The sequence below is a fragment of the Mesorhizobium sp. B3-1-7 genome (genome assembly GCF_006439385.1).
GTDB lineage: Bacteria > Pseudomonadota > Alphaproteobacteria > Rhizobiales > Rhizobiaceae > Mesorhizobium.
On record NZ_VFTL01000038.1, the window covers coordinates 1 to 56,957 of the forward strand.

Here is a 56,957-nt window from a genome sequence, read left to right on the forward strand (position 1 = left end):
TTCTAGGGTCTGCGCGCGTCGCTTCGCTCCTTGCTCCGCCCTAGAATGACGAAGGACCGGTCGGCGGGACAGCGCCCTCCTCTGGCCTGCCGGCCATCTCCCCCCTTATGGGAGATTAGCCAATCACACCAGCCCGCGCTTCAGCATCATCGCCTCGGGCGAAGGCATCTTGCCGCGAAACGCCGTGTAGAGCTCCTCCGGGTCCTTCGAGCCGCCGGCGGCATAGATGTTCTTCCGCAGCCGCTCGGCGAGCGCCGGGTTGAAGGGATCGCCCGTCTCCTCGAAAGCCGCGAAGGCATCGGCGTCGAGCACTTCCGACCACATGTAGGAATAGTAGCCGGCTGAATAGCCGTCGCCGGCGAAGACATGGCCGAAATGCGGGGTGCGATGGCGCATCGCGATCGTGTCGGGCATATGCAGCTTTTCGAGCGTCTCGGCTTCGTATCGAAGCGGCTCGGTGGGCGCGTCCGGCCGCGCGTGATAAGCCATGTCGATCAGCGCCGAGGCGGTGAACTCGACCGTCGCGAAACCCGCGCCGAATGTGCGGGCGGCAAGCATCTTGTCGAGCAGCGCCTTCGGCATCGGCTTGCCGGTCTTGACGTGCAGCGCGTGCTTTTCCAGCACCGCGGGCACCGTCAGCCAATGCTCGTATAGCTGCGAAGGCAGTTCGACGAAATCGCGGCTGACCGACGTGCCCGAAACCGACGGCCAGTCGACGTCGGTCAGCATGCCGTGCAGCGCATGGCCGAATTCGTGGAACAGCGTCTTGGCCTCGTCGACCGACAGAAGTGCTGCCTCGCCGGCCGGCGGCTTGGCGAAATTCATGATGTTGTAGATGACCGGCTTGGCGCCATGACCGAGTTTGTAGCCGGACCGCAGCGCGCTCATCCACGCGCCGGAGCGTTTTGAGGGCCTCGCGAAATAGTCGGCCAGGAACAGGCCGCGCTCGCTGCCGTCGGCATTCTTGACCACGAAGACACGCGCATCGGGATGCCAGGCGGCGATGCCCTTCTTCTCCTCGAAGGTGATGCCGAACAGTTTGGTGGCGACGTCGAAGCAGGCCTCGATGACCCGTTCAAGCTGCAGGTAGGGCTTCAGCTCCGCCTCGTCGAATGCGAATTTCTCGGCGCGCAGCTTTTCCTGGTAGAAGCGCCAGTCCCACGCCGCGAATTTCTCGTTGCTGCCGGCTTCCGCTGCCAGCCGTTCCAGCTCCTTCTGATCGGCGGCGGCTTTTTCCAGCGCTTTCTCCCACACAGGATCGAGCAGGTCGTGCACGGCCTTCGGCGTCTTGGCCATCGTATCGTCGAGCTTGAGTGCCGCGAACGAGCCGTAGCCCAGCAGCTTCGCCTTCTCGGCGCGCAGCTTCAGCATGTCGCGCACGACATCGGTGTTGTCGGAGGCGCCGCCATTCTGGCCGCGCATGATGAAGGCTTTGAACGCGATCTCGCGCAGGTCGCGGCGCTCGGAAAAGGTCGAGAACGGCTCATAGATCGAGCGTGACAACGTCACCGCATAGTGGCCCTTCTGGCCGCGGATCTCGGCCGCTTCGGCCATGGCGCTCTTCAGGAAATCGGGCAGGCCGGCAAGATCGGCTTGGTCGAGGAACAGCGCCCAGTCGCGCTCGTCGGCCAGCACGTTCTGGCCGAATTTGGTGCCGAGCGAGGAAAGCTCCTCATTGATGGCCGCGAGCCGTTTCTTGCCATGGGCGTCGAGTTTCGCGCCCGACCGGACAAAGCCCTTCCAGGTCTTCTCCAGCACGCGCAGCGTTTCGGCATCGAGCTTGAGGCTGTCGCGCCGCTGGTAGAGGTCGTCGATGCGGGCAAACAGTTTTTCGTTCATCGAGATCGCCGAGAAATGCCGCGACATCTTCGGCGAAACCTCGCGCTCCATCGCCTGGATCGTGTCGTTGGTATGGGCGCCGGCGCGGCACCAGAAGATTGACGAGACATGGTCGAGCGCCTCACCCGCGAGTTCGAGCGCTGCCAGCGTGTTCTCGACGGTCGGCGTCTCGCTGTTGCCGGCGATCGCGTCGATCTCGGCCTGGTGCGCCTCGAGCGCCGCATCGAAGACAGGTCCGAAATCATTGTCGCCGACGCGCGAGAAATCCGGCAGGCCGAGCGGCCCCTGCCAGACGGTCAGCGGATGGGCGGCGAGATCGACGGTTTTTGACATGGGCAGATCCAATCGGGGAGTTTCGATAGGCGGAGGGCAGCCCGGATGTAGGGCGGTGTCGCGTACAGCGCAACTCGGGCTTCGCCTCAATAGGCGCTGCAATCTTGCGCCACCGCCGTCTGGGTGCTGGCGACGATGCGGCCGCCGGCGACGGTGAAGGTCTCGCGCACCAGCGTGTCGTTGCTGGGGAAGTCGTAGCAGGCGAGCACCGTGGTCTCGCCGTTCTCGCTCCTTTCGACGCGGTGTCTGATCGCGGCGCCCGCGACCGCGCCCTGCCATTCGTCGATCGAGGCGATGAAGTCCCGTTTGGTCTGGACGACGCCGATGTCGTCGAGCTTCATGCGCACGTCGTCGGCAAGCAGGTCGGACAATTCGGTGCGGTCGGCGACCAGCAGCGCCGAGTACCAGCGGTCGATAATGGCGCCGTCATCGGCGCTGGCGCGGGCGATCGTGGACATGAGCAACGTCGCCGCGAGAAAGACCTTCCACCCGCTCCGGGGCATTATCCCTCCGTCACAGCTCCGGCCGCTCGAAATCGCCGGTGTTCTTGTTCATCACCCAGAGCTCCCCGGTCGAGATGTCGAACCAGGCGCCGTGCAGCGAGAGCCGTCCCTTGCCTTCGAGGATCGAGACGCAGGGAAAGGTCCTGAGATTGGCGATCGAATAGCGGATGGAGATGCGCTCCAGCGCCGTCTGGCGCTCCGTCGCCGTCATCATCGTGCTGGCAGCCACCGTCTCGGCGGCGGGCGCGATCAGGCTCATCCATTTGCCGATGAAATCGCCGGGCGACAGCGGCGCCGCATTGGTGTCGAGCGCGGCGCGAATGCCGCCGCAGCGGCCGTGTCCCATCACCACGATGTTCTTCACCTTGAGGCTCTGCACGGCGAATTCGAGCGCGGCCGAGGTCGAATGGAACTCGCCGTCCGGCTCGTAGGGCGGCACCAGATTGCCGACATTGCGCAGCACGAAGAGCTCGCCCGGCCCTGCGTCGAAGATCGCTTCCGGGGCCGAGCGGGAATCGCAGCAGGCGACGATCATCGTCTCCGGCGCCTGGCCTTCCCGCGCCAGCGAGCGGTAGCGGTCGCTTTCGGTAGGATAGCGACCGGTCATGAAGTTGCGGTAGCCGTTCAGCAGGTGCTCGGGCAGATGGGGCATTGGCGGCTAGAGCCTTTCCGGGGGTTGGGGCGGCAGCTCGTTGCGATGGAAAAAGGCTCTAACGGCAAAAGCCGGTCGCGGGCAATGCCGAATTGCGGATCGCTGCGTCGCAATCGTTGCGGCAATCATGGCTCGGCCCGATATGCGTCACGCCCAGATGGCAACGGGGATGCCGAAACGGTCGGCCAGCGGCGGATCCGGAGAAGGCTTCGCCTCACCGTTGGCGATACGGCCGGCAATCAGCATCATCGCCGCCGCATCAAGGAAGTCGTCGCTCGCGGCGCCTCGTGGTGCTGCCTGGTCGAGAAAGGCTTTCTCGTAGCCATGCCGGCAAAGCAGCGCCTTGCGCTCCTCCATGCCGGCCGGGTTGACCGCGCCCTTGATCTTCTTCGGCAAGGCCATCGCCGTGCCGCCATTCAGCCGGCAGAACGCCATTTCCGGATGCGATTCGAAGATGCGGCGACGCAAATCGGGCCGTGCGATCACCAACTGGTCGATCTCGCGTATCTTCGAGAAAATACCGAAGGCCTGGATCGAAACGCCGCGCGGCGGGTCGGAGGTCTCCATCGCCACCGCGCTTGCCAGCCGGTGCGCCGCATACCAGGCCTCGATCGTGGTGAAGTCGCTGGTGTCGGCATAGAGCGCCGCTCGGGAGGGGATGGCGAACACGCTCGATTGCCGCGCCCCGAGCAGCGGCCGCACCAGCGCTTCCGGCCCGCGGCCGCCCTTGCGCGAAAAATCCGGCAAGCCGATCGGCATGTCGACGGCGATGGTGGCATTCGGCAGCGCGTCGAGCAGCGACTGGAAGCTCGGGAAGACCGAAACCGACGGCGCGACGCCCGTTTCGCGGTGGACGGCGATCCAGCCGGCCTTGCAGCCGTCGACGCCGGCCAGGCCGCCGTCTGGCGTCACGCCCGCTTGTCCCGCCCCGGATGCAGCAGGTGGCGCAGCTGCACCATGGCCATCGGATGCGACAGGCTCTGCGCGTCGGTTTCGAGCTGCAGCTCGTCGCCGCCGCGCTTGGCGGTGCGGGCGAGGATCTCGTAGACCGCGGCGGTGGTCGATTGCAGCGCCTTGACCGGCGCCTGGCCGGAGAGAACGCGCGCCAGATAGACGGCGGCCGTCAGGTCGCCGAGCCCATTCGGCGGCTTCTCGATCACGCGGTGCTCGGCAAGCAGCGCCTGGCTGCCGTCGAGCAGGAAATTGCCGGTGCCGCCCATCATCATCGCGGGCGCCGAGGTCACCAGCATGGTCGAAGGGCCGGCATGAAGTGCGGCCGCCGTCACCGCCTTGATGTCGGGCAACGGCGCGCCCGCCATCCATTCCAGCTCATAGCGGTTGGGCGTCGCGATATCCGCGATCGGCATCAATTTGTCGCGCATGGCAACGGCCGTCGGTTCAGGCACGTAGAGCCCGCCGGAATCGCCCATAACCGGGTCGCAGACGTAAAGCGCATTCGGCGTCTTTTCCTTGACGGCGGCGACCAGCGAGGCGACGGCTTCCGCCTGGCCCGCCTCGCCGAGATAACCCGAAAGCACGGCCCTTACCTCGCCCAGCCACGGCGCGCGCTCGAGATCGGCCATCAGCGCCTTGAACTGATCGAGCGGCGGCACGATGCGCGTGGCCCGGCTGTGGCCCGGATGCCAGGGCAGGATGACGGTGGGCACCGCCCAGACCGGGAAACCCAGCGTCTCCAGCGCAAAGACCGCGGCGCGGTTGCCGACCGAACCGCGGGCGACATGGCTGGAGATGACGATGACCGCGCGCGGCGCGTCGGTTTTTTCTGCATTCATGGAATCTGAATCCTAGCCGCCACGTGTGGCGGCATACACCAGCCAGGCCAATAGCCCAATGGCAATGACGAAACCGAGCGTTCGGCCAATGCGGGTTCCCCAATATTCGATGGGATCAGCGCGGTCGGCGTCGGCGGCGGTGACACGGTCGCGCGCGTCCTTCGCCGTGCGTGCGATGAACGAGGCGCCGCCCGGCGCCGTCTCGCGCGCCACGCGCTCGAGGATGCGGCGCGATTCGGTCTCGTCGTCCCGGCGCTCGGCCATGCAATTGCCCTTTCCTGCCCGGAGCTTAGAGCAATTCCAGGAAAAGTGCGAAGCGTTTAGACTCGGCGACTTCGCCGTGGCCTTCCGACCGGAATTGCGTCAAACAAAGAGAGGGAATCCTGTTCGCTCGACTATTCACAGTGGGTCGCGCCCGCGCCGGAATCGGCGTCATCGGCCGGACATTTTCTTACGCGTGGATTGTGGTAATGCTTCGCATGCAACTTCTGTCGAGGGACCAACCATGATTACAGAGCGCCTCTCACCACCTTCCGTCTTCCGCAATCTGCCTGCCTTCCTGATGATGGCTTTTGTGCTGCCGCTGCTCGCCGGCTGCGGCTACAACACCATTCCGACGGCGGAAGAGAACGCCAAGGCGGCCTGGAGCGAGGTGCTCAACCAGTACCAGCGCCGTTCCGACCTGATCCCGAACCTGGTCGAGACGGTGAAGGGCTATGCCTCGCATGAAAAGGATACGCTCGATGCGGTCGTCCAGGCGCGCGCCAAGGCGACGCAGATCACGGTGACGCCCGACACGCTGAAGGATCCAGAGGCGCTGAAGAAATTCCAGGATGCCCAGGCCGGGCTGACAAGCGCGCTGTCGCGGCTGATCGCGGTGTCGGAAGCCTATCCCGACCTCAAGGCGAACCAGAATTTTCTCGCGCTACAGGCGCAGCTCGAAGGCACCGAGAACCGCATCGCGGTGGCGCGGCGCGACTACATCCAGGCGGTCAGGGATTACAATCTGACGCTGAAGACCTTCCCGTCCGTGCTGTGGGCGACATTGTGGTTCCGCGGCAACGAACCTTACGCCAACTTCACGGTGGAAGAGGACAAGATGCAGGTGCCGAAGGTCGATTTCGGCACGAGCCCCACCAAGCAGGGCGGGTGAGAGCCTCGACTGAAATTTAATCGAGCTTGCAGGCCTTGAGTTCCTTCACACCCCCCTCTGTCCTGCCGGACATCTCCCCCGCAAGGGGGGAGATTAGCAGCTTCTTTGCCGACGCCTCTCCTGCAACGTTGGCGATTGGCGAAGACCGCATTGAAGTCCAATCTCCCCCCTTGCGGGGGAGATGGCCGGCAGGCCAGAGGGGGGTGTGCCGGAGCGCCTTCGCCGGTGTTTTGCTCGCTCTCTTCCTCCTCCCCCTCGCCGCGCTCGCCGCCGACCTCCCCGCGCTGACCGGCCGCGTCGTCGACAACGCCGGCATCATCGATGCCGGCACGCGCGCGGCGCTGACCCAGAAACTTGCCGACTTCGAGACAAAAGGCTCGGACCAGATCGTCGTCGCCACCATACCCAGCCTCGGCGGCGAGGAGATCGAGCCTTACGCCAACCGGCTGTTCCGCTTCTGGAAGCTCGGCCAGGCCAAGGAAAACAACGGCGTGCTGCTCCTGGTGGCGCCCAACGACCGCAAGATGCGCATCGAGGTCGGCTATGGTCTCGAAGGCACGCTCACCGACCTGCACACCAAGCTGATCATCGAGAACGACATGGTGCCGGCCTTCCGCGCCGGCGATTTCTCCGGCGGCATCACCAAGGCTGTCGACGACATGATCATGGTGCTGGAGGGCAATCCGGAGGAGCTCGAGGCGCGCGGCAAGCGCAACGAGCAGGCGCCGTTCAACTCCGATGACCTGTTCTTCGCCATCTTCATCACCATCTGGGCGCTGATCTTCTTCGGCGGCATCGCGATGACGGTGCTGCCGCCGATCTTCGGCCAGAAGATCGGACCCGGCCGCTACCGCTGGCTCGGCATGACTTTCGAGCCTGGCCGGCGATCCTCCTCGTCGAGCGGCGGTGGCTGGTCGTCGGGCGGCGGAGGCTGGTCGTCGGGTGGCGGCGGCGGCGGATTTTCCGGCGGCGGCGGCTCGTCCGGTGGCGGCGGCTCCTCGGGAAGCTGGTGAGGCATCATGGCAACGCGATCGATAAGCGCCGAGGACCATGACCGCATCGCCGAGGCGATCCGGACGGCCGAGTTGAGGACCGACGGCGAGATCTACTGCGTCGTCGCTCGAGCCAGCGACGGCTACTTCTTTCCGGCTGCGTTCACGACGACGATCGGCCTGTTCATCGCCAGCCTTGCCGTCGCCTACGGGCTGGAGGGCTTGTGGCTGACCATCCGGCTGCCGCATTTCGTCCTGGCACAAGTGCTGGCGCAGGCCTCGGTCCTCGCCTTGCTCTGGTTTCTGCCCGCCTTGCGCATTCATTTCGTGCCGAGAAGGCTGCGCTATCAGGCGGCGCACGCCAATGCGATGAAGCAGTTCCTGGCCCGCAACGTCCACCGCACGCAGGCCCGCACGGGCGTGCTCATCTTTGTCTCCATCGCGGAGCGCTATGCCGAGGTCGTCGCCGACTCCGGCATCGATGCCAAGGTCGGCCAGCATGTCTGGGACGGCGTTGTGCGCGACCTGACGAAGCATGCCGGTGACGACCGGCTGCCCGACGGCTTCGTCAAGGCCATCGGCACGGTCGGCGCGGTGCTCGCCGAGCATTTCCCGGTGACCGAAGGCGACGCCAACGAGCTCGACGATCATCTTGTCGAAATCTGATCAGAGCATGATGCCGAAAAGTGTGAAGCGGTTTTCGGGCGACATCATGCTCTATCTCTTGGATTTAGAGACGGATTCAGATTTCAGGTCGATTCGACCTGAAATCATCCGGCTCTAGGCGCCTTGTCCGCCCACGCGCCTTTCGCCTGTGCGAAAGCGTCGAAGGGGTTTGGCGGACTCTTTGCAATCAGCCGATGCGGGTTTATGGTTAACCAATCATGAACACGCTGACGATCGACATCCGGAAGGCAGAGCCGCGCGACGCGAGCGCCATTGCCGAGGTGCACCAGCAGGCCTGGCGCGGCGCCTATTCCGGCATCATCCCGCACCGCACGCTGACCTCGATGATCAACCGCCGCGGCGTCGACTGGTGGGCCAACGCGATTCGCCGCGCCGCCACCGTGCTGGTGGTCGAGATCGGCGGGACGGTCGCCGGCTATGCCACGATCGGCAAGAACCGCGCCCGCGAGCTCCGCCAGCAGGGCGAGATCTACGAGCTTTACCTGCGTCCCGAATACCAGGGCATCGGGCTCGGCAGCCGCCTGTTCAAGGCGGCCAAGGCCCGGCTCGCCGACCATGGCCTGCGTGGCCTGGTGGTCTGGGCGCTGGAAGACAACCACAACGCCTTGGCCTTCTATGCCGGCAATGGCGGCCGTGATATCGCCGAAGGCGTCGAGGTCTTCGAGCAGAAGGCGCTGAAGAAGGTCGCCTTCGTCTGGAATGACTAGCGTCGCCTAAGTTACAGGCCATCACAAACTGTGCGCTTTCATTAGCGTTCAGTGCTATTCACCGCATTGCACCATGACGTTTCGCCCGCTATCGGTCTTGGAATCGAGAGAGGGATAGATCATGCGTATCGAAGCGATTGCGACCGGAAAGAACCCACCTGACGACGTCAACGTCATCATCGAGGTGCCGATCGGCGGCGAGCCGATCAAATACGAGATGGACAAGGAGGCCGGCACGCTGTTCGTCGACCGCTTCCTGCACACCTCGATGCGCTATCCCGGTAATTACGGCTTCGTGCCGCACACGCTGTCGGGCGACGGCGACCCGATCGACGTTCTGGTCTGCAACACGCGCGCGCTGGTGCCGGGCTGCGTCATCAATGTGCGGCCGATCGGCGTCTTGATCATGGAAGACAATGCCGGCCAGGACGAGAAGGTGATCGCCGTTCCCTCGCCCAAGCTGACGCTGCGCTACGAGAACGTCACCGAATACACGCATCTGCCGGAAATCACGCGCCAGCAGGTGCAGCACTTCTTCGAGCATTACAAGGATCTCGAGCCCGGCAAGTGGGTCAAGATCGAGGGCTGGCACGGCTCCAAATATGCCAAGAAGATGATCGTCGACGCGATCGCGCGGGCCAAGGCCGCTAAATAGGGCTTCAACGCAATCCCGTACGGAAGACCGTTTGCTCAGTGGCACTGCACGGGGATTTTGACCGGTCGGCTTTGTTTGTGTTGGCAGGTGCATGCGTTCGAGATTGGCCGAAACGCCCATCGCGATCGTCATTCTAGGGCGGAGCAGGAGCGAAGCTCCGTCGCGAAGACCCTAGAATCCATGCCGTTACCTTCACCAGGGAGTACAGCGGAGCAAAATTCTGCACCGTGGCGACGCCTTGACGTCACGGAATGGATTCTATGGTCTGCGCCGCGTCGCTTCGCTCCTTGCTCCGCCATAGAATGACGAGGTTGCGGCGGCTTCAACCAATCCCCGGCGTTTGCGCTGATTTCACGGACATGAACGGAAAATCTTGCGCCAAGACAAACGGCAACCTTTCAAAATCCCTGTGTCGGGGAATTAAGGCGATCCCAGGAAAAGTGAGCGGTTAGGTTCAGCGGTTTCGCCGTAGCCTTCCGTCCGGAATTGCGTCAAAACAAAGAGATAGAGCGGTTCGCCGTTTCCGTGAAACGGTGAAACGCTTTAGCGCACCGCCTTCTCGCCGCCGGCCGCCGTGATTACGCCGACGATGATCAGTCCGGTCAGCACCAGCCGCACGCCGGCGCTGACGCCGAAGGTATTGAGCATGGTGAGCAAGAGCACCAGGAACAGGCCGGCGCCCCAGACGCCCGGCACGTTGGCCTTGCCGCCGGCGACCGAGGTGCCGCCGATGACCACGACCGCGATCGAGGCCAGCAGGTATTCGTTGCCGATGTCGACATTGGCGCCGCGGAAGTAACCGGCGAGCAGCGCCCCGTCGATGCCGCCCAGCGCGCCGCACAGCGTGTAGGTGAGGAAGCGGATGCGGCCGACATGGACGCCGGCGAGCCAGGCGGCGCGGATGTTCTGGCCGATCGCCAGCACCGATCGGCCGTAGATCATGCGCTGCAGCGCAAGTGCGGCGCCGATGGTAAAGACCACCGTCAGCATCGCCAGCACCGGAATGCCAAGCACCTGCCAGTTGGTGAAGTCGGCGAAGCCCGGCGGCGGCTTGATCTGCAACCCGCGGCCATAGCTGATGTCGACCGACTGGATGATGAAGCTCGCCGACAGCGTGGCGATGATCGGCGGTATCCTCAGCGCCCAGATCAGCAGGTAGTTGATGGCGCCGATCGCGGCACCGCAGGCAAGTGCCGCGAGCAGGCCGACGACGATCATGGCATCGCTGCCGCCCATCACCTTCATGGCGACCGCGCTGGCCAGCCCGATATTGGCCGGCAGCGACAGGTCGACATTGCCGGGTCCCAGCGTGATGACGAACATCTGGCCGACGCCGACGATGACGGTGAAGACGGCAAGCGAGAGCGCCGCCGTGACCATGCCGCCGGCGCCATAGCCGCCGGTGAAGACGATCGTTGCCAGCCAGACGATCAGCGCGCCGACAAAGGACCAGATCCAGGGCTTTTCGAGCAGCATACGCAGCGAGGCCATCGCTTACCGCTCCCTGCGGCTGATCAGCACCCGCGCGGCAAGCACGATGATCAGGATCGCGCCATTGGCGGCCACCTGCCAGTCGGGCGGGATGTGCATGAAGGTCAAGAGCGGTGATGCGGCCAGCGCCAGCGTCAGCGCCCCGAGCACCGCGCCGATCGGCGACACGCGCCCGCCGACGAACTCGCCGCCGCCGAGGATGACGCCGGCGATCGACAGCAGCGTGTAGCCGTTGCCGATATTGGCGTCGGCCGAGGTGGTGATGCCGATCAGCGCCATGCCGGAAAGCACGCCGAACAGGCCTGTCAGAGCAAACAGCACGACCTTGGTGCGGAGCAGCGACCAGCCGGCGCGCCTGAGCGCCGCGGCGTTGCCGCCGGAACCGCGCAGGATCACGCCATAGGAGGTGCGCATCAGGCCGAAATGCACGACCGCGGCGATCAGCAGCGCGGCAAGGATCGGAAACGGGATGTAGGGCGGCTTGAAGGACATGATCGAAAGCAGCCAGTCCGGCGCCTTGCCGCCCGGCTTGGGCAGGACCAGGATGGCAAGCCCCTGCCAGACGAAACTCATGCCGAGCGTGACAACGATCGACGGCAAATTGCGCAGATGGATCAGCGCGCCGAGCAAGGCATAGACGCCGATCGATCCCAGCAGAACCACGATGCCGATGAGCGGCGCATCCCTAAGCCAAGTTGCAGTCACGCAGCCGACGAAGCCGACGAACGTCCCTATCGACAGGTCGAGCTCGTTGCCGGCGATGACGAACATCTGCGCGATCGTCGCCAGCGCGATCGGGATCGCCAGGTTGAGCATCAGGTTGAAGCCGAAATAGCTGATGGCGCGCGGATTGAGCCAGGCGATCGCGATCAGCACCAGCGCCAGCGACAAGGCCGGCAAGAGGCCGCGCAGCAGGCGCGCTCGGGCAGCGCTGCCGCGCGGCGAGGATTTCGGGAGCGTGCCGGGAGCGATCGCGGTCATCTCAGGCCGCATCGCCGAACGAGGACTGGATGATCTTTTCCTCCGTCAGCTCGTCGCGCCCAAGATTGGCGACGATGCGGCCGTTCTTGAAGACATAGACATGATCGCAATTGTCGAGCTCCTCGGTCTCGGTGGTGTACCAGAGGAAAGTGCGGCCCTTGGCGGCCTCCTCGCGCACGAGATCGTAGACTTCGAGCTTGGTGCCGATATCGACGCCGCGCATCGGGTCGTCCATCAGCACGATCTCGGCGTCGGAGCCGAGCGCACGGGCAAACAGCGCCTTCTGCTGATTGCCGCCCGACAGCGAGAAGATGTTGTTGTTCATGTCCGGCGTGCGGATGCCGATCTTCTTCTTCCAGAATTCGGCGAGCTCGGCCTCGCGCTGCGGCGAGATCAGCAGGCCGTTGCGCAGCCGGGCCAGCGAGCGGATGCCGATATTCTGCGCGATCGACCATTGCGAAAAGATGCCGTCCGACTGACGGTCGCCGGCGACCAGCGCCACCGGCGCCGTCACCTCGATGCCGGCCCTGGCGCGGGAGGCGGCCGAGAATATGGCCAGGAGTAGGTCCGTCTGGCCGTGCCCGGCAAGGCCGGCAAGCCCGATGATCTCGCCGGCGCGGGCGACCAGCTCCTTGCCGTCCTGCTGCCTGGCCGGGCGCGCGCGAACCCTGAGCGCGCCAGGCTCGCTCTTGCGGGCCTCGGCGGCGGCTTTGTGATGCCCTTCGGCGCCACCCATAGCGGCGACCAGCTTATCGCGATCGAAGGCATTGGCGGCATCCGCCGCGACCACCTTGCCGTCGCGCATCACCACGATGCGGTCGGCGTTCTGCAACACCTCGCCCAGCACATGCGAGATCAGGATGCAGCTGCCGCCCTTTTCGACGAAGCGGCGCACGAATGAAAGCAATTGCCCCGCCGTATGCGCATCGAGCGAGGAGGTCGGCTCGTCGAGGATGACAAGGTGCAGCGGCTCGCGGGTCAGCGTGAAGGCGCGCGCCACCTCGACCATCTGCCGCCTGCCGATCGAAAGGTCGCCGGCAATGTCGTCCGCCGAAATGCCGTGGTCGGGAAAGATCTCGTCGAGCTTGGCGCGGATGAGATCCGCGGCCTTGCGCCGCCAGCCGAAACCGGCGAGCGAGGGATGGTTGATGCGCGTATTCTCGGCAATGCTGAGATTGGGGCAGAGCGACAGTTCCTGAAACACGCAGCGTATGCCGAGCTCGAGCGCCCGCGCCACCGAATAGCTTGCCTCCTGATTGCCGCGCACGGCGATCTGCCCGCCATCCGGCCGCAGCGTGCCGGCCACCATGTGCATGAGCGTCGACTTGCCGGCGCCGTTATGCCCGACCAACCCGACGCATTCGCCGGCGCCGACATGGAAGTCGACGCCGTTAAGCGCCCGGACGGCGCCGAAATGCTTTTCGGCGCCGTCCAGTCTGACGATATCCGCAATAGCCTGGAGCATCCTCGACGATATCCGGTTGGCGATGCGGCTGGCAACGCTCGCGACGCTATTGCTTGATGTTGGCCTTGATCGCCGCGATGGCGTCTTCCTGCGTGTATTCGTGGGTGGCGACGCCGCCTTCCTTGATGTTCGGCAGCGCGGCCTCGAAATCGTCCTGGGTGAAGGCCAGATAAGGCACCAGAAGATCGTGCGGGATGTCCTTGCGGCCGTCGAGCACCTGCTGCGCCACCCAGAAGGCCAACGTCGACACGCCGGGCGCGATCGAGGCCGACCAGGTCTGGTAGCCGTCCTTTTCCTTCTGCTCCTTCCACCACTTCAGCTCGTCCTGGCGGTTGCCCATGATGATGGTCGGGCGCGGCTTGCCGGCTGCGGCGAAGGCCTGCGCGGCGCCATAACCGTCACCGCCCTGGTCGACGATGCCGACGACATCGGGCAGCGATGGCAGGATGGTCGCCACCGCCTTCTGCGCCGTGGTCTGGTCCCAGTCGCCGGTCACCGAACCGACGATCTTGAACTCCGGATGGGCGGCGACGCCTTCGAGGATGCCGGCATGGATGGCATCGTCGATCGAGGTGCCGGCGAGACCGCGGATTTCCAGCAGATTGCCGCCCTTGGGCTGGAACTTGGCCATCTGCTCGACTTCCTGCTTGCCCATGTCCTTGAAGTCGACGACGACGCGGTAGGCGCAGGGTTCGGTGACAGTACCGTCGAAGGAGACGACCGTGATGCCGGCATCGCAGGCCTGCTTGATGGCGCCGTTGAGCGCATCCGGAGAGGCGGCGTTGATGACGATGGCGTCATAGCCCTGCAGGATCAGGTTCTGCACCTGCGCGGCTTGGGTCGGCACTTCCTTGTCGGCGGTGGTGAAGACGTCCGCTGCGGCGACGATCTTGTCGTCGACCGCCTTCTTGGTGACGATGCCGTAGCTGTCGAGCATCGCCTGGCGCCACGAATTGCCGGCATAATTGTTGGAGAAGGCGATCTTCTTGCCGCTGGTGTCGGCAAGCGCGGTGCCCGAGGCGAGCATCGCCGCAAGTGCACTCAATACGAGCAGTTTCTTCATGTCGGTTCCTCCCGAGGTTGCTGATATTGCCTGATGATCGTTACGTGCAGTCCCTGTTTTTTATCTATTGTCAGACAAATTCAGACGAACCGCAAGCTGTCAACTGCAAAGCCTTGGCGCCGTCGATCAACTTGCGGTGCGACGATTGATAAGCCGCCGCGTCATGGTCTAGGAACACGGGCAGGAGACAGATTGCATGGCAGTGACGCCGACCGTTGCTCGAGGCGCGCCCGGAATACCGGCACGCTGGACATCAAGCGCCAAAAGCGGTGTCGGCACCGCGCTTTCGGCAAAAAGCCCGCTCTGGTTCACCATCAGTCACGGCATTCTGAACGAAATCTATTATCCGCGCCTCGACAGCGCCTGCACGCGTGACCTGGGGCTGGTCGTGACCGGTCCCGGCGGCTATTTTTCCGAAGAAAAGCGCGATGCGGCCCACACCGTCGAACCTTTCGAGGACGGTGTCCCCGGCTACCGACTGACCAACACCGCTTCCGACGGCGCTTACAAGATCGAGAAGCGCATCGTTACGGATTCGAAACGATCCGTCCTGCTGCAGGAAATGCGTTTCACCGTCCTCAAGGGCCAGGCTGCCGATTACCGCGTCTACGCGCTGCTGGCGCCGCATCTCGTCAATGCCGGCATGGGCAACACCGCCTGGATCGGCGAGCACAAGGGACAGCGCATTCTTTTCGCCACCGGACGCGGCGTCTCGCTCGCGCTCGCCTCCTCCCTGCCCTGGGGCGCCTGCTCGGCCGGCTATGTCGGCTTCTCCGACGGCTGGCAGCAGTTGCACGACAATGGCGGGCTCGATCCCTCCAGCCGGGCGGCCGAAAACGGCAATGTCGCGCTGACCGGCGAGATCGGCTTTTCGGCCGGCAAGACGGTTGCCTTGCTGGCGCTGGGCTTCGGCGCTTCGCCGGAGGAAGCCGCCGACCTTGCGCTTGCAAGCCTGCAACAGGGTTTCGAGCCGGCGGCGAAAACCTATGTCGAGACCTGGCGGACATTCCAGGCAGGGCTGGAAAGACTCGACCGTCACGCCGCCTCCGGTCTGAACGCCTACCGCGTCAGCAGCGCGGTGCTGGCGACGCATCTCTCCCTCGCAAGGCCCGGCGCCGCGGTCGCCAGCCTGTCGATCCCCTGGGGTTTCAACAAGGGCGACGACGATCTCGGCGGCTATCACCTCGTCTGGCCGCGCGACTTGGTCGAGGCGGCGGGCGGCTTCCTCGCCGCCGGCGACGGCAGGCAGGCGCTGCAGATCCTCACCTATCTGCGTTCGATCCAGCAGCCGGACGGCCATTGGCCGCAGAATTGCTGGTCCGACGGCACCGCCTATTGGCCCGGCATCCAGATGGACGAATGCGCCTTTCCGCTGCTGCTTGCCGATGCGTTGCGCCGCGCCGGCCATCTGCCGGAGTCGAGGCTCGCCGACTTCCTGACCATGATCGAGAACGCGGCCGCCTATGTCGTGCGCAACGGCCCGGTCACCGGCGAGGATCGCTGGGAAGAGGATGCCGGCTACAGCCCGTTCACGCTGGCCGTGGAAATAGCCGCATTGCTCGCAGCTGCCGACATGCTGGACGCCTCCGGTAAAAATGAGCCGGCAAACTACCTGCGCGAGATCGCCGATTGCTGGAACGACCAGATCGAGCGCTGGACCTATGTCACCGGCACCCCGGCAAGCGCCAGGGCGGGCATCGAAGGCTATTATGTCCGTATCGCCCCGCCCGACGATGGCGGCGCCGCGTCGCCGAAGGACGGCTTCGTGCCGATCAAGAACCGGCCGCCGGCCGATACCGACAGACCGGCCGAGGCCATCATCAGCCCGGATGCCCTGGCGCTGGTGCGTTTCGGGCTCAGAGCCGCTGACGATCCGCGCATCCTCAACACCGTCAAGGCGATCGACGCCGAGCTGCGCCGCGACCTGCCGCAAGGGCCGCTCTGGTACCGCTATACCGGCGACGGCTATGGCGAGCATGAGGACGGGGCACCCTTCGACGGCACCGGCCGGGGGCGGCCGTGGCCGCTGCTTGCCGGCGAGCGCGCCCATTACGAGTTGGCCGCCGGCCGCAAGGACAAAGCGGCGCAACTGCTTGAGACTTTCGAACGCTCGGCGGGCGTCGGCGGCCTTCTGCCGGAACAGGTCTGGGATCGCCCGGACATGCCGGACCATGAATTGCGGCTGGGCGCCCCTTCCGGCAGCGCCATGCCGCTGGTCTGGGCGCATGCCGAGCACATCAAGCTGTTGCGCTCGCTGCGCGACGGCGCCGTCTTCGACCTGCCGCCGCAGGGCGTCGAGCGCTACATCAGGGGCAGGACGGTCTCGCCGTTGCGGATCTGGCGCTTCAACAACAAGATCCGCTCCATTCCCGCCGGCAAGGCCCTTCGCGTCGAATTGTCGGCGCCCGGCGTCGTCCATTGGAGCAGCGACAAATGGCTGACCGTGCAGGACAGCAGGACGGCCGAAAATGCGTTCGGCATTCATCTGGTGGATTTGCCCGTTAGCCGCCTGCGGCCGGGAACCACCATCGTCTTCACTTTTTTCTGGCCCGGGGCGATGCGTTGGGAGAATGTCGACTTCAGCGTCGGCATCGACGCGTCATAAATCGACGCAACAGGGCCAGTAGATTTCTTCTTTCCTCAAGCAATCGGGATGAAACCATGCAGATCGGAATGATGGGACTGGGCAGGATGGGCGCCAACATGGTGCGGCGCCTGATGCGCGACGGCCATGAATGCGTCGTCTACGACATCAATTCGGCAAGCGTCGCCGGCATGGTCAAGGACGGCGCCATTGGCGCGGCCTCGCTGGAGGAATTCGTCGGCAAGCTCGCCAAGCCGCGCTGCGCCTGGCTGATGCTGCCGGCCGCGATCACCGGCAAGATCGTCGACCAGGTCGCAGCACTGATGGAGCCGGGCGACATCATCATCGACGGCGGCAATTCCTACTACCACGATGCTGTCGACCAGGCGGCGAAGCTGGCGGTGAAAGGCATCAACTTCGTCGATGTCGGCACCAGCGGCGGCGTCTGGGGCCTGGAGCGGGGTTACTGCCTGATGATCGGCGGCCCCGACGATGCGGTTAAGCATCTCGATTCGGTCTTCGCCACGCTGGCGCCAGGCGCCGATGCGGGCGCCAACCCGCCCAAGGATGCCGGCACGGCGCCCTTTGGCTATCTCCATTGCGGGCCGAGCGGCGCCGGCCACTTCGTCAAGATGGTGCATAACGGCATCGAATACGGCGTCATGGCCGCCTATGCCGAGGGCATGAACATCCTGAAGTCGGCCAATGCCGGCAAAAGGCAGCGCACCGCCGACGCCGAGACCAGCCCGCTGGAAAACCCGCAATACTACCAGTTCGACGTCGACTTGCCCGCCGTCGCCGAGGTCTGGCGGCACGGCAGCGTCATCGGCTCCTGGCTGCTCGATCTCACCGCCGGCGCGTTGAAGAGCGATCCGGCGCTCGCCCAGTTCGGCGGCCGCGTCTCCGATTCCGGCGAAGGCCGCTGGACGCTGAAGGCGGCGATCGACACCGGCGTCCCGGCGCCGGTGCTGTCCTCGGCGCTGTTCGACCGCTTCTCCTCGCAGGGCGAATCGCAATTCGCCGACAAGCTTTTGTCCGCCATGCGCTACGCCTTCGGCGGCCATATCGAAAAGCCGAAGGCGTGAGGGGAGAAACGGCATGAGCCAGGAGAGGTCCGACACGCTGGTGCTTTTCGGAGCGACCGGCGACCTTGCGCACAAGAAGATTTTCCCGGCGCTCTACCAGATGGTCGCCAAGGGGACGCTGACCGAGCCGGTGATCGGCGTCGCCTTCGACCCCTGGGAACTCCCCAAACTGGTGGACCGCGCCCGCGACGGCATCGTCACGGCGCTGGGTTCGATCGACGACAAGGTCTTTGCCAAGCTCGCCTCGCTGCTGCGCTATGTCAGCGGCGACTACCGCGACGGCGCGACCTTCGAGAAACTGAAGACGGCGCTGGGTTCCGCGCAGCGGCCGCTGCACTACATGGCCGTCCCCCCGACCATGTTCGAAACCGTCGTGCAAGGACTGGAGCAGTCCGGCACCGCGCGCGGCGCGCGGCTGATGGTGGAAAAGCCGTTCGGCCACGATCTGCAGTCGGCGCGCTGGCTGAACCGGGTGCTGCATCTGGTGTTCGACGAACAGTCGATCTTCCGCATCGACCACTATCTCGGCAAGGAAGCGATCCAGAACCTCCTCTATTTCCGCTTCGCCAACGCCTTCCTCGAGCCGATCTGGAACCGCAACTTCGTCGAAAGCGTGCAGATCACCATGGCCGAGGATTTCGGCGTCGAGGGCCGAGGCAAATTCTATGACGATGTCGGCTGCATCCGCGACGTGATCGAGAACCACCTGCTCAACATCCTGCTGCTTTTGGCCATGGAGCCGCCGGTCGGCCGCTCGGCCGACGACCTGATCGACGAGAAGGTGCAGGTGCTGCGCGCCATCCGCACGCTGACCAGGGGCGATGTCGTGCGTGGCCAGTTCGACGGCTATCTGGCCGAACCGGGCGTCAGGCCCAACTCGCCGGTCGAGACCTTCGCGGCGGTGCGCTTCTTCGTCGACACATGGCGCTGGCAGGACGTGCCTTTCTTCATCCGCGCCGGCAAGAACATGCCGGTGCATGCCACCGAGGTGATCGTGCGGATGAAGCGGCCGCCGCTCGACGTCTTCGACCCGATCAAGCCGGGCGACGCCAATTATGTGCGCTTCCGCATCGACCCGCAGGTGGCGATCTCGATCGGCGCCCAGCGCAAGGTCGCCGGCGACGACATGATCGGCGAGCAGGTTGAGCTGACCGCGCTCGACGACACCAAGGGCGACATGCCGCCCTATGAGCGGCTGATCGGCGACGCCATGAACGGCAACGGCCAGCTCTTCACGCGCCAGGACGCGGCCGAGCTTGCCTGGCGCATCGTCGGACCGGTGCTCGGCGACACCACGGCGCCGGCAATCTATGCGCCCAAGACCTGGGGGCCGGCCGATGCCATGAACGGCTTCGGCCCGCCCGATGGCTGGATCAATCCGAGCAAGTAACTTCGGGGAGGACGGGATGGCGAAGACAGCAAAAACCGCCGCGGCGAGCAGCGATCCGATCGTGCTCGCCATCGATGTCGGTGGCTCGCATGTAAAAATCCTCACCAGCGCCGGCGGCGAGATGCGCCGCGTCGCGTCCGGGCCGAGCCTGACCCCTGACCAGGTCGTCGCTTCGGTGAAGAAACTGGCGGAGGACCTGGACTACGACGTCATCTCGATGGGCTATCCCGGTCCCGTGCGCGACAACAAGCCCTCGCTCGACCCCTTCAATCTCGGCAAGGGCTGGAACGGCTATGATTTCACCGCCGCCTTCGGCAAGCCGGTGAAGCTGGTCAACGACGCGCTGATGCAGGCGATCGGCAGCTATGACGGCGGCCGCATGCTGTTCCTCGGCCTTGGCACGGGCCTGGGCGCCGCCATGATCATCAAGAATGTCGGGCAGCCCATGGAACTTGCCCACCTGCCCTACAAAAAAGGCGCCAGTTTCGAGGATTATGTCGGCGAGCGCGGCTTGGTAAAGCGCGGGAAGAAGAGATGGCGCAAATACGTATTCGACGTGGTCGACAGGCTTCGCGCCGCCTTGCAGCCGGACTATGTCGTGATCGGCGGCGGCAATGTCGACAAGCTCGATGAATTGCCTGAAAAATCCCGGCGCGGCGACAACACTCGCGCTTTCGCGGGTGGATTTCGACTATGGCGCGACAAGGCGCTGATCGTCTGATATTGTTACATTTCAGTATAATTGTTCAAAACAGCGTGTAATGACACGACAGATCATTGCGTCGCGCAGATTTGCCGACTAGGAATTCGCGGGCCTGCGGCGCCAAGCACCTTTCCGGATTCGCAAAACAACGCTCGCGGCGCTTTGACATTACACACCGCGAAGACCGCAGCGTTTTCGCGGCCTTGCGGCAATATGGAGGGACTACGTGGACGAGGACACCAGCACAGCCAGGGAAGTGGACCTGCTCGAGCTCACCGCTCACATCGTATCGGCTTATGTCGCGAAAAACCGCCTGCCTGCTTCGGGCCTGGGCGAACTGATCGCCAGCGTCGCCTCCTCGATCGGCGGGATAAGCCGGCCGGCGGAGCCCGCGGCGCCCCCGCCGGTTCCCGCCGTCAATCCCAGGCGCTCGGTGACGCCGGATTACATCATCTGCCTCGAGGACGGGAAGAAGTTCAAATCGCTGAAGCGCCATATCGGCGTGCATTTCGGCCTGACGCCCGAAGCCTACCGCACCAAATGGGGCCTCCCCGTGGATTACCCGATGGTCGCGCCCAACTATGCGGCGTCGCGCTCGCAGCTCGCCAAGTCGATCGGCCTCGGCCGCAAGGCGGAACCGGTGCCGGCGAAGCCCGCAAAGGGCAGGAAGGCCAAGGCGACGGCCTGAAATAACGCGCCTGCACCAATGGTTTAAGCAAGCCTGCCGAGGAATCCGCCTTGGCCGGCTTCCTGCTTTTATGGCTTGGATACGGCCGGAGACCAGAGCAATTCCAGGAAAAGCGTGAAGCGTCCGGGTTGCAAACAGGACGATCGGTTTGTCGTTTCCATGAACGATCAACCGCTGGGGGACATAGCCATGAACTACGCGAGGATGGTGATCGAGAAGGAAGCGCCGGAGGAATACGGCTACGGCCGCATCCGCTACAACCTTTCCGAAAGCTCGATCGCCGACCAGAAACTGTCCGACATCGGCCTCGCGCTGCCCGACCTCACCTTGTTCTATGGCGAGCATCGCGGCGACAAGGACTTGCGGGCGCTGATCGCCGGGCAGGACAGGGGCCTTTCTCCCGACGATGTGCTTGTGACAGCGGGTGCGGCCGGCGCGCTGTTCATCATCGCCACCGCGCTGCTTTCGGCCAGCGACCATCTCGTGGTCGTGCGGCCGAACTATGCCACCAACATCGAGACACCCAAGGCGATCGGCTGCGCCATCTCCTATGTCGATCTCGATTTCGACCAGGGCTTTGCCGTCGACATCGACCGTGTGAAGGCAGAGCTGCGGCCGAACACGAAACTGATCAGCGTCACCTGCCCGCACAACCCGACCGGCACGATGATGACACGCGCCGATCTCGACGCGTTGATTACGCTCGCCGAACATCACAAGTGCCGGCTGCTGGTCGACGAGACCTATCGCGACCTCTCCTACGGCGAACGCCTGCCCGCGGCGGCCTCGCTCAGCCCAAGCGCGATCAACGTCTGCTCGCTGTCCAAGGCGTTCGGAATTCCGGGCATCCGCATCGGCTGGCTGGTGACCCGTGATCCGGAACTGCAGGAAACCTTCCTCGCCGCCAAGGAGCAGATCGGCATCTGCGGCAGCGTCATCGACGAGGCGATCGCCCGCACTACGCTCGAACGCCGTGACGCCTTTCTCGCCTCGCTTCTCCCCGAAATGGCCAGGCGCCGCGACATCGTCCAGGCCTGGATCGAAGGCGAACCTCTCGTCGACTGGGTGCGGCCGCAAGGCGGAGTCGTCGGCTTCCCGCGACTCAACGTCGATGCCGGCTTCGACCTCGACAAGTTCTACACAAGGCTGCTGGAGGAGCACGGCACCTATGTCGGTCCCGGCCACTGGTTCGAGATGCCAAAACGCTTCTTCCGCCTCGGCTTCGGCTGGCCGAAGGAAGCGGAGTTGCGCGGCGGGTTGGCGGCCATCTCGGCTGCTCTAAGGCGGTAACTTCCTCGTGCAATCGGCTGAAAAGTCCAAAAGCCCTTGATCCAAACTCGATTTTGAAGCATATGCGCCGCGAACTTTATTAAGTTTCATTGGCCGGAACAGCGCCCGTTCGGGAAGTGCCCCGCTGGCCAATGTTTTTCGAAACGGGGCCTACCTCCATGACCGCAGAACAAATATCGCCGGAGCAGCGCTACGCTGCTTTCCGCCACCGCCCGTTCCTCAGCTATTGGACGGCGCGCTTCCTCACGACCTTCGCCACCATGATCGTGTCGGTCGCCGTCGGCTGGCAGGTCTATGACCTGACCCGCGACCCGTTCGACCTCGGCATTGTCGGCATCGTCCAGTTCCTGCCTTCGCTGCTTCTGGTCCTGGTCACGGGCGTGGTCGCCGACCGCTTCGGCCGCCGCCTGATCATGACGCTGGCGACTCTGGTCGAGGCCGGCTGCGCCTTGGCCTTGCTGCTTCTGACATTGCGCGGCCTGACCAGCCCTCTGCCGATCTTCATCGTGCTGGTGATGTTCGGCATCGCCCGCGCCTTCTACGGCCCGGCCTCCTCCTCGCTGTTCGCCAATCTGGTGCCGCAGGAGGATTTCGCCAACGCGATCGCCTGGAACTCGTCGGCCTGGCAGACGGCGACCATCGTCGGCCCGGTCGCCGGCGGCCTGCTCTACGGCGTTTCGGCGGAAGTCGCCTACGCTACCGCCGCGGTGCTGATGCTCGCCGCGGCCGCGCTCATCTTCACCATTCCCAAGCCCGCCCAGCAGACGGCCACCGACAAGCCGACGATGCAGACGCTGTTTGCCGGCTTCGGCTATATCTGGGGCGAGAAGATCGTGCTCGGCGCGATCTCGCTCGACCTTTTCGCCGTGCTTCTGTCGGGCGCCTCGGCGCTGCTACCGGTCTATGCGCGCGACATATTGGAGCTCGGCCCCTGGGGGCTCGGCCTGTTGCGCTCGGCGCCGGGCATCGGCGCTATCTGCGTCGCCGTCTGGCTTGCCGGCCATCCGATCCGCGACCATGCCGGCAAGATCATGCTGGGCTTCGTCGCTCTGTTCGGCGCCTTCACCGTGCTGTTCGGCGTCTCGACCATCACCTGGCTGTCGATCGTGGCGCTCGCCCTGCTCGGCGCCACCGACATGTTCAGCGTCTATATCCGCGAGACGCTGATCCAGCTCTGGACACCGGACGAGGTGCGCGGCCGCGTCAACGCCGTCAACCAGGTCTTTGTCGGCGCCTCCAACGAGGTCGGCGAATTCCGCGCCGGCACGATGGCGGCGCTGATCGGCACGGTTCCCGCAGTGGTGATCGGCGGCATCGGCGCCATCGCCGTCGCTGGCCTGTGGGCCTATCTGTTCCCGGCGCTGCGCCAGGTACAGCACCTCAACAGCCGCAACTGATTGGGTCTTTATCTGAGCCGCCGGATCCGACGCTCGGGCCGGGCAGCTTGCGCCGATACTCGCTTTTCCACAGCCACGAAGCGTCGTCCTGTTCTTCTTCCGTTCGGCACTCCCAGACGCTATCTTGGCGTCATGGTTACTGCTACACAGATTGCCAGTTGGGCCAACACGACACCAGCTCAGGCAGAATTGCCTCGGCTCCTACGCCGGCTGATCCACAGCGTCTCGACCGTGACGCAGATGGCGATGCCGGCTGGTGAATCCGTCGCGTTGCCGGGGTTTGACGGAGAGCTGCACAGCGAAACGGGCAACGCGTGGGTGCCTGTCGGCCATTCCTGTTGGGAATTAAGCTGTCGCGCTGACTCCATTACCAAGGCAAACGAAGACTTCGCCAAGCGTACATCAGCGACGTCGCCGGAAATCAGAGCAGAGCGTAGCTTCGTTGCTGTCACCGCCCGCCGTTGGGCGGCTAAGTCGCGCTGGCGGGACGAGAAAATCGCGGAAGGTTCGTGGAAGGACGTTCGGGCCTATGACGCTGACGACCTGGAGCAGTGGCTCGAACAGTGCCCGGCGGTAGCGCTCGCTTTCGGCGAAGAACTTGGCATCGTCGGCCCCGGTGTCGAGAGCCTGGCCGCGTATCTGGAAAAGTGGGGTGCGCAATGCACTCCCAAGATCATGTCCGCAGCATTGCTCACTGGTCGGATCGACCAGGCGACAAAGCTGGTTCATCGGGTTGAACGGATTCGTGGCGGAACGGCGACCGAGCCGCTAGCGATCAAGGCAGACAGTGTCGAGGAAGCGGTTGCCTTCACAGCGGCCGCACTGCTCGAAAATGACCATATTTCCAGCCAATCGGTCATAGTCACTAGCACGGACGGCTGGCGCTATGTCGAGAAGAATGCAGGCATCGGGGTTGCGGTAGCTGCGACACCGGCCGTAGCCGAGGCGCCAGCGGTTAGGGATCGACTGGCGTTGGTGGTGCCGTACGCGTCGGGCGACATGGCCCGCCAGTTCAAGGGCCTCGCCGCAAGGCTGAACGATGCCGAGATGGTGCTGGAGCGGGCATTGCCCGGCGAGTTCGAAAAGGCGCTCCAGCTCATCGGACTCGATGAGAATGACACGCGGCGCCTGTCGACGCTTTGCGGCCGCTCCTGGTCTGTGCTTCGGCGCCAGCACGCGATCAATCCAGCCATTCGACGGCCAAGCTGGCTCGATAGCCCGGCCGCCGATGCCTTGGCGACGGTCTGCCTCGTCGGAGGCTGGTCGACCAGCAAGCCGAGCGATGCTGAGATCGTCGCGCGGATCAGCGGCAGGCCGTATGAGGAGTTGGAAACCGATCTGCTCGCGCTCGAGCGGCTTGACGATTCGCCATTGCTGCACATCGGCACGGTCTGGAAAGCGAAGTCTGCGCTTGAGCTCCTCGCCATTTTCGGTGAACGCATCACGCTGGTGCAGCTGGATCGCTATTTCACCGAGTTGGAGGCTGTCCTCGCCGCGCCCGATCCGCAGCTCGAACTAGCGGAGGAAGACCGCTATGCCGCTGCCATTCATGGCAAAGTGCGGCCGATCAGTGGACTGCTGCTGGACGCCTTGTGCGACACGCTCATCAAACTTGCGGCGCGCGGCGTCGATGTCCCCGCGCTCATAGCGATCGACATCCAAGGTCGTATAGATCGCCTCGTGCGCAATCTGCTTCGCGATGGCGACCGGGTTCGCTGGCTCTCCTTGGCCAGCCAACTCCCCGCTCTGGCTGAGGCAAGCCCTCACGAGTTTTTGACGGCGGTCGAATTCGGCATAGGCAGACCTGGCAGCGGTCCGCTTTCTGTCTTTGCCGAAACCAAGAGCACAGGGATCGGCAGCCGATGCTGGCACGCCGGGATGCTTTGGGCACTCGAGACGTTGGCCTGGGCTCCGAACCGGTTGCGACGAGTTTCGCTGATACTGGCGAAACTGTCCGCCGTGGAGATCGATGGAAACTGGGGCAACAAACCCAGAAGCTCGTTGCTCGATCTCTACCGTTCGTGGTTCCCGCAGACCGCCGCAACGGTCGAGCAACGGATCAGCGCGATCGATTTCCTGATCGAGCAGACACCGGATGCCGCCTATCAGCTTCTCGACAGCTTGACCGGAGCCGGCCCCGATTTCGCCAACCATATCGCACGGCCCAAATGGCGGTCCGACGATGCGGGCGCCGGCTATGGTGTGACCGGCCTGGAGCGTCACACGATGGTGGCCGCGGTAATCGATCGCCAGATAGAGATGTCGCGAGGCCATGCTCAACGCATTACGAAGCTCATCGCCAAATACGCCACACTCGACACGCCGCGCCAGCAACGGATCATCGAGCTGATCTGGGAATGCCGGGCGCTAGGCGATGAAGACAAGGAAGTGCTCCGTTCGGCCATACGTCATAAGCTGCATTGGCATCGCAACTATGACGAGAAGCGTGACGATGCGACACTCAGCACGCTGCTCGACCCGCTTGAGGCCGTCTATGCGGACCTGGAACCGGACGACGTCATCGTCAGGCACGCTTGGCTGTTCCGGAGCAGTTGGGTCGAACTTCCAATCCGCACACGAGGAACCGAACTCGACGCCGAAGAGCGCCAAGGGGTGCAAACCGCCCGCGCAGCGCTGAGGGACGTATTCGAAGCGCTTGGTTGGGAAGGCGTTGTCAAGCTCGCCACCCTTCACGCGGATGCCTGGACCGTTGGCTGCCATCTCCCGCATATCAAGCTACCGGAGCAGGAACTCGATCGGTGGATCGTCGAGGAAGCGGGCCAACTTCACCGCGGAGAAGTTCGAACGACCGTTGCGGCCGCCATCCTGTGCTGTATGTCGTCGGAAGAACGCAGTGCTGCCCTCGGGAGGATCTTCGAGATCGCACCTGCGGCGGGGCATGTGCCGGATTGGCTGGCGCGCCTCCTCGTCCTGTGCCCTCATCATCCGCAGATATGGGATCGCGCCGACGGCATCAGCAGGTCCGAATACTTCTGGTCAAATTGCACCAACAATTTGTGGCTCGACAACCCGGTAGAGATGGAGACAGCAATCCGCAAGCTCGTCGCGCACGGCCGGCCGGTATCCGCGCTGAATGCCTGCCATATCAAGTTCTCTCCCTATGACCCCGAGCTTGTCATAGACATGCTAGAAGGGGTCATGAAGGGACTCGAAGTGGCCGAAGGCCATATCCCTCAGAGTTACGTCTTTCAACGCGCGATCGACTATCTCGAAGACTCGGGAGCGATCGACGAGATGCGGCTCGTTCAACTCGAGTTCGCGATAATCCGCGCATTCGGCTTCGAGGGAGAGCAGCACGCGAAGACACTGTACCGGGTTCTCATGTCACGACCAGAGGTGTTTGTCGAACTCCTCTGTCTCATCTACAAACCGCACAGCGGCTCCGATCGAGAAGCAGATGATAGGCAACGAGGCGCCGCCGAGAATGCTTGGCATATCCTACACGCCTGCGAGCGTCAGCCGGGCACCAGTGCCGATGGCTCGATCGACCTCGATCAAGCCGTTCAATTCGTGGAAGAGACCCGGCGGCTCGCCGCTCAGCAAGATCGGCTTGCGGTGTGCGACATCACGCTGGGAGAAATCTTGGCCCATGCGCCGGATGGTGCTGACGGTTTGTGGCCGGGCGAAGCTGCCCGGGCTCTCCTGGAGCGCACTTCTTCCGAAGATATGCTTGGAGGGTTTTACACAGGGAGCATGAACAAGCGCGGCGTGCATTCACGGGGAGCCTACGAGGGGGGCGACCAGGAACGCGCACTGGCGGCGCATTATCGGCATCACGCCGGTGCACTAGAAGTAACCCACCCTCACCTCGCCGGTGCTTTGCATGATCTGGCGCAGTCGTACGACCGCCACGGGGCTCGTGAAGACCTTGATGCAAAGCTACGGATAGAGGGGCGATAGTCCCAGGCATTGTCGCCATAGCGAAAGGCCTGGTTGGGATACATGCGCGCCAGCGAAACGTCGCCTCGCCGCGCACCAATTCGTCCGCGTCGTTGGCGCTCATCGGCCTGCGGCAGAGCACTGCCAACGCCCGATTGAGATCGCTTCGCTTGCAGTTCCTCTACTCCGAAAAACTCACGCTAACGCCGCGCTGCCGAAAATAGGCCTGCATCAGCTTGCGGCCGGCGCGGTTGTTCTGCACCAGCCTGGTTGGATCGAACACTGCCTGTTTTTTCCCCTCTCGCGCCAGCGCTGCCTTGAGTGCCGCGATATGCGTATCGAGGTCGGCATTGTCCGCTCGGAGTGAGGCGTAGATGCTTTCGGTCGCCTCGGCCACGGTCAGTTCGTTCACAGGGTGTCGTCCTTTGATTGATCGGGCGGCGCATAACACAGATTCGTGGCCGCGCCGATACCATCCATTTTTGTTCCTCGCGTTTTGAGGGGACGGCTTCTATTTTGGACAGGGCCCGATACCGATGTGGAGAGCCGGGCTCTCACCTGACAGGAGGATTACGTTGTGAAAATACGCACGACGACGCACAATCATCCCGGAGAACCAGGCGTCATTCTGCTGGATCAGCCATTGGCGAACATGGCCGTGGCGACCGACATTCGCGATGGCGCAACGACGCTGTTCGGAACCGTCGATCTGCAGGTGAACTATTCCGGCAAGTACGACATCAGAGTTGAATTATCACCGGACGAACTCACGCGCGTCTACCAGCTGCTCGTCAAAAATCTCCTCGGGAAAATACAGGAACTTACCGCTGAACCAGTGCCTTGAAATTCTTTAACTCCGGGGATTTCGCACAAGCACCTGATACCGAGCGGCGCGAAGTTCGGCGTGGCCTCCTTGACGTCCCACGACCGGGACCAGGCGCAAGTGCGGGGCGCATAGGTCTCGGTACCACTTATCCTTTGACGATCTCCGTCACGCAGTGGACGTAGTCCATCCGATGGCCTTCGGGCGCGCGCGCGACATCGGCTTCGTACGCGCCGTAAAGAGCGTCGACGATTGCGGAACGATCGGCCACGGGACGCGACGGGTCGAGCGCGTTGGCAAAGACGGTTTCCGACCAGGAGCGGAGCGTCGGCACATAGGCCCTGGCGAAGGTCTGCGCATTGCCATGGACCCGGAAGGCTTCGGCATAGGGGCACGGCGTCACCATGGTGAAGATGTTTTCCAGCCTCAGTCCGGCCTGCGACACCGTCGAAGCGGGATCGCGGAAGGGTGCCGCGAACTCGCCCGGCGTCTTGTAGAACTGCTGGAACGTCGCGTTGACATATTCCGTCTCGCTGATCCGCCCCGCCCGAGCCAGATCGCGCCAATGGCGCGCGAAGCCGTCGAACATATCGACCCTGGTCGTATGTCCGAGATAGCGCCCTTCCTCGTCGACGCAGAAATTGGCCAGCGCCAGCCTGCCGCCCGACCTGAGCTCGCGCGCCCTGGCAAGCAGGATCGTCTCCCAGTCGCGCAGCCCCTGGGCGCGAAACTGCGCGCGCTCGGCATCGGTCGCGCCGACAGCCTGGACATGGTCGGCGATCATGCAGGGCCGCTTGCTGATCCAGTGCATCGCCGTGGCGGAAAAGCCGAACGAGAGCGAATTGTCCGGCACGATCTGCCGATAGAAGCTGGTGCCGCTGCCGAAGATGTAGAGCCCGGGCGTCTCGGCCAGCGGAACCTCCGTCGAGGTGCCAAGCAGTCCCTGGCTGAGCCGGAACAGCGTCGAGAAATCATTGTGGGGCAGGTCGGTGTAGGTGATCGATATCGCCCGGTCCGGTTCCCTCTCCCGAACGGCGCCGACCAGCCGCCGCATCATGTCCATCGAGGTGCCGCCGTCGGCCGCGCCGAAATCGGCGATGGCGAATGGCTGGCCGTCGGCCAGCCGGGGCATGCCGGCGACGGCCTCGACGACGAGATCGCCGACCTTGTCGATGACGTATTTGGCGCCCACGGTGTTGGCCGAGTAATAACCCGCTCCGCGCATGGCGATCTTCTGGCCGTCGGCTGCGCTCATTTTTTTCTCCCCTTATTCGTCGTCCACCCGGCCGCCGCCGGCACCACGCACGCGCGACCCTTCGCTTTCCGGCACATAGGTTCTGGCGGCGAAGGAATTGAGCGCCGCAAGCGTCCGCTCGTCGATCGCGCCGCGCCGGCCCGCGGCCGGCTGCTCGATTTCGGGGCGGCGTTCGATGACGACATCGGCGCGCGTCACCGGCCCCACGGGCCGCGCCATGCGCATGGCCGAGCGGCGCAGCATGGCGTCGAGCCAGATAGGCAGGCCGACACCGATGATCGCCAACGGCAGCGCGCTCGCTGGAAGCGGATCGTCGAGCAGCAAAGCCGCGGTTCGGATCGGGCAAAGTGGCGTTTCGGCCGGCTTGTCCGTCTCGCCTTTTCGCCAGCGCGCCGCGCGGGCAGGGTCGGGCGCCGCGAAGGACTGCGCGTTTTTGGCAAGGCTCAGCATGGCCAAGCCCCAGTTGTCGTCCTCGACCGCGATCCGGCGTGCCGCGCGGCCGATATCCTCGGCCAGTCCCCATGAAAATCCAGCGCCCCGCGCCGCCTTGGTGCTCAGCGTTTCCACCTCGTTGAGCGACAGGTCGATCACGCCGCCTCTCCTGCCGGCGCCATGGCGGCGACATCCTCGATCAGGGGCTCGCCGCTGAACAGCGCGATCCGCAGCCAGCGGTCGGAGCGCGGATCGAAGCTGCGCGCGCCGAAGAAAGCGAGCTTCGCGCGCAAGATGTCGACGGGCCGCAAGTCGGCGCCGATCAGATTGTCGTGGATCTCGGCATAGGGAAACCTGGCGACGATCTGGGCGCGCCGCACCGCGTGGCGCCATTCGGGCCGGCGCAGCAGAAAGTCCGCGACGCTGGCCGTGGGTGGCTCCTGCGCCAGCGCGGCCGCCAGGCTGAGAGCGTCGCGCGCGGTGGCCAAAGGCTGTTCGAGATCGGCGCCGTCCTCCTCGAAGCGTTCGCCGAGCCGGGGCTCGAGCTTCTCCGCCGAGACATACCAGAAGCGCGCGTTGGCGGACGGCTCAGCGAAGTCGACCTTGGCCGCCCAGGAATAGGAGGCGAGAAGCGCCTGACGAAGCGAGGCGCAGCTCATGGTGCCGTCAATGGCATGGCCGGGCGTCTCGTCGGCCTGCATCGTGTCGCCGAGCTCGTCAATCAGGACACCGTGCGGCTCGAGGATCAGCGAGACGCAGGCCTCCTGCCCCTCGAGCGAGAATTTTTCTTCCGCGAAGCGATAGCTCGCATCCCAGGGGCAGGGCTGCGCCAGAAGCCGGTCGAGGTTTTCGGCCAGCGCGTCGAGATCGGCGGCCAGCGACAAGGTCGCGGCGGCCTGGCGGTCATCGTCGCTATGCCAGCGAGCCACGCGCTGCCGCAGATCGGCGAGCGCTTTCAAGAAAACGTCTCGTTCCGTCGCGCCGGCTTGCGGTTCGGCGCGCACCCGCGCCAGCGCGGTTTCGCGGGCCAGGAACCAGCTGTGCGTCAACAACGGATGGCGCACGAGAAACGGCGCCATCCCGAGCCCCGTCGCATTGCCCACGCCGAGCGCTCGGCGCAAATCCGGCGCCAGCCTAGCCGCGCCGGCCGGATTGCGGCGATAGGCGATGTGGTCGACAAGATCGAGCGTGAAGGATCGGATCAGCCAGACCGTGAGCATTTCCGCCTGGAAGGATCCCGCAAGCTCCGGCCGTGTTGCGATCTCGTCGCGATCGGCGATGCCGAACTTGCCATTGCCGTAAACAGCCGTGGTGCGCAGCAGATAGCCGACGCCGAGCAACTGCTCCTCGTGCGGCTGTCGTCCCTGTGCCAGTGCCGCGGCGACTTCCTCGAACAGCCGCACGCTCTTGTTGGCACGCGCCAGCACGAGTTCGCTTCTCGTATAGCGGCCTGCCTCCTGCAGCGGCGCATTTGCCTCCAGCCGTGCGATTTCGGCGGCGTCCGGCAATCCGTCGTAAAGCACGTAGCTTGTGTCCCAGGCCTGCGCGATCACCCGGTCGGACCGTTTCTCGTCATCGAGCGGGGTCGAGAACGCGACCAGGCTGTAGGTCCTTGCCGGTGTCTCGACCGCATAGACCGCGCGTCCGAACCCCTGGTCGTCGAGATCGAACAGGTGTTTGCGCACACGCCATTTCTCCCTGGTGGCGCGGCGGATCAGCTGGCGCAGGAAACTGAGCCGTGTCGGATGCGCGGCGCCCAGCCGCTGCAGGCGCATGACGATCTCGGGCGGGCGCAGCGCGATCGCCGTCATGCGGCGGTCCCTGCGAGCTTTTCCAAGGTGGCAAGCGTTTCCGCCGCTACCTCGATGCCCTCTTTGGTGTTCTGTTCGCGCGCGCCGAAGCGCCTTGTGCCCGGAAGCCTGGTATCGCCGGTGAAGGCGCCGGCGACGGTTTCCAGATTGCCCGCGAATGCCCCGGCCGATGTCGCCTCGGGCGAGACCGCCAGGAAGAACTGGCCGGTTCCCGGCGGGCCTCCGGCCGTGCCGGAGAAGGGGCTGGCGACCAGCCCGGGATTGGCTCCCGTCAGGCACGCGGCAAAGATCTCCACCAGCAATGCAGAGCCGACGCCCTTGTAGGCGCCTGCCGGCGCCATCGTACCCTTCAACGCTTCGCCGGCATCGGTGGTCGTCTCGCCGCTTGCGTCGAAAGCCCAGCCGGGCGGGATCGGCTCGCCGGCGCGGGCCCGCTTGATGACCTCGCTCTTGGCGACGACGCTGGCGCTCTGGTCGATGACGAAGCGCGCGCCGCCGTGCCCGTCGGGAACCGCCAGCGACCAGGGGTTGGTGCCGAGGGCCGCCTTGCGGCCGCCCCAGGGCGCAATCGAGGCCGGCGCGTTGGTGAAGCCCAGACCGACCAGGCCGTCCCGGGCGATACGTTCGGTGTGATAGCCGAGCGCGCCGCAATTGTAGGAATTGCGGATAGCCAAAGCCGCCACGCCTTGCGAGCGCGCCGCCTCGATCAGCGGCGGCATGCCGGTGGCGATTGCCGCGTGCGCAAAGCCATTGCCGGCATCGACGGCGACGACCGCTGGAGCCGGCCGCGTCAGGCGCGGCTCGGCCTGCCCCAGCACCTTGCCGCAGGTCAAATGCTCGCAATAGGTCGGCAGGTACATCAGCCCATGCGACTTCAGGCCATCGCGTTCGGCTGCCGCGATGGCTGCGGCGAGCGCCTCGGCCTGCCGCTCGCTTGCGCCATGGCGCAGCAGCGCGGTGCGGGCGAGCGTCTCGATGCGGGCTTGCGTCAGGCGCGTCATCCGGTCATCCGCCAGTCATGCCGCCGCATAGCCGAACTCTCCTTCGCTCGCCTGCGTCTGTAGGCGAATGCATTCGATGAACCGCAGCGACGCCGGCTGCAGGTTCCGGCCTTCCTTGGCGATCCAGCCGACGGTACGGCTCGAGCGCGGATCGGCAAGGGGAACGAAGCGCACGTCATGGCTGCTTTTCCAGCGGCAGAGCCGGGGCAGGATGGTGACGCCGAGCCCTGCCTCCACCATCGCCAAATTGGAGCTCACATTGGTCGCGGTGAGTTTCGAGCCGGCGGCAAGCGCCTCGGTCTCGGCAAGCCCTAGCGCCGTGGCCGCGCCATTGCGGATGAAGCTCTCGCCCTCGAGTTGCGACCATTTCAGCGGGCGCTTGGATTTTGCCAGCGGATGATCGTTCGGGCAGACGAAATCGAGCGGCTCGTGGAACAGCGGCTCGAAACTGAGCTGCGGCCGCCTGGTCGCGAGCACGCACAGGCCCACTTCAACCATGCCGTTTTCGACTGCGTCGACGATGGCGCTGGAATCGCTGTCGCGGACGTGGATGTCGAACCGGCTGCCCTCGGCGCGAAGCTGGGCGATCGCGCGCGGCAGCAAGGTGACGGCGACCGAAGGCACGCTGGCAACGTCGCAGCGGCCTTGCCGGTCCGCCGCATAGCTGGTCATTGCCAGGCAGGCGCGGTCGTAATGCGCGATCATGGCGCGCGCCTCGTCGAGCACGATGCGGCCGACCGGCGAAAGCGCGCCCTTGCGCTCGCTCTCGAACAATGGCGCGCCGATATCGTCTTCCAGTTGCTTCAAGGTCATCGACACGGCCGACGGGGTACGGCCGATCTGATCGGCGGCGGCGCGCACGCCGCCGGTCTCGCAGACCGCGACGAAGCTGCGCATGCCGGTCAGGCTGATGGTTTTGGTCACTGTTAAGCTTGCCTGAACATTTGTGCCAAAAATTGAGCTTGATTGAAGTTCACAGCATTGGTTAGGTCGTTGTCAACCGAATTGATGCAGGTCGAACACGATGCTGAACGGTCAGAACTTCGTTGCAGGCGAATGGCGCGACGGCGCCGACTGGGTCGAGGACGTCAATCCCTCCGACGTGACCGACATCGTCGGGCGCTTTGCCCAGGCGCGGCCGTCCGACGTCCACGACGCCGTGGCGGCGGCGCAAGGCGCGCAACGGGAATGGGCCGCGGCCGGGCTCGAAGCGAGAGCCGCCGTTCTGGACGCCATCGGTCGCGAATTGATGGCGCGCTCGAAGGAGCTCGGCGAACTGCTTTCGCGCGAGGAGGGCAAGACCCTTCCCGAGGGCGTCGGCGAGGTCTATCGCGCCGGCCAGTTCTTCACCTATTTCGCGGCTGAAGCCTTGCGCAATCTCGGCTCCTCGGCCGATTCCGTCAGGGCCGGCGTCGACGTGCTGACCGAGCGCGAACCGCTCGGCGTCGTCGCGATCGTATCGCCCTGGAATTTCCCCATCGCCACCGCGTCCTGGAAGATCGCGCCGGCGCTCGCCTTCGGCAATGCCGTGGTCTGGAAACCGGCCAGCGTCACGCCGGCCAGCGCCTGGGCGCTGACCGAGATCATCAGCCGGCAGGCGATCCCGAAAGGCCTGTTCAATCTTGTGATGGGTTCGGGATCGACGATCGGCCGCGAGCTTGCCGCCAATGCCGACATACAAGGGTTGAGCTTCACCGGCTCCGGTGCCGTCGGTTCCGGCATCGCGGCATTGGCCGCTGCGCGGTTCGTGAAGCTGCAGCTCGAAATGGGGTCGAAGAACCCGTTCGTGATCATGGACGATGCCGACCTCGACCGTGCCGTCGACCTTGCCGTGAACGGCGCCTTCGGCGGCACCGGGCAGAAATGCACGGCGGCGTCCCGCCTGATCGTCCATCGTCCGATCCACGACGCCTTCGTCGACAAGCTGCTGGTGAAGACCAAAGCCCTCAAGGTCGGCCATGCGCTTGCGGCCGGCGTCCAGATGGGGCCGGTCGTCAGTGCCGAGCAGCTCTCGGCCAATCTCGATTATGTGACGCTTGGCATAAACGAAGGAGCGGAGCTTGCGACCGGCGGCGAAGCGCTCGACCTGGCGCATCGGGGCCACTACATGGCGCCTGCCGTCTTCCTCAACGGTCGCTCGCGCATGCGCATCAACCAGGAGGAGATGTTCGCGCCGATAACCTGCGTCATTGCCGCCGACGATCTCGACGAGGCGATCCTGCTGGCCAACGACACGCCTTACGGGCTGACGGCCGGCATCGCCACGCGCTCGCTGGCGCGCGCGACGAAATTTCGCCACGCCTCGCGCTCGGGCTGCGTCATGGTCAACCTGGCCACCGCCGGCACCGACTATCACGTGCCGTTCGGCGGCGTTCGCGCCTCCAGCTACGGCCCGCGCGAGCAGGGCCGCGCCGCGGTCGAGTTCTACACGCAGGTCAAGACGTCCTACATCCACGCGGGCGTGGCCGAATGACCAGCGACGCGACGGGAGTGCTGATCGACGGGCTGCAATACTGCAACTGGTCGCGCGAAATTTTCGAGGAGATGCGCCGGGGAGGGCTGACCGCGGTTCACGCCACGGTCGGCTATCACGAAGGTTTTCGCGAGACGGTGCGCCACCTCGTCGATTGGCGCACGCGCCTTCGCGACAATGAGGACCTGATCCTTCTGGCGCGCGATGCCGGCGACATCGAGCGGGCGCGGGCCACGAACCGCACGGCGATCTTGCTTGGCCTGCAGAACCCGATGCCGATCGAGGACGACATCGGCCTGATCGAAATGCTCTTCGATCTCGGCATCCGCTTCATGCAGCTCACCTACAACAACCAGTCGCTGCTCGGCTGCGGCTGGATGGAGAAGGAGGACAGCGGCGTGACGCGGATGGGGCGCGAGGCCATCGCCGAGATGAACCGGCTCGGCATGATCATCGATCTGTCGCATGCGGGCGAGCGGACCGCGCTGGAAACGATCGCGCTCTCGGAGCGGCCGGTGGTCATCAGCCACGCCAATCCGCGCTGGCTGCGCGACAGCAACCGCAATGTCTCCAGGGCCGTATTGCAGGCATTGCGCGTAAAGGAGGGGCTGCTCGGCCTTTCGCTCTATCCGCTGCACCTCCCGAACGGCTCGGACACCACGCTGGAGCAGTTCGGAAAGATGGCTGCCGAAGCGGCCGGGATCATGGGGGCGGATCATCTCGGCATCGGCTCGGATCTCTGCCAGGACCAGCCCGACAGCGTCGTGCGCTGGATGCGCGAGGGCCGCTGGACCCGCGAGATCCAGGCGACCGCGAGCTTTCCGGGTCAGCCATCCTGGTTCAGATCGAACCTCGATTTTGCGAAGCTGTCGGAAGGTCTTCTCCCGGCCGGGTTCGGTGAGGCCGAAACCGCGCTGGTTCTCGGCGGCGCCTGGCACCGCTTCCTCAAGGCCAGCCTGCCTTCGGCCCGGGATCCGCAAGCAACGAGCAGATAGGCGCGGAGACAGGTGCAGGTCGTCTTTGTGCTTTTCGGCGTCTCGACCCTCACCTGGCTGTCGATCGTGGCGCTCGCCGTACTCGGCGCCACCGAGATGTTCAGCGCTGAACTATGCGGTCATCGTACCGAAACCCTGAGTGTGCCTACGATGCAACTACGTATCAGTCCGGCTGCGGATCATCGGTGATGGCATCAATCAAAGTCTCGTAGGATGACGGGCCCGAGATCGCGAGCCCGTATGCTCGGTCGAAGGTGCCCAACGTCTTGCTCCAATATTTCGCGGCGAGCGTCAGATAGTAGAGATCCGGGGCAGATGTCTCGCTGGTCGGACGACGATGATACCGGTGCAGTGGATTGCCGCACTCCCTGAGATCGTAATGTGCAACATGGTGCCACATCGAATGCGCGCAGGCGCTGAACGGAGTGTAGATGTAGTTGTAGAAGTCGATACAACCTGCTTCCTCGGCCATCTGACGAACTGATATGCTCGACCATTTTCCGAGGTCGACATCGAGTAACCCGCTGATCCGCTGGCTGTCGATCCATCTCTCGCGAGCTTCCAGCATGGCCACTTCCTGGGGCGTCGGCTCGCGCGTGCCGATCTGAGCGCGGCGATGCTCGAGTTCGAGCTTGGCCTGACCCAATCCGAAGAAAATAAACTTGCGACAGCGCTCGACCGGGTCGAGTAGCAGCCACGTAAGGTTAATGTAGGCGTCCGCCATCGCGCGCAACAAAATCGGCGCGCTGTGCCCGGTCCAAAGCATCGGCGCGCGCGCAAGATCCTTGGCGAGTGTAGCCTCGCGCGCGAGCATACCGCCGATCACCTCATGGACGTGGATTTGCGCGAAATCGGGCGGCCATGCATCTAGGCGCGCGGTAAACTCGCGATCGACATCCGCACAATAGTTCTCGATGAGCGGCCTGAGTTCGATGCCTTCTTCATCCTCTCGATTCGACACCCTCATCATCTCAATTCTCGCACGGTTCGAGTTCTAGGCCCCGGTTCCAGAAGACGATCGGCCAGTCGGTCCCTGACGCGATCAGATCGACTTCCCCGAACATCTGGTTGAGCGTTGCCCGGATCGAAGCGGCTATGCGCTGCGACTGATCGGTGTCGGGATAATCCTCAATTCGGGGGAAGTCGGCAAGTGCCAGGCCTGCTGAGACCTTAAGCCGCTCGGCATCGAATGCGAGCCACGTCGCCGTCGCCTGGACCATGGTGGCGCTCGTCGACGCGCGATCAAACAGCTCAGCGACCAGTTCCTTGAGCGCGCCGAGGTCTTCTGAACAAGGTAGTTCGGTCACCCCAGAGGTCAGTTCGCGCATCGGATGTTCAGGATAGTGCGCATGGAGCGGCGCGAGCGGTGCACACAGGTCGTCCCGATAGGGTCGGCCTTCTACGATGCCCGCAAGGACGCCGGTCGGCAGGCCCGCGAACTTGCCGGCCGCCGCCCAGATCGTGCGGGAGCGCGTAGGATCGCTCGCTCGGACGTCGCGCGTGAAGGCGGTGATGATCTCGACGCCACGACGCGGACCCCAGGCTTTTTGCACGAGCGCGATCCACAGCAGCTCCGGGATCATCATGTTGACCCACGACACTTCGTGCATCGGCCCGAACGCATCGTTGAACGGCGTCACCAGCTTCGATTTGATGCGCTTATGATCTCCGAGCACCGGCGTGCGTGTGCGCTTGCCCCCACTCATCGTTTCCTCTCAGCCTTCACCAGGCATTGGTCTGCTTCGGGTCGAACTCAGCAGGTCATTTCTATTCCGCGGCCGGCCTACCAAAAATCAGCGCCAAAAACTCGCTCAGCCAGCGCCTGAGGTGCATGTCCCAGATCAGCCGGCCGCCGAGATGGTCGCGGCCGGGCTGGGCGCCTGGCAGTTCGAAGCGATGCGCGCCGCGCACCACCCAGCGCTGCATCATCACCCGGGTCAGCTCGCCGTGGAACTGTATGCCCCAGGCATTCTCGCCATAGCGGAAGGCCTGGTTGGGATAGGTCTCCGCCGTCGCCAGCAGCGTCGCTTCCTTCGGCAGCGAAAAGCCTTCGCGGTGGAACTGGTAGACCATCTCCGGCCAGTGCAGCAGTTTCTTGCCGGCGTCGGTCGCCTTCAGCGGATACCAGCCGATCTCGACCAGGCCCTCGCCATGGCCCTCGACCTTGCCGCCGAGATGGTTGGCGAGCATCTGCGCGCCGAGGCAAATGCCGAGGAACGGCCGGTTCTCCTTGAGCGGGATTTGCAGCCAGTCCGTCTCGCGGCGGACGAACTCGTCCTCGTCATTGGCGCTCATCGGCCCGCCGAACACCACAGCGCCGGCATGATCGTCCAGCGTGCAGGGCAGCCCATCGCCGAGCGGCGGCCTGCGGATGTCGAGATCGAAGCCTTCTTCCAGGAGCATGTGGCCGACGCGGCCGGGGCTCGAATTCTCCTGATGCAGCACGATCAGGATTCTTGGTCTCGGCCTCGGTCGTGATGGCATGGAAGGCGAAGGGTCCTGTTATTCGTCGCTCGATTTGCCCCGCGCGCCGGGCGCCTCGGCCGCCGCTTTTTGGCGCGCCTCGATGCGGTCATGGCGCTCGACGCCGATCAGCTCGGCGACCCGCCAGACCGTGTTGTCCTCGAGCTCGTGCAGCTCGCCGTCGGCATAGACGATTTCCCACATCAGGCCGATGAAGGCCTTGCGCGCCTCGGCGTCGAGATCGCGCTTGAGCACGCTGGTGAAGGCGTAGAGGTCTATCGCCTCATTGTCGGCGCGCTCGCCGGCCGCGGCCAGCGCGTCGAGCTCCTCGCCGCTCACCGAATAGGTCTCGCCCAGGATCTCCTTGAAGCGCTCCCATTCGACGTCCTGGCGCACGCCGTCGGCGTTCATCACATGGTAGAGCAGCGCCGAGGCCGCGACGCGCGGATCGTCAGCGCTCGGCCTGGCATGGCCGGCAGCCGGCAGATCTCTCAGGAAGGACAACACACGCTCGAACATCGACACCTTTTCCCTGCCCACCAAAACCCGACCTCAGAACAAACGAAACCGGCGCGGCGATTTATCCGCTTCTTCTTCCGGCGCGACACCTGGATCGTCCGGCAAAGGCGGTAATTCCGAACCCCGTCCGGTGGTTTCAGCTTCGCTGACGGCTTCCGCAACGGCCGCGTCCCTCTCGCCGCCATTCGCCGGCACCGGCTTCTGGGCGGGCGCGTCGGCAACAATATCGATCGCCTTTTCAGCGGGTGCGGCGGGCTGCGCAGCGGTGATCGCCGGCACCGCAACGTCCGTCTCGCTGTCGATCAGCTGGCCGAGCCGTTCCATCGGCGCGCGCCAGGTGAAGGCGTCGAGCTTGCCGGTGACCGGCGACACCGGCGCCCAGCGCTCGGAGATGACGCCGTCCGCCACCCAGGCCGGATCGCGCGGGGCGCGCACGGCCTTCGACAGCAGCTGCCGCACCTTTCCCTGGTCGCCGGTCTCGGCTTCCTCGATATCGGCGAGCAGCAGATAGGCGCCCTCGCGGCGATCCATGCGGATCGCGGCCTCCACCTCGCGCCGCGCGGTGGCGAAATCCTGCGCGTCGAGCGCCGCCCGCGCCACGGTCATGGACGACTCGGCGTGATTCTTCTTCAATTCCTGCAGTTTCTTCGCCCGGTTGAGGCGGTCGAGCACGGCATCGCCCGGCCTGGCATGGGTGTAGAGCTCGGCGATATCCGGATGCGGCTCGGCCTTCCACGCGGCCTCCAGTATCTTGGAGCCCTTGCGCACGTCGTTTTGCCGGATAACCAGATCGGCGGCGATCACCGCCGCCGGCGCGAAATCCGGCACCAGCTTGTTGGCTTCGAGCGCCGCGGTGCGGGCCGCGTTCGGATCGCTGTCGACCAGCGCCTGCGCCTTGGCGGTGAGCAGCACGGCGCGGCGGCGGTTGGCCGCGTCGCGCTCGATCTGCCTTGTCGATTTCTGCGCCTCGACCAGCTTCAGCGCGCCGTCCCAGTCGCCGCGTTCGGTCAGCTCCTCGAGCGTCGATTCTGCCGCCCAGGCAAGCTGCGGCGCCACCGCCGCCGCACGGCCGGCATAGTGGCGCGCGGCATTGCGGTCGCCGAGGCGCTCGGCCTCGAGATAGAGCCCGCGCAGGCCGAGCAGCCGCATCTCGGGATCGTCGAGCATGCGCTCGAACTTTTCCCGCGCGCCTTTATGGTCGCCTTCGAGCAGCGAAGCCTGGGCGTCGAGCAGATTGATCAGCGGCTCCTGATCGGAGTTGATCAGCTTGACCGCTTCCTTGGTCTTCTTGCGCGCCAGCGCGCCGTCGCCGGCGCCGGCGGCGATCATGCCCGTCGACAGCGCCTGGTAGCCGCGGTCGCGGCGGCGCACCCGGAAATAGCGCGAGATCGTGTAGGGGCTGTTCCACAGCGACTTGATCAGCCACCAGACGATCATCACCGCGGCGACCACGGCGACGATCGCCACCGCCGCCACCATCAGCGTGATCTGGTACTGGTAGCCGTTGAAGGTAACGATCATGTCGCCCGGGCGGTCGGCCAGCCAGGCGAAGCCCAGTCCCAGCGCGAAGACGACGGCGAGGAAGACGAGGAGGCGGATCATCTTGTCGTCCTCACGCCTTCGTCGCGCCGGCAATCAGCGCTTCGAGCTGCTTTTCGACGTCCAGCCGCGCCTTCAGTTTGCCGGCAAAATCGGCGCCGGCCGCTTTCGCCGCGTCGGGCAGCGTATCGTATTCGCCGAGAGCCTTGGCGTAGTCGCCCTGGTTGACCGCCACTTCCATGCGGGCGACGGTTTCCGGCACGCCCTTGCCCTCGATAGTCCCGACCGGCCGTACCTTGACCAGCGATTCCGCGCTCGATACCAGGCTCTGGAAGAAGCCGGCATTCTGGTCGACCGGTGTCGCCGCCTCGACCATGGCATTGGCGGCCGCATCGGCCTCCGACGCGATGGTGGCGCGGGTCGGCACGCCCTTTTCGGCATAGGAGCGCAGCGCCGCGAGCTCCGGCGCATCCGGCGCGATCGCCGCGAACGTATCGAGCTCGGTCGCGAATGGCGCGCCGCGATCGAGCGCCGACTTCAGCGCCGAGGCCGCGATCGCCAGCGCGATCTTGGGCTGCGAGGCCTGCGCCTCGACCTTGCCGGAAAGCTGCGACACGGACTGTTCCAGCGCCGCGACCCGGCCGTCCTCGGCCTTGGCCGCGTCGCCGGTCGATTTCACCAGCGCGTCGAGCCCGGCGATCTTCTCGTTGAGCGACCCGAGATCGACGGGCGCCACGCTGCCGTTCTTCTGCAGGCCGGCGACAGCCGTCTCGATCTGGCCGACCTTGTCGCCGAGCGCCTTGAGCGCGGCGCCGCCGCCGCTCTGTCCGGCCGAGGATTTCAGCGCCGCTATATCGGCCTTGACCTGGTCGAGCGCCGATGAAAGGTCGTCGACCTTGGCCGACGCACCCGTATCGCCGCTTTCCTTCAGCGCCGCGATCTCGCTCTTCAGCGAAGCGATCTCGCCATTGACGCCATCGAGGGATCCGCCGCCCGAGCCTGGCGCGCCAAGCATGCCGACCGCCTGCAGCAGGCCGGCGCCGGCAAGCGCGATCACGCCGCCGATGACGCCCGCGGCGATGGCGTTGACGCCGGTTTTGCGCGAAGGCTGCGGCACGCGATCCTCGCTCCGTGTCTCGCTTGGCTTCTCTGTGGAGGCGCCGGCGCCGGGCGCGGAGGCGTCCTCAAAATTATACTCGAAGCCCTTGGACTGGCTCTTCGGCGCGTCGGGACCGCCGGGATACGGCGCCTCCGGCTCGTCCTTGCCGGCCTCGGGCCTGTCAGCCGCTGCCTGCGCGGCGTCGCTATGCTCCCACGGCTCGATATCGGCCTGCTCGGCATGGATCGGCTCTTCCGGCGCCTCCGGCTGCGAAGCGGCTGCGGCCTCTTGCGCCTTCGCCTCGTCGGTCTGCGCGGCCTCGGCCTCGGCCTTGGCGGCATCCTCGTCGGTGATTCGCGAGACGGCGCCGGGCTCGAGTTCGATGGTCACCGGCTCGCGCCGGGTCTTCGAATGTCGCATCTTCGGCGTCTTGACCATGCTTGGGCTCCGCAAAATGGCTTGAGGATGGATCAATGGGTCCAGAGCGTCAGGATGCTCTAGCACATCACCAAGCGGTGAAAAGGGGGCGGTGTGATGACGTGGCTCAGCCGGGCAGCGACAAAAGCGCCAGCAGCGCATCTTCCTCGGGCTTGGATGCGATGCGGATCGGTTGACGGACGATCCCCTGCAGCGGCTCGGCGACACGCGCCGAAAGCGCTAAAAATTCTGTTTTTCCAAAGAGATGCCGCAGGGCTGGCCGCGTTGCCAGGTCGACCAGCGCGGCACTGGCCTTGGCCGAATAGAGCAGCGCCGCCTCGACCGGCTGGCGCGACAGGCGGGCGACCACGTCGGCATCGCCATAGTCGACACCTGTCGTGTCGTAGGTCTCGATCGCCTGGACATGCACTGCCGCCGCCGCCAGCCGCCGCTCGAATACCGGGAAGCGGACGCGGCCGCACAGATAAACGATTGCCTTGCCGGCAAGGCCGCCGGCGATGGCGTCGGACAGCGCTTCGGCGTCACCCGGACCTTCCGTGACGGAGAAGAACCCCGCCGCGCGGCAGGCTTCGGCCGTCCTTTTGCCAACCGCGTGGCAAGGCAGGCTCGCAAGCGCCGCGATCAACGCCCCGGGCGCATGCCGCACCGCATTGGCGCTGGTGACGGCGACCGCGACGCTCTCGGCGCCGACGGTCGCCTCGGCCGGCAATGTCCTCGTCTCGGTCAATGGCAGCAGGATCGGCCGGAATCCCAAGGTTTCGAGGCGTCGTGCCGTGCGCGACGCGCCGGGCTCCGGCCTCGTCACCAGGACGCGGACCATGTCAGGCCCAGCCGTCGAAGAATTTAGCACCGGCCCTGGCGCGAACCGTCCGCGCGGCGTCCAGGCCGATCTCCGCCGCGTCCGCGGCCTCGCCTTCCAGCCGGACCTCGTGCGATTCCGTGCCGTCGGGCGAGATGATCAGCCCGGCGAAGGACAGTTTCTCGCCCAAGACCGTCGCGTGGCCGGCGATCGGCGTGCGGCACGAGCCGTCGAGCGCGGCGAGGAAGGCGCGCTCGCAGGACAGCGCCTGGCCGGTCGGCACGTGATGGATCGCCGCCAGCATTCTCTCGACGTCGCGGTCGCCGATGCGGGTTTCGATGCCGATCGCGCCTTGCCCCGGCGCCGGCGGGAAAGCCTCCAGCGGCATCAGGTCGGTGACGACATGTTCGAGCCCGAGCCGCTTCAGCCCGGCATAGGCCAGGATGGTGCCCTCGGCGACGCCTTCGTCCAGCTTGCGCAGCCGCGTCTGCACATTGCCGCGGAAGATCACCACCTCGAAATCCGGCCGCATGCGGCGAAGCAGCGCCTGGCGGCGAAGCGACGACGATCCGACGATCGCGCCATGCGGCAGGTCGGCGATCCGTTTCACCTTCTTGCCGATGAAGGCGTCGCGGGCGTCCTCGCGCGGCAGGAAGGTGACAAGCTCCAATCCGTCGGGCAGCACCGTCGGCATGTCCTTCGACGAATGCACGGCGATGTCGATGCGGCCGTCAAGCAGCGCTTCCTCGATTTCCTTGGTGAACAGGCCCTTGCCGCCGGCCTCCGACAGCGGCCGATCCTGGATGCGGTCGCCGCTGGTCGAGATCGGCATTACTTCGAATGCCCGCTCGGGCAGCCCATGCGCCTGCATCAGCCGCGCCCGCGTCTCATGCGCCTGGGCGAGCGCCAGCGGGCTGCCGCGTGTTCCGATTTTCAAAGTTTGCATGGCGCGCGGTCCGTGATAACCCCCGAGTGAACTCGAGGTCTGCCGAGATTCAACGTCAGGCCGAGCCGAAAATGGTGGGTTTCGAGAACCGGAGCGGAGCGTACTTTTGGGTACGTGAGCACCGGAAGCGCAGAAACCCGCCATTTGCAGGCCGGCATCACCTGAATATCGACAGACCTCCGGCGACACAATCTTTGTGGACAGCGACCAATTGATCCGCGTTCTGGGCATTGAGACGAGTTGCGACGAGACGGCGGCCAGTGTGGTGGCGCTGGACGGCGGCTCCGCGCCCGAAATCCTGTCCAACATCGTGCTCAGCCAGATCGAAGAGCATGCGGCCTTCGGCGGTGTCGTGCCGGAGATTGCCGCGCGCGCCCATGTCGAGGCGCTGGACGGCATCATCGAGGCAGCACTTGCCGACTCGTCGGTCTCGCTCGACGAGGTCGACGCGATTGCCGCGACGGCGGGGCCGGGTCTGGTCGGTGGGCTGATCGTCGGCTTGATGACCGCCAAGGCGATCGCCGCTGCCGCCAACAAGCCGCTGATCGCCATCAACCACCTCGAAGGCCACGCGCTGACGGCGCGGCTGACCGACGGTCTCGACTTCCCATATCTGCTGCTGCTCGTCTCCGGCGGCCACACCCAGATTGTCGCGGTGCGCGGCGTCGGCGATTACCAGCGCTGGGCGACGACCATCGACGATGCGTTGGGCGAAGCCTTCGACAAGACGGCCAAGATGCTCGGCCTGCCCTATCCAGGCGGCCCGAATGTCGAGAAGGCCGCGGCCAGCGGCGATCCCCGCCGTTTCGCCTTCCCGCGTCCGATGAAGGCCTCTGCGCAGCCGGATTTCTCCTTCTCGGGCCTGAAGACGGCGGTGCGCCAGGCGGCAACCGCTATCGCGCCGCTGAGCGACCAGGACGTCGCCGATATCTGCGCCTCTTTCCAGGCGGCTGTGGCCGACGCATTGGGCGACCGCGTGGCGCGCGCGCTTGCCCGCTTCCGCCAGGAATTCCCCGGCCAGGCAAAGCCGGCGCTGGTCGTCGCCGGCGGCGTCGCCGCCAACCGCACCATCAAGGCAACGCTTGAAGCGCTTTGTTCGCAAGCCGGCTTCGCCTTCGTCGCGCCGCCGCAAAAGCTCTGCACCGACAATGCGGCGATGATCGCCTGGGCCGGCATCGAGCGGCTGCGCGCCGGCATCGCCGACGAAAACACCGCCGATTTCGTACCGCGTTCGCGCTGGCCGCTGGACAGCGTTTCCATGCCCCTGGTCGGCTCGGGCCGACGCGGGGCCAAGGCATGACAGCGAAGAGAACGAGCGGCAAGCGGTCAGGCAGCTGGCGCGTTGCGGTGCTGGGCGGCGGCGCCTGGGGCACGGCGCTGGCGCTGGCCATGCTGCGCGCCGGCCATGATGTCCGGCTCTATGCGCGCGACGCCGAAACCGTGGCCGCCGTCGCCCGCGGCGAGAACCCGCGCTACCTGCCCGGCATCCGGATCGCGCCGGGCATCGCCGCCACCAGCAATATGGCCGCGGCGCTCGACGGCGCCGACTGCGTGCTCGCCGTGACGCCGGCGCAGTCGCTGCGCGCGGTCCTGGCCGATGCGCGCAACCACGTCCCCGCAGGCGTGCCGCTGGTGCTTTGCGCCAAGGGCATCGAGCGCGACACCGGCGCGCTGCTGTCGGCGATCGTCGCTGAAAGCCTGCCGGGCAATCCGGTCGCGGCACTGTCCGGTCCGAGTTTCGCCAGCGACGTCGCGCGCGGCCTGCCGACCGCTGTGGTGGTTGCCGCCCGCGATGCGGAATTGGCGGCCGAGCTTGCCGCGCGCTTCTCGGCGCAGAACCTTCGCTGCTATTCGAGCGACGACCTGATCGGCGTCGAGATCGGCGGCGCGCTGAAGAATGTCTTTGCCATCGCCGCCGGCGCCGTCACCGGCGCCGGGCTTGGGGCCAGCGCCCAAGCCGCCATGGTGACGCGCGGCTTCGTCGAATTGCGCCGCATCGGCGCCGCTTTCGGTGCCAGGCCGGAAACGCTGATGGGGCTTTCCGGCCTGGGCGACCTCTTGCTCACCTGTTCGTCATCGCAGTCGCGCAACTTTGCCTATGGCCTGGCGCTGGGCCAGGGCAAGCCGCTTGCCGGCCTGCCGCTGGCCGAAGGCGTGCCGACGGCCGGCATTGCCGCCCGAATCGCCGCCGAGCGCGGCATCGAGGCCCCGATCATCTCGGCCGTCGCCGCCATCCTCGACGGTAAGATAACCATCGGCCAGGCCGTGACCGCGCTGATGACACGCCCGCTCAAGACCGAAACCGACATCTGAACCATCGGAGTGGAAAAATGCTGTTTGCGTTGATTTGCAAGGACAAGCCCGGCAGCCTGCAGCTGCGTGTCGATACGCGGCCGGCGCACGCGGCGTTCCTGGAAGGCCTGATCAGCGAAGGCAGGCTTGCCTTTGCCGGACCCTTCCTCGACGCCGACGGCAAGCCGGACGGCAGCCTGGTGATGATCGAGGCACCGGACATGGCTGGCGCCCAAGCCCTGGCCGCCGCCGACCCCTACGCCAAGGCCGGCCTGTTCGAAAGCGTCCACATCCGTCCGTGGAACTGGGTGTTCCAGAAGCCCGCCGGCGCATGATCGTTCGCTGCTCTCGCCGCCGCGCCGGCGAGAGAGTAAGCATAGACGGCAACGCCGTGCATGGCGCGCCGACAATGGCAACGGGACAAACGATATGAACTACTGGCTTTTCAAGTCCGAACCCTCGGTCTTCTCCTTCGAGGCGCTGAAGGCCAAGGGCAAGTCCGGCACGCAATGGGACGGCGTGCGCAATTACGCGGCGCGCAACAACATGAAGGCGATGCAGATCGGCGATCTCGGCTTCTTCTACCATTCCAATGAAGGTCTCGACATCGTCGGCATCGCCGAAGTCTGCGCGCTCGCCCACCCCGACTCCACCACCGACGATCCGCGCTGGGAATGCGTCGACATCCGCGCCGTCAGGGACGTGCCGAACCCGCCGACGCTGGAACAGGTCAAGGCCAATCCCAAGCTCGCCGACATGGCGCTGGTGCGGCTCGGCCGGCTTTCCGTGCAGCCGGTGACGCCGGCCGAATGGAAAGAGGTCTGCCGCATGGGCGGCCTCGATCCGGCCCCGTGACCAGGCTGACGCCGGCAAGCGCCAGTAAATTCATCCTCGACAACACGGCTTTGATGGCGCCGCCGCATGTGCCGGAGGTGCTGCTGCATCTGGCCGACGAGGCGCATGATTTGTGGCTGCGCACCGAGGAGGAGCTGGCCGAGATCGGCCTGCCGCCGCCCTTCTGGGCCTTCGCCTGGGCCGGCGGCCAGGGGCTCGCCCGCTACGTGCTCGACCACCCGGCCACGGTGCGCGGCAAAACCGTGCTCGACTTCGCCTCCGGCTCAGGCCTGGTCGCCATCGCCGCCGCTAAGGCCGGCGCGACGAAGGTGGTCGCCGCCGACATCGACCCGTTCTGCGGCACGGCGGTCGGCCTCAACCTGGAAGCCAATGGCGTGAAGGCCGAATTCCTCGGCGCCGACTGTATCGGCACCGATGCCGGCTGGGACGTCGTGCTGGCCGGCGACGTCTTCTACGACAAGGTGTTCGCGGACAGGCTGATGCCCTGGTTCAAGACGCTGAGAAAGCGCGGCGCCGACATCGTCGTCGGCGATCCCGGCCGCTCCTATCTGCCGCGATCGGGGCTGGAACCGCTTGCCGCATACGAGGTGCCGGTGACACGCGTGCTGGAGGATGCGGAAGTCAAGCGCACCACCGTCTGGCGTCTTCCTTGACGCCATCGCCGAACAGGCGTTCCATCCGTCATCATTTCTGGAGGGGGTTTCATGGATTTTTCAACGATAAACTGGCTGGCGGTGATCGTCGCCGCCGTCGTGGCGTGGCTGTTCGGCGCCGCCTGGTACATGGGCTTGAGCAAGCCCTGGCTGAAGGCCGCCCGGCTCGACCCGGCAACCATGAAACGCTCGCCCGTCCCGTTCATCGTCAGCTTCATCGCCGAGCTCCTCATGGCGCTGGTCCTGACCTTGGTGGTCGGCGCCGTTACAGGCGGTGAGCCGAGCCTGCTCGCCGGGCTGATCTTCGGCTTCGTGCTGTGGCTGGGCTTCGTCGCCACCACGCTTTCCGTCAACCACCGCTATCAAGGCTTCGGCTGGGGCCTGACGCTGATCGATGCCGGCCATTGGCTGGGCGTCATGCTCATCATCGGCGCGGTAATCGGCTGGTTCGGCCCGCCGGCAGGCGCAGGCTGAGGCGCTTGTAACTACGTCGGCGTCTTCGCCGCTTCCTCGAGCAGCCATTCCCGGAAGGCGATGACGCGCGGATCCTCGGCGATCGCCTCAGGGTACACAAGGAAATAGGCGAAGTCCTGCGCCACCTTGATGCCGAGTTCGAACGGCTGGACAAGCCGCCCTTGCGAAAGGTCGCTGGCGACCATCGCGAAATCGGCGAGCGCCACAGCATTGCCGTCGAGCGCCGCCTGCGTGGCGTCGGTCGAGGTCCTGAAGACGAGCGTGCGGCTGTCGTCGAAATCGTCGACGCCCGCCGCCTGCATCCACATGCGCCAGTTTGGCCACGTCACGCCCTGGCGCGACCACTCGATATGAGCGAGCGTGTGGTGGAAAAGGTCGCGCGGCTTCTTCAGCGGCGGACCTGAGGCGAGCAGCGCCGGGCTGCATACCGGAATGATGATGTTCTCGAACAGCCGGTGGGCGCGAAGGCCCGGATATTTGCCGGCGCCGAAACGAATGCCGACATCGACATCGTCCAGTTCGAAGTCGCGCACGTCGTAGGTGATGTCGAAGCGAACCTCGATGCCGGGCTTCTGCTTGCGGAAATCGTCGACACGCCGCATCAGCCACTTCGTCGCGAACTGCGCGTCGAGCGTCACCTTCAGCAGCGCCGTGCCGCGCGTCATCTTGCGCGCCCGCGACACCGCCCGGTTCAGCAGGTCGAGCGCATCGACCGAAGCCTCGAGCAGCACGGTTCCCGCTTCCGTCAGCCGGATGGTGCGGCTGGTGCGCGTGAACAGCACCAGATCGAGCTGATCCTCGATTTCCTTGATCTGGTGGCTGACCGCCGCCGGCGTCAGGCCGAGCTCGTCGGCGGCGCGGGTAAAATTGAGGTGCCTGGCTGCCGCCTCGAACGTCCTCAGCGCACGCGTTCCGGGCAGCAGCTTGGACATCCGATCTCCAAATAAAACTTGATGATTGAAAAAGAACTACTCGTTTCTCGTTTGTTTTTCAATCCGGCATGATGGCTTCATCGAAACACTGTCAAACCGGATTTGATATCCGGAGAACACGGATAGAGCCATGTCTGAGATCGCCCTGAAGTCCTGCACCTCCCTGGAACGCCCCTCCGGCCTCACCCTTTGGCTGCGTTCGGCACGCGATTGGCTGCGCCAGGCCCGGGTCGCCGCCCAGCTGCCGCACGAGTCGGTCGAAGACCTCTCCAGCAGCCAGTTGCGCGACATCGGCGCCGGGCGCCGGGATGTGGCAAAGGCGATGGACCGGGAGCTTCGCGAGATCGGCCTGCTCGGCACGGGCTGGCAGAAACCGGGAAAGAGGCAGTAGGGATTAGGGATTAGGGATTAGGCAGTAGGCAATAGGCAATAGGGAAGGAGACACCTACTGCCCTACTGCCCTACTGCCCTACTGCCCTACTGCCCTACTGCCCTACTGCCCTACTGCCCTACTGCCCTACTACCGAACTACCCGCACCACCGTCCTGTCCGACAGCAACGGAAGCAGCCTCGCCATGGTCCGCGCCGTCACAGCCACGCAGCCTTGCGTCGGCGTGAAGCCCGGCCGTGCCAGATGGAAGAAGATCGCGCTGCCACGGCCCCGCCGGCGCGGCGTGATGTTCCAGTCGAGCACCAGGCAGACATCGTAGAGCCGGTCGCCGCGCTTCATCCGCTCATGGCTCGCGCCATAGGGGATCTTAACCGGCCGGTTGTAATTGCGGTCGTCCGGAACCTCGCACCAGCCGAGATCCGGACCGATCGGCGCCATCGGCAGCCTCGTCCTGCGCCCGCCCGCGAAATGATCGCCCCGAAAATAGCCTGACAGGATGCGCATCGACGCCAACGGCGTCGCGCCGTCCCCTTCATGCTTGTTGGCGGTGATGCCGCCGCGCCCCAAAGCGCAGGGAAACACCGTTTTGCCGGCCTGCAGGAACCCTTGCGCCGGATTGCCGGGCCGTGCGCGCACGACCAAAACACGCAAGGCTTTCGGCAAAAATGCGGCCGCCTCATTGCGCGCGCGTTTTTTCTTGTATGATTGTCTCACGGAACAAATCACTGTGATCGGCTGTTGCGCCGGTGAGCTTCCGCATAAATGGGGGGAGGTCAACTGAATATTCTTTTTAAAACAACGGATTGATCCATGACATCACGCACCATCCTGATCGTCGATGATGACGACGACCTGCGCGCCACCCTGGTCGAGCAACTGGCGCTCTACGAAGAATTCGACGTCCAGCAGGAATCGACCGCCGCAAAAGGCGTTGCCGCGGCGCGCGGCGGCGTCGTCGACCTGCTCATCATGGATGTCGGCCTGCCCGACATGGATGGCCGCGAGGCGGTGAAAATCCTGCGCAAGGGCGGCTACAAGGCGCCGATCATCATGCTGACTGGCCATGACACCGATTCCGACACGATTCTGGGTCTCGAGGCCGGCGCCAACGATTATGTGACCAAGCCTTTCCGCTTCGCCGTGCTGTTAGCCCGCATCCGCGCCCAGCTTCGCCAGCATGAGCAGAGCGAGGACGCGACCTTCTCGGTAGGCCCCTATACGTTCAAGCCCAGCCAGAAGCTGCTGATCGATCCGCGCGGCGCCAAGGTGCGGCTGACCGAGAAGGAAGCCTCGATCATCAAGTATCTCTACCGCGCCGACCAGAAGGTGGTGACGCGCGACGTGCTGTTGGAAGAGGTCTGGGGCTACAATTCCGGCGTCACCACGCACACGCTGGAGACCCATGTCTACCGGTTGCGCCAGAAGATCGAGCGCGATCCTTCCAATGCCGAAATTCTTGTGACAGAAAGCGGCGGCTACAAGCTGGTTCCTTAAACATTCATGATCTAGAGCAATTCCAGGAAAAGTGTGAGGCGGTTTTCCGTCCGGAATTGCGCCGAAACAAACGGAATGAGCGGTCGGGGCGGGACCGCTTCGGGTGCGATCCTGGTGCTGGAGGGTGATGGATCGGCTCGTTGCACGCATCGCACGATGCACGGTGGAGCGTTTCTCGCGCGCCCAGGAGGGCGCGCCGCTCCAAAGGAGGGACTGGACTGACCGCTCGGGGACACAGCTAGGATGGCGCTGGATGACGACATCCAAATCCTGTCCAGCGTGAAGCTTTTCCAGGGCTTCACGCAGGAACAGCTGCGCCTGCTCGCCTTCGGCGCCGAGACCACTGTGCTCCAGGCCGATCATAAGCTCTACCGCGAGGACGACGTCGCTGACTCTGCCTACATTGTAGTCAGCGGTTTGATCGCACTCTATCGGGAGCTGGGCGGTGAACGCGTCCCGATCGGTACGGCAGGCCCGGGCACCATGCTGAGCGAACTGGCGCTGATCGCCGACACCAACCGGCTGACCAGCGCCTCCGCTGCGGTCGATTCGGAAGTGATCCGGCTGAGCCGCAAGATGTTCCGCCGCATCCTGGAGGAGTATCCGGACCTCGCCGTGCAACTGCACGCGCGCATCCTGGAGGAATTTCAGCAGATGATCGCCCGCATCGAGGAATTGGCGCCGCGGTTTACGGGTTAGCGGTAGGCGTCGGCCAGAGAGCGCCTTCGTCATTCTAGGGTCTGCGCGCGTCGCTTCGCTCCTTGCTCCGCCCTAGATGACGACCGCAAAGCAGGCGCCCCTCCCGCCGTCCCACGCTAATCCAGGTCGAACCGCGCAATAACCGGCACATGATCGGACGGCTTCTCCCAGCCGCGCGCCGCCTGCAGGATCTCGTAGCCGGTGAAGGTCGGCACCAGATTGGCTGACGACCACACGTGATCGAGCCTGCGCCCCCTGTTGGAGGCTTCCCAGTCCTTCGCGCGGTAGCTCCACCAGGTGTAGAGTTTCTGCTCGGCGGGCACGTTGAGCCGCATCAGGTCGACCCAGCCGCCGGCCTCGCGCATCGCCTCGAAATTTGTCGTCTCGACCGGCGTATGGCTGACAACGTTGAGCAATTGCTTGTGCGACCAGACGTCATGCTCCTGCGGCGCGATGTTCAGGTCGCCGACCAGAATCGACGCGGATAGCTCGTCCTGGCTCGCCGGCATGGCGTTCATCTCATGGACGAAATCGAGCTTGTGCCGGAATTTGCGGTTGATCTCCGGATCCGGCTCATCGCCGCCGGCCGGCACGTAGAAATTGTGCACCAGCACCGACTTGCCGCCCGCCTGCACCCTGACCGACAGATGCCGGCTGTCGTCGATCTCGCAGAACCGCCGCTTCTCGACCAGCTCGATCGGACGGCGGGCGACGGTGGCGACGCCGTGATAGCCCTTCTGGCCGTGGAACAGGATGTGCTCGTAGCCCGCCTTGCGGAAGGCTTTTTCCGGGAACAGCTCGTCGGGAACCTTGGTCTCCTGCAGGCACAGCACGTCGGGCGCGTGCTCTTTCAGGAGCCGCTCGACGATCGGCATGCGCAGGCGCACGGAGTTGATGTTCCAGGTGGCGATTGTGAAGGGCATGCGGCGGAGTCCAGGACGGCGAAAGTCGCCGCACTAGTGCCAGCCAAGCGCGACAAAAACAAGCTAGCGACAACGGCTAAGGTCAGCGCTGCCCCTCTTTGCTCTGCCGGGCATCTCTCCTCGTAAACGGGGAGAAAGAGCTTATCTGGTTTTCGTATTCAGCTCGCGGTTCGCGGTATAGTCGATGGCAAACGTGTCCGGCGGGAAGCTGACGCCTTCCTTGGTGTTGAAGATCATCACCGTGGTGTCCTTGCCTTGAGCATCGGTGATCGTCCACTGGCGCAGATCATAGGTCTTCGGGTCGAACATCATGGTGATCATCGCATTGCCGAAGACCGACTTGTCGGAAAGCTTGATGGTGGTCAGGTCGTCCTCTTCCTTGATGGCCTTGACGCGCCCGCCGGAGAGATCGATCCGGTCGTCGAGCAGCAGCTTCAGCGGCGTCTTCGACAGCGGATAGAGGTCGGAGGTGTTGAGCTTCTTGTTGAGGATCACCACCGACTTGCCGTCGGAGATGACGCGGAAGTTCGAGGATCCGTCATAGTTGAAGCGGATCTTGCCCGGGCGTTCGAGGAAGAACTTGCCGCCGGTCTGCTCGCCTTTCGGGCCGAACTGGACGAACTCGCCGCTCATCGACTTCACCGAGGAGAAATGGTCGGCGATCTTCTGCGCCGCCGGCGGCACGGCGGCCTGCGCCGCGGCCACCAGCTGGTAGCCCGGGACGAGGTTGAGAGCGGCGGCTCCGCCAAGCATCAGGCCGAGGCCGAGGACCTGGCGGCGGGTGATGGCGAATTCTGTCTGGGTCTTCATGCCGGTCGCTTCCTGTGATTCGTGTCGTCGCAGTTTCTGGACTCCCACTAGGGCTTAAGTTTGGCGGGCGCGACAGGTCCGTCGGATATGCGCGGGCGACAGCCCATCGCACAAACGCACAAGGTGATTTCAAGTTGCTTGCTGACCCGTTTCGGCGTCTCGCCGGGCCAGGGCTTGTCGAGATTCAGGTCAGGCCGAGACGAAAATGGTGACTTCCGAGAACCGGCCTACGCCGACCGTCGCCTTCATAGAGCGGAGACACTTATGAGAGCTTCGGCCGGCGAAGACCGGAGCGGAGCGTACTTTTCGTACGTGAGCACCGGAAGCGCAGGAAGCCGCCATTTGCAGGCCGGCCTCACCTGAATCTCGACAAACCCTAGAACTTGTCCTCTTCGGTTGGCACCAGTATTTCGCGTTTGCCGGCATGGTTGGCCGGGCCGACAATGCCTTCCTTCTCCATCTTCTCGATGATCGAGGCGGCGCGGTTGTAGCCGATGCCGAGCCGGCGCTGGATGTAGCTGGTCGAGGCCTTGCCGTCGCGCAGCACCACCGCCACGGCCTGGTCGTAAGGATCGTCGGAATCCTCGAAATTGCCGCCGCCACCGCCGCCGGGGCCGCCCTTGCCCGACGGACCGTCCTCGTCGTCTTCCTCGTCATCCTCGGTGATGGCGTCGAGATATTCCGGCACGCCCTGCAGCTTCAGATGCCCGACGACCTTCTCGACCTCGTCGTCCGACACGAACGGGCCATGCACGCGCTGGATGCGGCCGCCGCCGGCCATGTAGAGCATGTCGCCCATGCCGAGCAGCTGCTCGGCGCCCTGCTCGCCAAGGATCGTGCGGCTGTCGATCTTCGACGTCACCTGGAAGGAGATGCGGGTCGGGAAATTGGCCTTGATGGTGCCGGTGATGACGTCGACGGACGGGCGCTGCGTCGCCATGATGACATGGATGCCGGCTGCGCGCGCCATCTGCGCCAGGCGCTGCACCGCGCCCTCGATATCCTTGCCGGCCACCATCATCAGGTCGGCCATCTCGTCGATAATGACCACGATATAGGGCATCGGCTCGAGATCGAGATCCTCGGTCTCGTAGATCGCCTCGCCGGTCTGGCGGTCGAAGCCGGTCTGCACCGTGCGCGAGATCTTTTCGCCCTTCTTCTCGGCCTGTTGGACGCGCGCGTTAAAGCCGTCGATGTTGCGCACGCCGACCTTGGACATCTTGCGATAGCGGTCCTCCATCTCGCGCACCGTCCATTTCAACGCGACGACAGCCTTCTTGGGATCGGTGACGACCGGCGTAAGCAGATGCGGGATGCCGTCATAGACCGAGAGTTCGAGCATCTTCGGGTCGATCATGATCAGCCGGCATTCCTGCGGCGTCAGCCTGTAGAGCAGCGAAAGGATCATGGTGTTGATGGCGACCGACTTGCCCGAGCCGGTGGTGCCGGCGACCAGCACGTGCGGCATTTTGGCGATGTCGACGATGACCGCCTCGCCATTGATGGTCTTGCCCAGCGCCAGCGCGAGCTTCGCCTTGGTCGTCTCGAAATCGCGGCTGGCCATGATCTCTCTGAGATAGACCGTCTCGCGCTTGGCGTTGGGCAGCTCGATGCCGATGGCGTTGCGGCCGGGCACGACGGCGACGCGGCAGGCGATCGCGCTCATCGAGCGGGCGATATCGTCGGAAAGGCCGATGACGCGCGAGGACTTGATGCCGGGCGCCGGCTCCAGCTCGTAGAGCGTGACGACGGGACCGGGGCGGACATGGATGATCTCGCCCTTGACGCCGAAATCCTCCAGCACGCCTTCGAGCAGGCGCGCGTTCTGCTCCAGCGCGTCCTTCGACAGGCTTGGATCCTTGGCGACGTTCTTCGGCTCGGACAGGAAATGCAGCGACGGCATCTCGAACATGTCGGAACCGATCAGCGAGGTCTGCGCCTCGCGCTGGACGCGCGCGCCCGGCACCGGTCGCGCCGCCGGCGCGGCGACGCGGGTGGCAGCATCGGAGCGGAAATTCTGCACCTTGGCGCCTGCGCCGCGCCGCTGGGCGGGCGCTTCGTCGTCGAAATCGTCGAGGTAGACGTCTTCGTCCTGTTCGTCGTCGAAGATATCCTGGTCGGCCGGATCGACTGAAACGCTTCGGTCATTGACCATGGCGGCGAAGAATTCCGGCTCGACGCGGGCGCGGCCGCCGGGGCTCATGCGGGCTTCGGCGAACTCGGCCGATTCGACCCGCTCGGCGGCGCGCCGCCAGGCGCTGGCCTTGGGCTCCATCGGCGGCTCGAATTCGTCGCGCTCCCGCCTGCGGCGCTCGGCGCGGCGATGCAGGAAGGCGCGGAACGACAGCCACCAATGGGTGATGGCGCCGAGCGCCAGTATTCCTTCGTCGCCTTCGTCCTCATCCTCGTCGAACAGCATCTCGTCCTGCTCGCGCGGATCGGGCCGGGCGGCGCGCTCCATGACGGCAAAGCCGTTCTTGCGCGCGATCAGCGCCGAGCCGTAGGCGAACAGCCACAACATCGGCGCTGCGAGGATGACCGCTATGATGCTGGCGAACAGGCCTTTCGGATAACCGCCGACCGCGATGCCCGGGATTTTCAGCACCATGTCGCCGAACACGCCGCCGAGGCCGGTGGGCAGCGGCCAGGTGTTTGGCGGCGTCACGCAGCCGGCGATGGCCGCGGCGAGAAGCGCAAAGCCGAACCACGCGAAGCCGCGCTTCGGCAATTTGTCGACCCCGCGCGCGGAAAACAAAAGGAAGCCCCAGATCACCGCCGGCACCAGCCCGGCGACGGCGGCAAGGCCGAAGAACTGCATGGCGAGGTCGGAGAACACCGCGCCGGCATAACCCATGGCGTTGGTGACGACATTGCTGGTGGCGTGCGAGAAGCTCGGATCGGCGACGTTCCATGTGGCCAAGGCCGCGATGCCGAAGGCGGTGAACAGGAACAGCCCGGCGCCGACCAGCCGCCCGACCTGGCGCCGCGCGAATGCCTGGATGCCGTGCCCCGTATCGGTCAGCGCGAGCGGTGCTGAGGCGCCTGAACGCATGCTCTTCCCCGTGATCGTTGCCTGGCCGGGCGCATGGCGCATTCCGGCAGATTCGAACGCCAGACTATCGGGGGGAAGGTTAAGGCCGCATTAACCATGGCCCTTTACCGGGCCTCGGCTCGAACAAAGATGGCAGGCCTCGCGGCCCGCCACCCTGTGCCTTGAAATGACGAAGCGATCGGGCCCTAACGGACCCGACGTGCCGCAAATCACCTGTTGCCGGCGTAGGTTACCAGATTGCCGCAGAACTCGGCGTGAGGCTTGCTCATCGCCGCGTCCTGGCATTCCTTCATCATCATGTCCTGCTTGTCCTTGGGCATCGCCGCCCAGGCTGCTTTGAAGTCGGCCTCGGACTTCATCGTCTTCATGCTGGAATCAGTGAAGAACGGGGCCATGTTGGCCGGCTCATCGAGAGCACCGGCAAGTGCAACGCCGCTG

The 56,957-nt window shown here is 65.0% G+C and carries 55 protein-coding genes (1 of these 55 running past the window's edge); 25 read left to right on the top strand and 30 right to left on the bottom strand.

Annotation, left to right across the window (positions count from 1 at the left end; genetic code table 11):
- Positions 1-123: 123 nt before the first annotated feature.
- The 6 genes from FJ417_RS26515 to FJ417_RS26540 all read right to left on the bottom strand — a co-directional run bounded on the left by FJ417_RS26515 (position 124) and on the right by FJ417_RS26540 (position 5,384).
- Entirely contained in the window at positions 124-2,178 is a 2,055-nt protein-coding gene (locus tag FJ417_RS26515) for a M3 family metallopeptidase (protein WP_140785516.1), read from the bottom strand.
- 80 nt (positions 2,179-2,258) lie between these two features.
- A complete protein-coding gene (locus tag FJ417_RS26520; protein ID WP_246687553.1) occupies positions 2,259-2,630 on the bottom strand; it encodes a nuclear transport factor 2 family protein in 372 nt (123 codons plus the stop codon).
- 55 nt (positions 2,631-2,685) lie between these two features.
- A complete protein-coding gene (locus FJ417_RS26525) occupies positions 2,686-3,327 on the bottom strand; it encodes a carbonic anhydrase (RefSeq protein WP_140785471.1) in 642 nt (213 codons plus the stop codon).
- A 147-nt stretch (positions 3,328-3,474) separates the two neighbouring features.
- Positions 3,475-4,239, bottom strand: coding sequence for a DUF429 domain-containing protein (locus tag FJ417_RS26530; RefSeq protein ID WP_140785472.1), 765 nt, complete (start codon positions 4,237-4,239; stop codon positions 3,475-3,477).
- Positions 4,236-5,120 carry a pyridoxal kinase PdxY gene (gene pdxY / locus FJ417_RS26535; protein ID WP_140647048.1) on the bottom strand — a complete coding sequence of 295 codons (885 nt, stop codon included), beginning with the start codon at positions 5,118-5,120 and terminating at the stop codon, positions 4,236-4,238. Before pdxY ends, FJ417_RS26530 begins: the two co-directional genes overlap by 4 nt.
- A gap of 12 nt (positions 5,121-5,132) precedes the next feature.
- Positions 5,133-5,384: a hypothetical protein gene (locus FJ417_RS26540; protein ID WP_140647049.1), complete on the bottom strand. Its 252-nt coding sequence runs from the start codon at positions 5,382-5,384 to the stop codon at positions 5,133-5,135.
- 241 nt (positions 5,385-5,625) lie between these two features.
- Here FJ417_RS26540 and FJ417_RS26545 point away from each other — a divergent pair, with 241 nt between their 5' ends.
- The 5 genes from FJ417_RS26545 to ppa all read left to right on the top strand — a co-directional run bounded on the left by FJ417_RS26545 (position 5,626) and on the right by ppa (position 9,314).
- Entirely contained in the window at positions 5,626-6,273 is a 648-nt protein-coding gene (locus FJ417_RS26545) for a LemA family protein (RefSeq protein ID WP_140785473.1), read from the top strand.
- A 230-nt stretch (positions 6,274-6,503) separates the two neighbouring features.
- Entirely contained in the window at positions 6,504-7,286 is a 783-nt protein-coding gene (locus FJ417_RS26555; protein ID WP_246687554.1) for a YgcG family protein, read from the top strand.
- Between the two features lie 6 nt (positions 7,287-7,292).
- Positions 7,293-7,931, top strand: a complete 639-nt coding sequence (locus tag FJ417_RS26560; RefSeq protein WP_140785475.1) for a TPM domain-containing protein — start codon at positions 7,293-7,295, stop codon at positions 7,929-7,931.
- A 218-nt stretch (positions 7,932-8,149) separates the two neighbouring features.
- Entirely contained in the window at positions 8,150-8,659 is a 510-nt protein-coding gene (locus tag FJ417_RS26565) for a GNAT family N-acetyltransferase (RefSeq protein ID WP_040991512.1), read from the top strand.
- Positions 8,660-8,780: 121 nt separating this feature from the next.
- Positions 8,781-9,314 (top strand): inorganic diphosphatase, encoded by a 534-nt coding sequence (gene ppa / locus FJ417_RS26570; protein WP_140785476.1) that lies wholly within the window; start codon positions 8,781-8,783, stop codon positions 9,312-9,314.
- Between the two features lie 543 nt (positions 9,315-9,857).
- Here ppa and FJ417_RS26575 read toward each other — a convergent pair.
- The 4 genes from FJ417_RS26575 to FJ417_RS26590 are packed head-to-tail and all read right to left on the bottom strand — an operon-like array spanning position 9,858 to position 14,314.
- Complete coding sequence (locus FJ417_RS26575; RefSeq protein WP_140785477.1) at positions 9,858-10,805, bottom strand: ABC transporter permease; 948 nt, start codon at positions 10,803-10,805, stop codon at positions 9,858-9,860.
- A gap of 3 nt (positions 10,806-10,808) precedes the next feature.
- Positions 10,809-11,786, bottom strand: a complete 978-nt coding sequence (locus tag FJ417_RS26580) for an ABC transporter permease (RefSeq protein WP_181183306.1) — start codon at positions 11,784-11,786, stop codon at positions 10,809-10,811.
- A 1-nt stretch (position 11,787) separates the two neighbouring features.
- Positions 11,788-13,251, bottom strand: coding sequence for a sugar ABC transporter ATP-binding protein (locus FJ417_RS26585; RefSeq protein WP_140707061.1), 1,464 nt, complete (start codon positions 13,249-13,251; stop codon positions 11,788-11,790).
- Positions 13,252-13,297: 46 nt separating this feature from the next.
- The gene (locus FJ417_RS26590; RefSeq protein ID WP_140658696.1) at positions 13,298-14,314 is read right to left on the bottom strand and encodes an ABC transporter substrate-binding protein; all 1,017 of its coding nucleotides are present in this window, start codon (positions 14,312-14,314) and stop codon (positions 13,298-13,300) included.
- Positions 14,315-14,510: 196 nt separating this feature from the next.
- On the opposite strand from FJ417_RS26590, the gene FJ417_RS26595 reads away from it, so the two are divergent.
- The 8 genes from FJ417_RS26595 (at position 14,511) to FJ417_RS26630 (ending at position 27,372) form a co-directional block, all read left to right on the top strand.
- Positions 14,511-16,919: a glucan 1,4-alpha-glucosidase gene (locus tag FJ417_RS26595; protein WP_140785479.1), complete on the top strand. Its 2,409-nt coding sequence runs from the start codon at positions 14,511-14,513 to the stop codon at positions 16,917-16,919.
- Positions 16,920-16,975: 56 nt separating this feature from the next.
- Complete coding sequence (gene gnd / locus FJ417_RS26600) at positions 16,976-17,983, top strand: phosphogluconate dehydrogenase (NAD(+)-dependent, decarboxylating) (protein ID WP_140707067.1); 1,008 nt, start codon at positions 16,976-16,978, stop codon at positions 17,981-17,983.
- 13 nt (positions 17,984-17,996) lie between these two features.
- Positions 17,997-19,373, top strand: coding sequence for a glucose-6-phosphate dehydrogenase (gene zwf / locus FJ417_RS26605; RefSeq protein WP_140785480.1), 1,377 nt, complete (start codon positions 17,997-17,999; stop codon positions 19,371-19,373).
- 16 nt (positions 19,374-19,389) lie between these two features.
- A complete protein-coding gene (locus FJ417_RS26610) occupies positions 19,390-20,094 on the top strand; it encodes an ROK family protein (RefSeq protein ID WP_140785481.1) in 705 nt (234 codons plus the stop codon).
- Positions 20,095-20,302: 208 nt separating this feature from the next.
- A complete protein-coding gene (locus tag FJ417_RS26615) occupies positions 20,303-20,764 on the top strand; it encodes a MucR family transcriptional regulator (RefSeq protein ID WP_140646091.1) in 462 nt (153 codons plus the stop codon).
- Between the two features lie 189 nt (positions 20,765-20,953).
- Positions 20,954-22,054, top strand: a complete 1,101-nt coding sequence (locus FJ417_RS26620) for an aminotransferase class I/II-fold pyridoxal phosphate-dependent enzyme (RefSeq protein WP_140785482.1) — start codon at positions 20,954-20,956, stop codon at positions 22,052-22,054.
- Between the two features lie 158 nt (positions 22,055-22,212).
- Entirely contained in the window at positions 22,213-23,451 is a 1,239-nt protein-coding gene (locus FJ417_RS26625; protein ID WP_140707075.1) for an MFS transporter, read from the top strand.
- Between the two features lie 132 nt (positions 23,452-23,583).
- The gene (locus tag FJ417_RS26630) at positions 23,584-27,372 is read left to right on the top strand and encodes a hypothetical protein (protein WP_181183307.1); all 3,789 of its coding nucleotides are present in this window, start codon (positions 23,584-23,586) and stop codon (positions 27,370-27,372) included.
- 160 nt (positions 27,373-27,532) lie between these two features.
- Here the strand turns inward: FJ417_RS26630 and FJ417_RS26635 are convergent, their stop codons facing one another.
- Positions 27,533-27,763, bottom strand: a complete 231-nt coding sequence (locus tag FJ417_RS26635) for a hypothetical protein (RefSeq protein WP_140785484.1) — start codon at positions 27,761-27,763, stop codon at positions 27,533-27,535.
- Positions 27,764-27,928: 165 nt separating this feature from the next.
- Here FJ417_RS26635 and FJ417_RS26640 point away from each other — a divergent pair, with 165 nt between their 5' ends.
- Positions 27,929-28,195 (top strand): hypothetical protein, encoded by a 267-nt coding sequence (locus FJ417_RS26640; protein WP_140646087.1) that lies wholly within the window; start codon positions 27,929-27,931, stop codon positions 28,193-28,195.
- 127 nt (positions 28,196-28,322) lie between these two features.
- Here the strand turns inward: FJ417_RS26640 and FJ417_RS26645 are convergent, their stop codons facing one another.
- The 5 genes from FJ417_RS26645 to FJ417_RS26665 are packed head-to-tail and all read right to left on the bottom strand — an operon-like array spanning position 28,323 to position 33,597.
- Entirely contained in the window at positions 28,323-29,429 is a 1,107-nt protein-coding gene (locus FJ417_RS26645; protein ID WP_140785485.1) for an SAM-dependent methyltransferase, read from the bottom strand.
- Positions 29,430-29,441: 12 nt separating this feature from the next.
- The gene (locus FJ417_RS26650; RefSeq protein ID WP_181183308.1) at positions 29,442-30,020 is read right to left on the bottom strand and encodes a DUF3726 domain-containing protein; all 579 of its coding nucleotides are present in this window, start codon (positions 30,018-30,020) and stop codon (positions 29,442-29,444) included.
- On the bottom strand, positions 30,017-31,672 hold the full coding sequence (locus FJ417_RS26655; RefSeq protein ID WP_140785487.1) for a hypothetical protein: 1,656 nt from the start codon (positions 31,670-31,672) through the stop codon (positions 30,017-30,019). The genes FJ417_RS26650 and FJ417_RS26655 overlap by 4 nt, the downstream gene beginning before the upstream one ends.
- Complete coding sequence (locus FJ417_RS26660; RefSeq protein ID WP_140785488.1) at positions 31,669-32,673, bottom strand: Ldh family oxidoreductase; 1,005 nt, start codon at positions 32,671-32,673, stop codon at positions 31,669-31,671. The genes FJ417_RS26655 and FJ417_RS26660 overlap by 4 nt, the downstream gene beginning before the upstream one ends.
- A 15-nt stretch (positions 32,674-32,688) precedes the next feature.
- Positions 32,689-33,597 carry a LysR family transcriptional regulator gene (locus tag FJ417_RS26665; RefSeq protein WP_140785489.1) on the bottom strand — a complete coding sequence of 303 codons (909 nt, stop codon included), beginning with the start codon at positions 33,595-33,597 and terminating at the stop codon, positions 32,689-32,691.
- Between the two features lie 100 nt (positions 33,598-33,697).
- Here FJ417_RS26665 and FJ417_RS26670 point away from each other — a divergent pair, with 100 nt between their 5' ends.
- Together FJ417_RS26670 and FJ417_RS26675 are read left to right on the top strand one after the other, a co-directional pair.
- Positions 33,698-35,146: an aldehyde dehydrogenase family protein gene (locus FJ417_RS26670; protein WP_140785490.1), complete on the top strand. Its 1,449-nt coding sequence runs from the start codon at positions 33,698-33,700 to the stop codon at positions 35,144-35,146.
- Entirely contained in the window at positions 35,143-36,141 is a 999-nt protein-coding gene (locus FJ417_RS26675; protein WP_140785491.1) for a membrane dipeptidase, read from the top strand. The genes FJ417_RS26670 and FJ417_RS26675 overlap by 4 nt, the downstream gene beginning before the upstream one ends.
- A 163-nt stretch (positions 36,142-36,304) precedes the next feature.
- Here the strand turns inward: FJ417_RS26675 and FJ417_RS26680 are convergent, their stop codons facing one another.
- From FJ417_RS26680 to hemC, 8 genes are all read right to left on the bottom strand, one after another.
- Positions 36,305-37,111: a DUF5677 domain-containing protein gene (locus FJ417_RS26680; RefSeq protein WP_140785492.1), complete on the bottom strand. Its 807-nt coding sequence runs from the start codon at positions 37,109-37,111 to the stop codon at positions 36,305-36,307.
- A 1-nt stretch (position 37,112) separates the two neighbouring features.
- Complete coding sequence (locus FJ417_RS26685) at positions 37,113-37,847, bottom strand: hypothetical protein (protein WP_140785493.1); 735 nt, start codon at positions 37,845-37,847, stop codon at positions 37,113-37,115.
- 61 nt (positions 37,848-37,908) lie between these two features.
- Positions 37,909-38,625 carry a glutamine amidotransferase gene (locus tag FJ417_RS26690; protein ID WP_140785494.1) on the bottom strand — a complete coding sequence of 239 codons (717 nt, stop codon included), beginning with the start codon at positions 38,623-38,625 and terminating at the stop codon, positions 37,909-37,911.
- Between the two features lie 18 nt (positions 38,626-38,643).
- Positions 38,644-39,123, bottom strand: a complete 480-nt coding sequence (locus FJ417_RS26695; RefSeq protein WP_140707097.1) for a TerB family tellurite resistance protein — start codon at positions 39,121-39,123, stop codon at positions 38,644-38,646.
- A 33-nt stretch (positions 39,124-39,156) separates the two neighbouring features.
- On the bottom strand, positions 39,157-40,725 hold the full coding sequence (locus FJ417_RS26700) for a heme biosynthesis protein HemY (RefSeq protein ID WP_140785495.1): 1,569 nt from the start codon (positions 40,723-40,725) through the stop codon (positions 39,157-39,159).
- A 10-nt stretch (positions 40,726-40,735) separates the two neighbouring features.
- Complete coding sequence (locus FJ417_RS26705; RefSeq protein WP_140785496.1) at positions 40,736-42,199, bottom strand: COG4223 family protein; 1,464 nt, start codon at positions 42,197-42,199, stop codon at positions 40,736-40,738.
- Positions 42,200-42,305: 106 nt separating this feature from the next.
- Complete coding sequence (locus FJ417_RS26710; protein WP_140785497.1) at positions 42,306-43,019, bottom strand: uroporphyrinogen-III synthase; 714 nt, start codon at positions 43,017-43,019, stop codon at positions 42,306-42,308.
- Between the two features lies 1 nt (position 43,020).
- Positions 43,021-43,944: a hydroxymethylbilane synthase gene (gene hemC, locus FJ417_RS26715; RefSeq protein ID WP_140785498.1), complete on the bottom strand. Its 924-nt coding sequence runs from the start codon at positions 43,942-43,944 to the stop codon at positions 43,021-43,023.
- 214 nt (positions 43,945-44,158) lie between these two features.
- Between hemC and tsaD the strand changes: the two genes are divergently transcribed.
- The 6 genes from tsaD to FJ417_RS26745 all read left to right on the top strand — a co-directional run bounded on the left by tsaD (position 44,159) and on the right by FJ417_RS26745 (position 48,218).
- Entirely contained in the window at positions 44,159-45,244 is a 1,086-nt protein-coding gene (tsaD, locus tag FJ417_RS26720) for a tRNA (adenosine(37)-N6)-threonylcarbamoyltransferase complex transferase subunit TsaD (protein WP_181183310.1), read from the top strand.
- Positions 45,241-46,257: an NAD(P)H-dependent glycerol-3-phosphate dehydrogenase gene (locus FJ417_RS26725; RefSeq protein ID WP_140785500.1), complete on the top strand. Its 1,017-nt coding sequence runs from the start codon at positions 45,241-45,243 to the stop codon at positions 46,255-46,257. Before tsaD ends, FJ417_RS26725 begins: the two co-directional genes overlap by 4 nt.
- A gap of 17 nt (positions 46,258-46,274) precedes the next feature.
- Positions 46,275-46,571, top strand: a complete 297-nt coding sequence (locus FJ417_RS26730) for a YciI-like protein (RefSeq protein ID WP_140785501.1) — start codon at positions 46,275-46,277, stop codon at positions 46,569-46,571.
- A 94-nt stretch (positions 46,572-46,665) separates the two neighbouring features.
- A complete protein-coding gene (locus tag FJ417_RS26735) occupies positions 46,666-47,091 on the top strand; it encodes an EVE domain-containing protein (protein WP_140785502.1) in 426 nt (141 codons plus the stop codon).
- Positions 47,088-47,744 carry a methyltransferase gene (locus FJ417_RS26740; protein WP_140785503.1) on the top strand — a complete coding sequence of 219 codons (657 nt, stop codon included), beginning with the start codon at positions 47,088-47,090 and terminating at the stop codon, positions 47,742-47,744. The genes FJ417_RS26735 and FJ417_RS26740 overlap by 4 nt, the downstream gene beginning before the upstream one ends.
- Positions 47,745-47,795: 51 nt before the next feature.
- Complete coding sequence (locus FJ417_RS26745) at positions 47,796-48,218, top strand: DUF1761 domain-containing protein (RefSeq protein ID WP_140785504.1); 423 nt, start codon at positions 47,796-47,798, stop codon at positions 48,216-48,218.
- A gap of 11 nt (positions 48,219-48,229) precedes the next feature.
- Here the strand turns inward: FJ417_RS26745 and gcvA are convergent, their stop codons facing one another.
- Positions 48,230-49,150: a transcriptional regulator GcvA gene (gene gcvA, locus FJ417_RS26750; protein ID WP_140785505.1), complete on the bottom strand. Its 921-nt coding sequence runs from the start codon at positions 49,148-49,150 to the stop codon at positions 48,230-48,232.
- A gap of 130 nt (positions 49,151-49,280) precedes the next feature.
- Here gcvA and FJ417_RS26755 point away from each other — a divergent pair, with 130 nt between their 5' ends.
- Complete coding sequence (locus FJ417_RS26755; protein ID WP_140785506.1) at positions 49,281-49,541, top strand: hypothetical protein; 261 nt, start codon at positions 49,281-49,283, stop codon at positions 49,539-49,541.
- Positions 49,542-49,670: 129 nt separating this feature from the next.
- Here FJ417_RS26755 and FJ417_RS26765 read toward each other — a convergent pair whose 3' ends face one another.
- Positions 49,671-50,267: a L,D-transpeptidase gene (locus FJ417_RS26765; protein ID WP_140785507.1), complete on the bottom strand. Its 597-nt coding sequence runs from the start codon at positions 50,265-50,267 to the stop codon at positions 49,671-49,673.
- A gap of 84 nt (positions 50,268-50,351) precedes the next feature.
- On the opposite strand from FJ417_RS26765, the gene FJ417_RS26770 reads away from it, so the two are divergent.
- Together FJ417_RS26770 and FJ417_RS26780 are read left to right on the top strand one after the other, a co-directional pair.
- Positions 50,352-51,035: a response regulator transcription factor gene (locus FJ417_RS26770; protein WP_040991447.1), complete on the top strand. Its 684-nt coding sequence runs from the start codon at positions 50,352-50,354 to the stop codon at positions 51,033-51,035.
- 243 nt (positions 51,036-51,278) lie between these two features.
- A complete protein-coding gene (locus tag FJ417_RS26780; protein WP_140646062.1) occupies positions 51,279-51,734 on the top strand; it encodes a cyclic nucleotide-binding domain-containing protein in 456 nt (151 codons plus the stop codon).
- 116 nt (positions 51,735-51,850) lie between these two features.
- On the opposite strand, the gene xth is transcribed toward FJ417_RS26780, so the two are convergent.
- From xth to FJ417_RS26800, 4 genes are all read right to left on the bottom strand, one after another.
- The gene (xth, locus tag FJ417_RS26785) at positions 51,851-52,657 is read right to left on the bottom strand and encodes an exodeoxyribonuclease III (RefSeq protein WP_140785508.1); all 807 of its coding nucleotides are present in this window, start codon (positions 52,655-52,657) and stop codon (positions 51,851-51,853) included.
- Positions 52,658-52,798: 141 nt separating this feature from the next.
- The gene (locus FJ417_RS26790; RefSeq protein WP_140646060.1) at positions 52,799-53,467 is read right to left on the bottom strand and encodes an outer membrane lipoprotein carrier protein LolA; all 669 of its coding nucleotides are present in this window, start codon (positions 53,465-53,467) and stop codon (positions 52,799-52,801) included.
- A gap of 376 nt (positions 53,468-53,843) precedes the next feature.
- Positions 53,844-56,519: a DNA translocase FtsK gene (locus tag FJ417_RS26795; protein ID WP_140785509.1), complete on the bottom strand. Its 2,676-nt coding sequence runs from the start codon at positions 56,517-56,519 to the stop codon at positions 53,844-53,846.
- 209 nt (positions 56,520-56,728) lie between these two features.
- Positions 56,729-56,957, bottom strand: the 3' portion of a protein-coding gene (locus FJ417_RS26800; RefSeq protein WP_140658660.1) for a hypothetical protein. It continues 47 nt past the right edge of the window; the window shows 229 of its 276 coding nt (coding positions 48-276); the start codon falls outside the window, past its right edge; its stop codon occupies positions 56,729-56,731.

Coding starts and splice junctions, on each gene's coding strand:
- FJ417_RS26520 (WP_246687553.1), bottom strand. CDS start 2,630: ATGTCCACGATCGCCCGCGCCAGCGCCGATGACGGCGCCATTATCGAC.
- FJ417_RS26525 (WP_140785471.1), bottom strand. CDS start 3,327: ATGCCCCATCTGCCCGAGCACCTGCTGAACGGCTACCGCAACTTCATG.
- pdxY (WP_140647048.1), bottom strand. CDS start 5,120: ATGAATGCAGAAAAAACCGACGCGCCGCGCGCGGTCATCGTCATCTCC.
- FJ417_RS26540 (WP_140647049.1), bottom strand. CDS start 5,384: ATGGCCGAGCGCCGGGACGACGAGACCGAATCGCGCCGCATCCTCGAG.
- FJ417_RS26545 (WP_140785473.1), top strand. CDS start 5,626: ATGATTACAGAGCGCCTCTCACCACCTTCCGTCTTCCGCAATCTGCCT.
- FJ417_RS26560 (WP_140785475.1), top strand. CDS start 7,293: ATGGCAACGCGATCGATAAGCGCCGAGGACCATGACCGCATCGCCGAG.
- FJ417_RS26565 (WP_040991512.1), top strand. CDS start 8,150: ATGAACACGCTGACGATCGACATCCGGAAGGCAGAGCCGCGCGACGCG.
- ppa (WP_140785476.1), top strand. CDS start 8,781: ATGCGTATCGAAGCGATTGCGACCGGAAAGAACCCACCTGACGACGTC.
- FJ417_RS26575 (WP_140785477.1), bottom strand. CDS start 10,805: ATGGCCTCGCTGCGTATGCTGCTCGAAAAGCCCTGGATCTGGTCCTTT.
- FJ417_RS26580 (WP_181183306.1), bottom strand. CDS start 11,786: ATGACCGCGATCGCTCCCGGCACGCTCCCGAAATCCTCGCCGCGCGGC.
- FJ417_RS26585 (WP_140707061.1), bottom strand. CDS start 13,251: ATGCTCCAGGCTATTGCGGATATCGTCAGACTGGACGGCGCCGAAAAG.
- FJ417_RS26590 (WP_140658696.1), bottom strand. CDS start 14,314: ATGAAGAAACTGCTCGTATTGAGTGCACTTGCGGCGATGCTCGCCTCG.
- FJ417_RS26595 (WP_140785479.1), top strand. CDS start 14,511: ATGGCAGTGACGCCGACCGTTGCTCGAGGCGCGCCCGGAATACCGGCA.
- gnd (WP_140707067.1), top strand. CDS start 16,976: ATGCAGATCGGAATGATGGGACTGGGCAGGATGGGCGCCAACATGGTG.
- zwf (WP_140785480.1), top strand. CDS start 17,997: ATGAGCCAGGAGAGGTCCGACACGCTGGTGCTTTTCGGAGCGACCGGC.
- FJ417_RS26610 (WP_140785481.1), top strand. CDS start 19,390: ATGGCGAAGACAGCAAAAACCGCCGCGGCGAGCAGCGATCCGATCGTG.
- FJ417_RS26620 (WP_140785482.1), top strand. CDS start 20,954: ATGAACTACGCGAGGATGGTGATCGAGAAGGAAGCGCCGGAGGAATAC.
- FJ417_RS26625 (WP_140707075.1), top strand. CDS start 22,213: ATGACCGCAGAACAAATATCGCCGGAGCAGCGCTACGCTGCTTTCCGC.
- FJ417_RS26630 (WP_181183307.1), top strand. CDS start 23,584: ATGGTTACTGCTACACAGATTGCCAGTTGGGCCAACACGACACCAGCT.
- FJ417_RS26645 (WP_140785485.1), bottom strand. CDS start 29,429: ATGAGCGCAGCCGACGGCCAGAAGATCGCCATGCGCGGAGCGGGTTAT.
- FJ417_RS26655 (WP_140785487.1), bottom strand. CDS start 31,672: ATGACGGCGATCGCGCTGCGCCCGCCCGAGATCGTCATGCGCCTGCAG.
- FJ417_RS26660 (WP_140785488.1), bottom strand. CDS start 32,673: ATGACGCGCCTGACGCAAGCCCGCATCGAGACGCTCGCCCGCACCGCG.
- FJ417_RS26670 (WP_140785490.1), top strand. CDS start 33,698: ATGCTGAACGGTCAGAACTTCGTTGCAGGCGAATGGCGCGACGGCGCC.
- FJ417_RS26675 (WP_140785491.1), top strand. CDS start 35,143: ATGACCAGCGACGCGACGGGAGTGCTGATCGACGGGCTGCAATACTGC.
- FJ417_RS26680 (WP_140785492.1), bottom strand. CDS start 37,111: ATGATGAGGGTGTCGAATCGAGAGGATGAAGAAGGCATCGAACTCAGG.
- FJ417_RS26685 (WP_140785493.1), bottom strand. CDS start 37,847: ATGAGTGGGGGCAAGCGCACACGCACGCCGGTGCTCGGAGATCATAAG.
- FJ417_RS26690 (WP_140785494.1), bottom strand. CDS start 38,625: ATGCCATCACGACCGAGGCCGAGACCAAGAATCCTGATCGTGCTGCAT.
- FJ417_RS26695 (WP_140707097.1), bottom strand. CDS start 39,123: ATGTTCGAGCGTGTGTTGTCCTTCCTGAGAGATCTGCCGGCTGCCGGC.
- FJ417_RS26700 (WP_140785495.1), bottom strand. CDS start 40,725: ATGATCCGCCTCCTCGTCTTCCTCGCCGTCGTCTTCGCGCTGGGACTG.
- FJ417_RS26705 (WP_140785496.1), bottom strand. CDS start 42,199: ATGGTCAAGACGCCGAAGATGCGACATTCGAAGACCCGGCGCGAGCCG.
- FJ417_RS26710 (WP_140785497.1), bottom strand. CDS start 43,019: ATGGTCCGCGTCCTGGTGACGAGGCCGGAGCCCGGCGCGTCGCGCACG.
- hemC (WP_140785498.1), bottom strand. CDS start 43,944: ATGCAAACTTTGAAAATCGGAACACGCGGCAGCCCGCTGGCGCTCGCC.
- FJ417_RS26725 (WP_140785500.1), top strand. CDS start 45,241: ATGACAGCGAAGAGAACGAGCGGCAAGCGGTCAGGCAGCTGGCGCGTT.
- FJ417_RS26730 (WP_140785501.1), top strand. CDS start 46,275: ATGCTGTTTGCGTTGATTTGCAAGGACAAGCCCGGCAGCCTGCAGCTG.
- FJ417_RS26735 (WP_140785502.1), top strand. CDS start 46,666: ATGAACTACTGGCTTTTCAAGTCCGAACCCTCGGTCTTCTCCTTCGAG.
- FJ417_RS26745 (WP_140785504.1), top strand. CDS start 47,796: ATGGATTTTTCAACGATAAACTGGCTGGCGGTGATCGTCGCCGCCGTC.
- gcvA (WP_140785505.1), bottom strand. CDS start 49,150: ATGTCCAAGCTGCTGCCCGGAACGCGTGCGCTGAGGACGTTCGAGGCG.
- FJ417_RS26755 (WP_140785506.1), top strand. CDS start 49,281: ATGTCTGAGATCGCCCTGAAGTCCTGCACCTCCCTGGAACGCCCCTCC.
- FJ417_RS26770 (WP_040991447.1), top strand. CDS start 50,352: ATGACATCACGCACCATCCTGATCGTCGATGATGACGACGACCTGCGC.
- FJ417_RS26780 (WP_140646062.1), top strand. CDS start 51,279: ATGGCGCTGGATGACGACATCCAAATCCTGTCCAGCGTGAAGCTTTTC.
- xth (WP_140785508.1), bottom strand. CDS start 52,657: ATGCCCTTCACAATCGCCACCTGGAACATCAACTCCGTGCGCCTGCGC.
- FJ417_RS26790 (WP_140646060.1), bottom strand. CDS start 53,467: ATGAAGACCCAGACAGAATTCGCCATCACCCGCCGCCAGGTCCTCGGC.
- FJ417_RS26795 (WP_140785509.1), bottom strand. CDS start 56,519: ATGCGTTCAGGCGCCTCAGCACCGCTCGCGCTGACCGATACGGGGCAC.